Genomic DNA, 56384 nt, shown 5'->3' on the forward strand with positions numbered 1-56384 from the left:
CCACGTCACGTCTCGGCCGCTGCCCCGGAGCTGCTGGCGGCGGGAGCGACGCTGGTCGCCGGGCACTCCGCCCATGTGTTCCACGGGATCGCCGACCGGATCCTGTACGACATGGGCGACTTCGTCGACGACTACGCCGTGGACCCGGTCCTCCGCAACGACCTGGGGCTCCTCTTTCTGGTGACCCTGGACGGCCCGGATGCCGCGCACCTGGTTCCCGCCCGGGTGGAGGCGGTACCGCTGGCCCTGGACTACTGCCACACCCGGCTGGCGCGCGGCGAGGACCGGGAGTGGATCCGCGAGCGGCTCACCACCGCCTGCGCCGGGTTCGGCACCGCCGTCGCCGATCGCACCGGCCGGCTGACGGTCGACTGGAGGTGAGGGACGTGGACATCGCACTGGTGGAGAAGGGCCCGTACCGCTTCCGTATCGAGCAGCGGGAACCCATGCGGGTACCCGGGATGGTGTTCGCCTCGCGGGCGCTGCTGCCACAGGCGGCCGGGGACAAGGCGCTGGAGCAGGTGGCGAACGTGGCGACCTTGCCCGGCATCGTCCGCGCCTCCTTCGCCATGCCCGACGTCCACTGGGGCTACGGCTTCCCCATCGGCGGGGTGGCCGCCACCGACATCTCCCACGGCGGCGTGATCTCGCCCGGCGGCGTCGGGTTCGACATCTCCTGCGGCGTGCGACTGCTGGCCGCCGACATCGACCATGACGCGCTCGGCCACGACCGGCTGCGGCGGCTGATGGACATCCTCGACGGCACCATCCCGCGCGGCATGGGCCGCGGCGGCCTGTGGAAGCTCTCGGGCGCCGGGGAGATCGACGAGCTGCTGGTCGGCGGCGCCCGGTACGCGGTCGCGCACGGGCATGGTGTGCCGCGCGACCTCGCGCGCTGCGAGGACTACGGCGTCCTGGACGGCGCGGCCCCGGGGCAGGTGAGCAGGCGCGCCGTCGAACGCGGCCTCCACCAGGTGGGAAGCCTCGGGTCGGGCAACCACTTCCTGGAGGTCCAGGCCGTCGACCAGATCTTCGACGCGGCGACCGCGGCGGCCTTCGGGCTGCGGACGAGCCAGGTGTGCGTCATGATCCACTGCGGCTCGCGCGGACTGGGTCACCAGGTGTGCACCGACCACGTCCGCGTGATGGACCAGGAACTGCACCGGCACAGCATCCAGGTTCCGGACCGACAGCTGGCCTGCACGCCGGTCGAGTCCCCGCGGGGCCAGGCCTACCTGGGGGCGATGGCGGCAGCCGCCAACTACGGCCGGGCCAACCGCCAGCTGCTGTCCGAAGCCACCCGCCGCGCCTTCGCGACGGCTGCGGGAGTCGGTCTGGAGCTGGTCTACGACATCTCGCACAACACGGCCAAGCTCGAGACCCACGAAGTGGACGGTGTGGCACGTCGGCTGTGTGTCCACCGCAAAGGCGCGACGCGAGCGCTGCCGCCCGGCGACCCGAGCCTGCCAGAGGACCTCGTCCGGGCGGGCCAGCCGGTACTGGTCCCCGGGACGATGGGCACCGCCTCGTACGTGATGGTCGGCCTGCCCGGCAACGAAGTCTTCCACTCCGCCTGCCACGGTGCCGGCCGGGTCTGGAGCCGCCACCACGCGCTGCGCATGGTCCGCGGGGAGCAGCTTCGCGGCGAGCTGGAGGCCCGGGGCATCGCCGTACGCCCGTCCTCGTGGCGTGGTCTCGCCGAGGAGGCGCCTGAGGCGTACAAGGACGTCGACACGGTCATCGCGGTCACCGAGGGCGCCGGACTCGCCCGGCCGGTCGCCCGCCTGGTTCCGCTGGGCGTCGTCAAGGGGTGAGCCCGTACCGAGCGGGAGGGGCGGGCGCGGCTTCTCCGGAGGCCGGGACGGCTGCCCGGTGGGCTCCGGCGGTGAAGTCGTCCGGCGCTCGCGTCTCGGCGGAACGCGAGTAGCGTGGAATCCGGTGGAAAGCCGCCAGGAAGTCCGTCGTAGGCCGCCAGCGGTGACGACGGATGGATGTCCTGGGTGGCGGACAACATCGGGCGGAAGAGCCCGCCTTCTCGAGGGAATCGAGCAGCGGCACGAAAACGCAGCAACCGTGGGAGCTGCGGGAGGAGCGGGGATGGCGGCCGCGGATGTCGTCGTGCACGCCGGACCGGTCGGGCTCGGCGGGGAGCTGACGGTCCCCGCCGGGGCCACGGGCATCGTGGTGTTCGCCCACGGCAGCGGCAGCAGCCGGCACAGCCCGCGCAACCGCTCCGTCTCGACCTCACTGAACCAGGCCGGGCTGGCCACTCTCCTGTTCGACCTCCTCACGGCGGAGGAGGAACTGGACCGGGCCAACACCTTCGACACCGCCCTGCTGGCCGGCCGCCTGACCGGCGCCACCCGCTGGCTGCTCGACCGGCCCGAGACCCAGGGCTTCGCGGTCGGCTACTTCGGGGCCAGCACCGGTGCGGCCGCCGCGCTGTGGGCGGCGGCGGAGCCGGACTCCCCGGCCGTGGCGGTCGTCTCGCGCGGCGGCAGGCCCGATCTGGCCGGGCCCCGGCTACCGGCGGTGACCGCGCCCACGCTGCTCATCGTCGGAGGCGATGACGAGGTGGTGCTGGACCTCAACCGCCAGGCCCAGGCACTGCTGCGCTGCGAGAACCGGCTCGCCGTGGTCCCCGGCGCCACTCACCTGTTCGAGGAGCCCGGTGCTCTCGGGAAGGTGGCGGCACTGGCCGGAGAGTGGTTCGCCGGACACCTGGGTCGTCGAGCAGGACCGCAGGGCTGAGCGCCGGCTCGCCGAGCGGCCGACGAAGCCTCGACGATGCGGAACGAGGCCATCTATGCAACCCGCTTGTCTACGCGCATCATTGGGTTGCTTCGCTCGCACAACCATCCCCGGCCGCAACACGGGCATCCCCGCTTCACTTGCGCGCGTCGACGGCCGGTCCAGTGTTTGTCATGAACTTGTCACTTCCTAGGAGGGGCAACACGATGGCTTGCGGATCTACCAGCCTGTGGGCCGGTGAAACCAGCTGGTTCTGCTGCGGCAACGCCTGGGGGCCGTGCTCCAGCGCAGGCGGCGGCGCCTGCGGCAACTGCCAGTCCAGCGCACACCACGGCGCATGGCCCAACGCCTCACAGGCGTGCTGGAACATCACCCGGCCCGACCTCTGCGGCGAGAACATCCCCAGACGCGGCTGCGGCGCGGTGATGAACGTCAAGCACCAGTGCTCGGGCGCGACGGTGTGCATCACGATCACCGACTGCGGCCCGCGCACCAAGGACTGGTGCGGCGAGGCGACTTGCTGCAACGGCACCTGTCGCACCAACCGCGTCCTCGACCTGACGCCGGCCGCCTTCTCGGCGATCGGCAACCTGAGCTCGGGCAAGCTGCCCGTCTACATCTACGAGTGAGGAGGACCGACATGACCGTACGACACGACCGGGCCGACGGGATGCGCCGCCGGCGCTTCCTCACCAATGCCGCCCTCGGCGGCGCGACCATCATCGGCGCGACCGCGCTCGGCGGCCTCGACGCCGAGGCCGCCTTCGCCGCGGAACCCTCGCTCGACCCCGCGATAGCAAGGTCCACCTTCGTGGAGGGCCGCATCACGGGCATCACCGGCAGCATCCTGGAGGTGGCCGGATCCAATGGCGGCCACTCCCGGGTCCAGATGACCAACGTCACCAGCGTGTGGAAGGTGCGCGCCACCACAGCCGAAGTGATCGAGGCCGGCGACGGGCTCTACGCACGCGGCGTCAAGATGCCGGACGGCACCGTGGCCGCCGACGCGGTGTGGGTGAACATCGTGAATCTGGACACGCAGATCCGCGGCATCGCGAAGAACCGGCTGCACCTCGCCCACGGGCAGCACGAACTGGTCGGCCACGTCGCCCCGGACGCCAGCGCCTCCTACGCGGGCCGCGCGCTGACGTCCGACCTGTCCCGGCTGCGCATCGGGCAGAGCGCCCAGGTGCTCGGTGCCTGGCGGCCGTCCGACAACTCCGTGGACGTCGTCCGCATCTCCGTCGGGCACTGATACAGGCCCAAGGACACAGAGAGAGGTAGAGATGCTGTCACTGACAACGGGCCTCGCCCCGCTGGTCCTCGCGGGCCTGCTCGGGTGGACCGGAGCGGTCAAGGTGTTCAGCCGGGGCACCGCACAGCAGGCGCCGAAGACGGCACTGGCCCGCATGCTGCGCAGCAGTGAGCGGGCCACGACGGTGCTGCGTGCGACCGGCGCAGCTGAACTCCTGATCGCCGCAGGTCTGCTGACAATCCCGGCGAACCCCGTGCCGGGGGCCGCCGCCGCGGTCCTCGGGGCGGGCTTCCTCGGCTACCTCGGCTACGGCCGGGCCGTGGCACCGGAGTCCTCCTGCGGCTGCTCGGCAAGTGAGGACACCCCCATCACCTGGCGGGCGTTCGCGCGGGCGGCGGTCGTGCTCATCGGCGGGGCCACGGTGGCGGCGGCACAGGACACCTGGTGGCCGGCGGTCTCCGAACGGCCTGCCGGTGCCCTGGTCTTCCTGGCCGGGGCTGCGGTGGTTCTCGTCGCCCTCTCGGCCGACCTCGACCGGTGGTGGCTGCTGCCGCTGCGCCGGACGAGGCTGCGTGTCTTCGGGCACCCGCTCCTCGGCACCGCCACCGACCAGGTGCCCGTCGCGGCGAGCGTCGAACTCCTGGAGAACTCCCTCGCCTGGCAGGCCGCCGCACCAGTGGTCCGGTCCGCCTTGCTGGACCACTGGGAGGACGACGGCTGGCGCATTCTCCAGTACTCGGGTGTGTACGGGGACCGGGAGAACGCCCGCCCGGTCGCGGTGGTGTTCGCACTCGACGCCACGGCGGGCCGGGACACCGGTGACGACCCGATCGTCCGTGTCAGTTATGTCGACGCGGACAGCGGGGAGGCGGTGGCCGTGGACGAACTGCGCGCGGCGCCGTCGCGGAGGATCCTGCCGATGGCAGGCTGACGGCCGGGCCGGCTCGCCGGCCCGCGCACACCTCCGGAGAACATCGCGGCGGCAGCGCCGGACCGAAAGCCGGGTCCGGCGCTGCCTGCTCCGGGCTGCCCCGGGTTGCCGTCGTCGAGAGGCCGGTGCCTCACCAGCCGCCGGAGCTGATCTCGACGCGGGCGTTGAGGCCGCCCTTGCCGGTGCCCTTGTAGAAGTAGAGCTTTCCGGTGGCACCCGGTTCGGACTTGACGGCCATCAGGTCACCCGTACCGTCACCGGTGAAGTCGGCGCCGGCGTAGTCCGAGATGCCGTTCCAGCCACGGGAGCCGATCTCGGTGCGGGAGGGGCCGGAGTCGATGGTGCCGTTGCCGTGGCCCTTGTAGAGGTAGAGCTTCCCGGTCGACTTCTCCGTGGCGACGATGTCGTCCCTGCCGTCCCTGTTCATGTCACCGGGACTGACGATCTTGTCCATGCCGTTCCAGCCGTAGGAACCGATCTCCGTCCGGGAGGAGCCGCCGTCGATGGTGCCGTTACCGCGACCCCGGTAGAGGTAGAGCTTCCCGGTCGACTTCTCGACACCGCCGAGGTCATCCCTGCCGTCACCCGTGAAGTCACCGACGAAGATGTTGCTCATCCCGTTCCAGCCGCCGGAACCGATCTCCGTCCGGGAGGGGCCGCCGTCGATGGTGCCGTTGCCGTGGCCCTTGTAGAGATAGAGCTTCCCGGTCGACTTCTCCGTGGCGACGATGTCGTCCCTGCCGTCCGAGTTGAAGTCACCGACGGCCAGATTCGCCATGCCGTTCCAGCCGCCCTTGCCGATCAGCAGCGGCGGCGACGTCAGGTTTCCCGTGCCCGTACCGGGGTAGAGCCACAGGTTGCCCGTCGCCACCTGAACGGCCACCAGGTCCTTCTTGCCGTCCCCGTTGAAGTCACCGGCCGTCAGGTTTGTCATACCCGGGTCGCCCGTGGTCGCACCGGCGCCGACGTCGACGTAGTTCCGGTCGATGTTGATCGTCGTCCCGCTGTACGACTCGGTGACATTGCCCGAGTACTGGTGAACACGCTGATGGTTGGCCCAGTACCCGGCCGGGATGTTCACGTCGGCGGTGTTGGCCACACCGTTCCAGTTGCCGACCCAGACCACGTCCGGACGTACCAGCGTCGTGGACGAGTAGACGGAGGCGAGGTCCTTGATGCCACTGGCGGACGAGCTGTACACGCCCGACCGGTAGCGCAGTTCGTGCATCCGCGCGGACCAGCCTGAGAGGTAGTTGAGGACGTTGGTGCGGTACCCCGAGGAGTACGCCTCCATGTCGATGTAGAGCACGGTGCCGGGGACGAATCCGAGCGCCTGTGCCAGATCCACAGCCGCGTCGGCGGCCGCCCGGCCCTGGCTGGTGGCGCTCGAGGAGGAGATGCTCCCGGCTTGGAGGCCCGCGTAGATGGGGAGCAGATGCCAGCCACGGCCGCTCTGCTCGGCCACCCATGAAGCGGTGAGGTTCGGCTGGGAGCAGGCCCGGCTCGGTCCGCCGATGTAGATACCCACGCCTCTGTAGGGCGAGGAAGCCCAGTCCGCCATGGCGCCCGAGGAGGGTGCCGAGCAGGCATCGAAGGCTTTGCCGGTGTAGCCGGTGCTCGGGATCGCGGAAGGGGCGGCCGAGAACGTCGGCGCCCGGGGCGTCGGAACCGTCTGCGGCTCGGCCGTGCTGCCGGTGGTGGCGGAGCCCAGGATCTCCGCGATCGCTGCCGTCGACGAGCCGTAACTGACGGTTGCGTAGACGCCTGCGCCTTCGAAGGCCAGCCGTACTTCCCGGGAGTCCCCGGCCGGGAGGGCCCTGGGAGCGGAGGAGCCCGCCGGGACGTTCACGGTGGGCACATCCTCTCGGGGTGCAGCTCCGGTGAACGGCTCCAGCACAATCGCTTCGGTCTTCGCCGCGATCAGGTGGGTGGGGCAGGACTGGCGGGCTCCCGGATGCCCCAGGTACACGGTGTGCTGATCGAGTCGTACGCAGGCGTTCGGTTCCTTCTCCAGGTCCACCAGCCTCCACCCGGCCGGTACGTCGATGGAGAGTCCGCCGTACTCGACGTGGTTGCGCGACTCCGCCGCCGAAGCGGCGGAGGGCTGGAACATGGCGGTCAGTCCGATGGCGGCGATGAAGGCAGAAGCTGAACGGCGCAGATGTCGGATCTTCATTCTCTCTTCCCGGAGTTGGGCCGATGGGGCACGGCCGGTGCGGTCGGGGCGCGGGAGCACACAGAGGCGGGGCGGCGCCGCGGTGAACTCGGACCCGCCTGGTGGGGCGCCACCAGCCGCCGGTGCCGATTTCGATGCGGACGTCGAAGCCGCTGTGCCGTCGACCTTGTAGAGGTAGGGGTTTTCCGGTGGCGCCCGGCTGGGACTCGATCGGCTGCCAGGTCACCCGTACCGTCACCGGTGAGTCACCGTCGGCGCAGTCCGGGATCCCGTTCCAGCCACCGGAACCGATCTCCCCACGGGGCAAACCGCCATCGATGGTGCCGCCGCCATGACCCTTGTACAGGTAAAGCGTCCCTATCGACGTCCCGACACCGCCGAGGTGATCCCCACCGTCACCCGTGAAGTCGACGACGAAGGTGTGACGAAGGCCTGTCGAGGTGATGACGCGCGGACAAGGAAGAAGACCTAATCCGCCGTCAGCAGGACCTGGCAGCAACGAATCCGGCCGCCACCGAAGCGATCACCGCGCGTGCGGAACGGCGCCCCGCACCAGGGGCACGACAATGACGCGGCAGTTGCCCGGGCTCGGGGCCGGCATCCCCTCGGAGATCCTCGCCAGGAACTGGTCGCGCCCACTCGGCGATGAAGCGATGAGCCGCACCGTGACCTTCCTGACCCTTTGTCAGGACAGGGTCCGGCGGCGGCCGAGGACGAGCAGCCGAGGGGCTGGACGTGCGTCGCACATGAGTGACCGTGGGGCCGAGCCCGTCCTGGGGCTCGACAGCGCCGACGGGAGTCTCGCCGCGCACCGTCCGACGTCCCCGCCCACGGAACGGCTCGGCGCAGGCAGCCGCTCCGAGTCCGGCCGAAGGTCACGCAGCCCGGCCTGGTCCGACGCCCCCTCATTGCCCGGAAGAAAGAAACGCGTCCTGACTCGAGGCAGTCAGAGACGGCAGACGAGTCGGCCTGTACGCCGGGTTCTGTCACCCGGTCGCCTCGCGGCGGCCGGGGAGACGGCCATCCATCTAGGACCGGCATTGCTGCCGGTCTCGTGCGGTCTACCCGCGAACTCGGGCGGGCAGCCCTCGAGCGTTCGCGCAGGACCGTCTTGCGACGGCCCCTCTTGACCTTGCTCCGGGTGGGGTTTACCTAGCCGCCTGAGTCACCTCAGGCGCTGGTGGTCTCTTACACCACCGTTTCACCCTTACCGAGGACCGGAGTCCCTGGCGGTCTGTTTTCTGTGGCACTGTCCCGCGGGTCACCCCGGGTGGCCGTTAGCCACCACCCTGCCCTGTGGAGCCCGGACGTTCCTCGGGAGGATCCGAAGATCCCCACGCGGCCGTCCGGCCGGCTCGTCTGCCGTGCCGACCATGCTACCCGGCGGGGCGGGGCCGGTCGGACGAGGCCCGACCGGCGAGCGGCCCGCTCAGACGAACGCCGCGGTCTCCAGGTCGAAGGCGAAGGGGGCGGGGAGACTGAGCGGCTTGCCGAACGGAATCGTGCAGTGCTGACGGTAGTCGTCCCGCTCCGGGTAGCTGAACAGCGTCACCGAGGACTCTTCACGGTCTCGTGGTCCCCGTCCGGCGGCGGCGTCACGACAATCTCCCCCTCGATCAGCTCGGCCCGGAAGCCCTCCGGCGTATCCAGCGCCAGGAAGCCCTCCAGCAGGACGTCCGCCTGCGTGAGCGGTTCGTGCGGCATGGCACTCATGTCACGCCCCTTCCTCGGTCGCTCGCCAGACTGGGGGACATCAGTGGATCAGCCGTCCGTGAGATGGGAGTACTCCCTCGATCGTGGCACAGGACCGCACGAACTCGTCAGAGGCGGACTGTGCCGAAGGCGGCGATGCCGGCCGACCAGGCTGCCGACAGGTCGGCTCCCGGAGGGAAGCGGCCGTTGAGTTCCAGGACCACCATCCCGTGCGCAAAGGCCCAGGCCGCCCGGGCCCGCTCCTGGTCCCCGTCGACGGCCCGGAAGAGCGGTGCCGCGGCGCGTTGCTCCAGGCCCGGCGGGAGAGATGCCCGGTCCACTGGGTGCTCGGTGGTGAGGCGGTACAGATGGGGATGGGCCATGGCGTAGGCGCGGTACGCGCCGGCGAGGGCCGGGAACGACCCCGGGGCCGCGGACTCCGCGGCTTCCAGCGTCTCGGCCGTCTCCCGCAGCACCTCGCCGGCCAGGGCCGTCAGCACGGAGGACTTGTCCGGAAAGTGTTTGTAGAGGGACGGTGCCGTGATCCCGATGCTGTCGGCGAGCCGACGCATGGTGAGGGCTTCCGGGCCTTCCGTCTCCAGGAGGGTGCGGGCGGCGGCGATGATCTGCCGGGCCCGGTCCGTCACATGGCCCGTGGCACGGTCCTTCGTGGGGGCGGTGACACGTTCAGTCACGCTGGAGAGCCTTCCTTCGTACGGAGTCCGCCGGTCCCCCAGAGTCGCCTGAGGTCCGCGGGGCCCCTCGGAGCCCGTATCCGAAGGCGTGATCCTACGAGACGGGGAGGTCCGGCGGGGCAACCGGTCCGGGCGTGTTCGCCTTGCGGCCGCGTCAGGGTTTCCACGCTGCCCGAGTGCGGTCCCGGGGAGCGCCGAGGCCCTTGTTCCGGCCGTACCGGCGCTGAACGCCGTCGTCGCGCTCACGCGGGGGCGAACAGCACCTTCGCCGCACCCGGGTCCGCCTGGGTGAGCCGGACCCTGAGCCGTTCGCCCAGCGGGAGCTTCGTCGTGCCGCCGTCGATGCGGGCGACGACGGCCGGATGCTCGATGTGGACCGTGCCGATGGTGGGTTCCTGGTCCTGCACATCGACCACGTACGCGTCGAAGACCTCGCCCACCTGGTCACTGAGGAGTGCCGCCTCGACCAGATCGACGCACTCACGTTCCACCGTGTTGGCGCGTCGGGTTCCTTCGGCCATTTCCTTCGGGAGACCCGGGAGCGCCGCCATCACCCACTCGGGCGGTTCCCGGTCCGCGACCGCCGCCAGGCACAGTTCGGCCGCGTACCGGTCGACGAGGCGGCGCAGCGGCGCGGTGCAGTGCGTGTAGAGGTCGGCGACGGCGGCGTGGACGGCGGGGGTGGGAAGTTCGCCGTGGTCGAAGACCGTGTAGCCGGCGCCGCGCAGCAGGGTGGTGCACTCCTGGAGGAACGCGGCGTCGCTCGTCTTCTTCGGGTCGAGCGACCTGACCACCTGGGCGTACGGGACGTGGTGCGGCCAGTCGATGTTCAGGGCCTCGGCCGAGCGGCGCAGACGGGCGACGGCACCGTCCGGGGCGACCGGGAGCGTACGCAGGATGCCGGTGCCCGCCTCGGTCATCAGATGGGCCGCGGCCATGCCGGTCAGGAGGGAGATCTGGGCGTTCCAGCCGTCGGCGGGCAGCGGGACGCGGTACTCCAGGCCGTATGCGCCGTCGCGCTGGACGATCTCCTGCTCGGGCACGGCGAGCGAGATCCCGCCGCGGGCGACCTCCTGCTCCTCGCGGAGCCGGCCGATGTCCCTCAGCAGGGCGAGGGGTTCCTCGGCGGTGCCCGCGTCGATCTGTCGCTGGACGCCCGCGTAGTCCAGCTTGGCCCGGCTGCGGACCAGGGCCCGGCGTACATCGGTGGCGACCGCGCGGCCTTCCGTGTCGAGGTCGATCCGCCAGAGGAGGGCAGGACGGATCTGCCCCGGGAGCAGGCTGGCGGCGCCCTCGGAGAGTGCGGTGGGGTGCAGCGGCACCTTGCCGTCGGGGAAGTAGAGGGTCGTCACCCGGCGGTGGGCCTCGGCGTCGAGTGCGCCGCCGGGGCGGACGAAGGCGGCGACGTCGGCGATGGCGTAGTGCACGCGGAAGCCGTGCGGGCGGCGTTCGAGGTGCATCGCCTGGTCGAGGTCGGTGGACGTGGGCGGATCGATGGTGAAGAAGGGCAGGTCGGTCGCATCCTCGTGTCCGGTCAGGACGAGGGACTTCGCCACCTGTGCCGCCTCGGCGAGAACCTCCGGCGGGAAGGCTGCGGGCAGTGCGAGCGAGGTGCGCAGATTGCGCAGGGCCGCCCGCAGCGGGGTGTCGGCTGCGCCTGTCATGTGGAGATGGCGGCGGGGCATGGACCGAGCGTATGGCGGGGCGGGGCGACCGGCATCCCGGGTGCGGGCGGCCCTGCGGACCGGTACGGGTGGTCGTGCGACCGGGGGCGTCGGTCCTGCGGACCCGGCGCGGGCGGCCCTGCGGACCGGGTGCCGGAACCGGGCGGTCCGGGCGTCCCCGTACGCTGGCAAGCGGGGCCTTGGGCAGTTGTGGGGGCCGCTTCCCTGTTCGTACGAAGGAGAACCGCCTTGCTCGTGCTGTTGCCGCCCTCCGAAGGAAAGGCCGCCCCGGGGCGCGGAGCACCCCTGAAGCCGGAGTCGCTGTCGCTGCCGGGGCTGGCCGAGGCCCGGGCCGCGGTCCTCGAAGAGCTGGTCGAGCTGTGCGTGGCGGACGAGGAGAAGGCCCGGGAGACGCTCGGCCTGAGCGAGGGACTGCGCGGTGAGATCGCGAAGAACGTCGAGCTGCGGACGGCGGGGACACGGCCCGCCGGGGAGATCTACACCGGGGTTCTGTACGACGCGCTGGACCTGGCGTCCCTGGACACGGCGGCCCGGCGGCGGGCCGGGAAGTCCCTGCTGGTCTTCTCCGGGCTGTGGGGCGCGGTGCGGGTGGGCGACCGGATTCCGTCGTACCGCTGCTCGATGGGGGTGAAACTGCCGGGCCTCGGTGCGCTGGGCGGGTACTGGCGTGCGCCGATGGCCGAGGTCATGCCGGAGGCGGCCGGGGACGGACTGGTACTGGATCTGCGGTCGTCCGCGTACGCGGCGGCGTGGAAGCCGAAGGGCGCGGTGGCGGAGCGCACGGCGAGTGTGCGGGTGCTGCACTCCCAGATGGTGGACGGGGTGGAGAAGCGGTCGGTGGTCAGCCACTTCAACAAGGCGACGAAGGGGCGGATGGTGCGCGACCTGCTGCAGTCAGGGGTCCGGCCGAACGGGCCTGCGGAGCTGGTGGACGCGTTGCGGGGGCTGGGGTACGTGGTGGAGGCGGAGGCTCCGGGGCGGCCCGGACGCCCGTGGGCGCTCGATGTGGTCGTGACGGAGATCCACTGACCCAAGGTGATTGCAACATGCGCAACGCGCGTTGCGTACGGTGCGGTGGGCGCGGCAAGATGAGGCCATGACCTCCTCCTCCGTGCTGGACCTTGCCCCCGTTGTCCCCGTTGTCGTCCTGGAGGACGCCGCTGACGCGGTGCCGCTCGCCCGGGCCCTCGTCGCGGGCGGGCTCCCTGCCATCGAGGTGACGCTGCGGACGGCTGCGGCACTGGACGCGATCGCGGCGATCGCGGCGGAGGTACCGGGTGCGGTGGTGGGGGCGGGCACGGTGATCTCCGCGCGGAACGTCTCCGACACGGTGGCGGCCGGGGCGCGGTTCCTGGTCAGCCCGGGCTGGACGGATCCGCTGCTGGACGCGATGAAGGCGTCGCAGGTGCCGTTCCTGCCCGGGGTCTCGACGACGTCCGAGGTCGTGGCGCTGCTGGAGCGCGGGGTCAACGAGATGAAGTTCTTCCCGGCGGAGGCGGCGGGCGGTACGGCGTACCTCAAGGCACTGTCCGCACCGCTCCCCCAGGCCCGGTTCTGCCCGACGGGCGGCATCTCGCTCGCGTCCGCGCCGACCTACCTGGCACTGCCGAACGTCGGCTGCGTGGGCGGCAGTTGGATGGTGCCGGGAGATGCGGTGGCGGCGAAGGACTGGGCACGGGTGGAGCGGTTGGCGGGCGAGGCTGCGGCACTGCGCGGCTGATGTCCCCCGCCCCGCTCCCTACCGCAGGTGCGACGTGTCGTTCAGCAGTCTCAGTGACGCGTTGCCGTCCGCGTAGTACGCCACCGCCGACAGCGACGCCGCCGAGAGTTCCATGCGGAACAGGGACTCCGGTGGGGCGCCCAGGGCCAGCCGGGCCAGGGTCTTGATCGGGGTCACGTGGGTGACCAGGAGCACCGTGCGGCCCGCGTGGCGGGTGGTCAGACGGTCCCGGGTGGCCGAGACCCGACGGGCCACCTCGGCGAAGCTCTCTCCGCCGCCGGTGGGAGGCGTTCGCGTGGAGGCGAGCCAGGCGTCCAGGTCGGGGCCGTAGCGTTCACGGACCTCGGCGAACGTCAGGCCCTCCCAGGCCCCGAAGTCCGTCTCGCGCAGGCCGTCCTCGATCTGGACGGGCAGGCCGAGGCGGGCGCCCACCGCCGCCGCTGTTTCGCGGCAGCGGCGCAGCGGGGAGCTGATGATCTCCTGGATCGTGCCCCGGGCGGCGAGGGACTCCGCCACCCGTTCGGCCTGGTTGCGGCCGGCCGCCGAGAGTTCGGGGTCGCTGCCGCCGCTGCCCGAGAACCGCTTCTCGGGCGTGAGGGCCGTCTCACCGTGCCGGAGCAGGACGAATGTGGCCGGTGCCCCGAGGTCGGCGGCGCCCCAGCCGACCTGCGGGGTGGCCGCGGTCTCCCGGCGGGGGGACATCGCCGCCCGTGCCTTCGCGGCGCCCGCTGCCGCGTCCCCGGGCGGACCGGAGACGGGGGGCAGGTCGAGGGCGGCCGTCGATGCCGACGGCTCCCACTGCTTGCCCCTCTTGCCCGCGTCCATCGCCTCGTTGGCGAGCCGGTCCGCGTGCTTGTTCTTCTCGCGCGGGATCCACTCGTACGTGACCGCGGACGCCGGCAGGATCCGCGCCGCCTCCGCGGCGAGCGGCTTCATGTCGGGGTGCTTGATCTTCCAGCGCCCCGACATCTGTTCCACGACCAGCTTGGAGTCCATCCGGACGCGTACCTGCAGCGCGCCCTCCGCCGACGCGTCCGGCACCAGTGCCTTCGCGGCCTTCAGGCCCGCGATGAGGCCCCTGTACTCGGCCACGTTGTTCGTCGCGACACCGATGTACTCGGCGGCTTCGGCGAGCGTCTCCCCCGTCACCGGGTCGATCACGACCGCGCCGTAGCCGGCGGGCCCGGGGTTGCCCCGGGACCCACCGTCTGCCTCGATGACGAACTGGCGGGACTGCGTCATTACAGGCCCGACTCCGCCGTACGGACCAGGATGCGGTGGCAGTTCTCGCAGCGCAGCACCGTGTCCGGGGACGCCGCCTTCACGTCGTTGACCTCCGTGATGTTCAGCTCCAGCCGGCAGCCCTCGCAACGGCGCTGGTAGAGGCGCGCGGCGCCGACCCCGCCCGACTGGGCGCGGAGCCGGTCGTACAGCTTGAGCAGGTCCGCCGGCACGGAGCCGGCGACGACCTCGCGCTCCTTCGTGACGGTCGCGGTCTCGTCGTCGAGAGCCTGCGTCGCGGCGTCCCGGCGGCCCGTCGCGTCGTCGACCTTGGCCTGGACGGCCGAGACGCGTGCGGTGAGCTCGGTGACGCGCTCCTGCGCGGACTCACGGCGCTCCATGACTTCGAGGACGACGTCCTCGAGGTCGCCCTGGCGCTTGGCCAGCGAGGCGATCTCGCGCTGGAGGCTCTCCAGGTCCTTCGGGGAGGTGACCGCGCCGGAGTCCAGCCGCTGCTGGTCGCGGACGGCGCGCTGGCGCACCAGGTCCACGTCCTGCTCCGCCTTGGTCTGCTCGCGGGCGGTGTCGCTCTCCTCGGTCTGCGAGGCGACCAGCAGGTCACGCAGTTGTGCGAGGTCGGCCGTGAGCGACTCGATCTCGGCGTGCTCGGGGAGCGACTTGCGCTTGTGCGCAAGCTGCGACAGCCGTACGTCGAGGGCCTGGACGTCGAGAAGTCGGATCTGGTCGGCGGGCGCGGCGTTCAGTTGGGGGCTCCAGAAGAGTGGTGGGTGGTCCAGGGGTCGGTGACCTGCTTCGAGACATGGACCCGCAGGCCCCATCCGTGGCGGTCGGAAATCGCGTCGAGCTGCGCGGCGGCCTGCTCGCACCAGGGCCACTCGGTGGCCCAGTGCGCGGCGTCGATCAGGCCGATCGCGGACTGCTGAACGGCCTCGGAGGCCGGGTGGTGGCGCAGATCCGCGGTGAGGAAGGCGTCGACGCCCGCGGCGCGCACCGCGTCGAAGAGGCTGTCGCCGGAGCCGCCGCTCACCGCGACGGTACGGACGACGGCGTCCGGGTCGCCGGCCATGCGGATGCCCTGCGCGGTCGCGGGCAGCCGGGCGGCGGCGCGGGCGGCGAGGTCGCGGAGGGTCTCGGGGTGGTCCAGCTCGCAGATCCGGCCGAGGCCGCGATGGCCCTTGGGGTCGGTCGGGTCCGGCACGAGGGGTCCGGTGACACGCAGATCCAGGGCGCCGGCGAGGGCGTCGGAGACGCCGGGGTCGGCGGTGTCGGCATTGGTGTGCGCGACGTGCAGGGCGATGTCGTGCTTGATGAGGCTGTGCACGACCCGGCCCTTGAAGGTGGTGGCGGCGACCGTCGTCGTACCCCGCAGATAGAGCGGGTGATGGGTGACGATCAGCTGGGCGCCGAGCTTGATCGCCTCGTCGGCGACCTCCTGGACGGGGTCGACGGCGAAGAGCACGCGGTCGACCTCGGCGGCCGGGTTGTCGACGTCTCCGCAGACCGTGCCGACCGCGTCCCAACCTTCGGCCCGCTCGGGAGGCCAGAGGGCGTCGAGCGCGGCGATGACTTCAGACAGACGGGGCACGGAGGAAAGGCTACCTTCCGTCCGTGCCCCGCCGCCCATGACTGCGGTGACCTGTGCGGACTCCACGGCAACCGGCGACAGCCGGTCACGGATCCTCACACGCGGTTCGGCCCGGGCCGTTGTCCGGCCCGGGCCCCTGCTGATCCGGTCCGCTACTTGACGAGGTCCGCGCGCAGGTCGTCGAGGACCAGGTTCGCCGCCGTGACACCGAGGCCGAGGTACCAGGTCTCGTCCGGGACGTCCTTCGCCCGGCCCTCCTTGACCGCCTTGAGGTTCTTCCACAGCGGGTTGGACCGGGCCGTGTCGCGCTTGGTCGCCTTCGGGTCGCCGTAGACGCCGGTGAAGATCCAGTCGGCGTCCGCCTCGTCGATCTTCTCCGGGCTGATCTCGGCGGCGAGGTCGTTGATCTGCTGGTTCTTGGGGCGCGGCAGGCCTGCGTCCTCGAGGATCGTGCCGATGAACGACGCCTTCGCGTAGAGGCGGATGCGGTCCGGCAGGTAGCGGACCATCGAGATGGTCGGCTTGTCGGGGCCGATGTCCTCGCCGAGCTTCGCGGCCTTCTTCTCGTACGCGTCGAGCTCGCTCTCCGCCTTGGCGGTCTTGTCCAGTGCCGCAGCGTTGAGGAGGTAGTTCTCCTTCCAGGTGAAGCCCGGACGGATGGAGAACACGGTCGGCGCGATCTTGGAGAGCTGGTCGTACTTGTCGGCGGCGCGCAGCTGGCTGCCGAGGATCAGGTCCGGCTTCAGGCCCGCGATCGCCTCGAGGTTGAGGTTGTTGATCGTGCCGACGTTCTTCGGGTCGCCCGCGTCCTTCTTCAGGTACGAGGGAATGGCCGCGTCACCTTCGGAGGGGGCGTAGCCGACCGGCTTCACACCCAGCGAGACGACGTTGTCGAACTCGCCCACGTCCAGCACGACGACGCGCTTCGGCGCGGACTTGAGCTCGGTCGTGCCCATGGCGTGCGTGAGGGTCCGGGGGAACTGGCCCGCCTTGGCGTCCGTCCCGTACGCGGCCGTCTTCTTGGCCGCGTCGGCGAAGTCCTTGCCGCCGGTCGCGACGGCTGCCTTCTTGTCGCTGCCGGCCCCGGACTTGGCCGAGTCGTCCGATGCCCCGCCGCCGCAGGCGGAGAGGGAGAGGGCGGCGGCCACTGCCAGGCCGACGGCGGCGGTGCTGCGGCGTCGTATGGACATCACTACTCACTTGCTCCAGTTGAGGAATCAGGGCCCCACGGGAAACGCTTAGGGATGCCTAACCTTAGCTGTGGGCCTGACGGGGAGCACAACCACCCCCTCCCCCTCAGGTGAATCCGGGCATCACCACCCTTATGTGTGAAGTGGCGCGTCTCGTGTTGTTCGGCAGGAAGTGCGAAAACTAGCTTCGGTTGCCGGAGGTGACGAGTCCATGACTGTCTGTGCCATCGAGAGTGAGACCGCCGGGGCCGCCGCGACGGTGAGCCCCGTGTCGGGAGAAGCGGGAAAAGCGGGAAAAGCGGAAGGATCCGGGGGCCGGGAGGAGCCGGAGGAACCCGAGAGGCCGGAGGCAGCCCGGGGGCCGGAGGCAGCCCGGGAGTCGTACGAACAGGCGAAGTCCCACCGGGCCGTTGGTCCGCTCGTGCCCGATGAATCCGGCGAACCGAGTGGTGGCGTCAGCGCCGCCGCACGTGCGGCCGCGTTCACCATTGCCGCCGACGGTTCGTACGCCGCACGGCTCACGCTCCACGGAGCGGCGGACGCCGCGGCCTGGTTCCCCGAGCGCTGGACGCTCGACGGGCATGAACCGTACGCCGTGCCGCTTCCGCTCGACCAGCCGGAGGAGCCCGGCTCCGATGTGCTGCCGCTCGCCGACGGCCGCGTACTGATCCGGCGCCAGGTGGCGGGCCGTCACACCTTCTCGCTGCTCTATCCGACCGGACCCGGCACCGGCGAACTGCCGCTCGGCGCCCTGGAGTGCGCGGACGGCGCGCGCCTGACCCTGCTGCCGCCCTCGCCGGACGGTGCGAGTGCGTACGCCCTTTCGGTCGGGGAACATTCCACCGCCGTCTGGCTGGTGGCGGGCGGGGCGTTCGGACCGGTTCATGTCGCGGATGTGCCGGGGCGGTGCTCCGGCGGGGTCTGGCTGGACCGGGCCGGACGGCTGCTGGCTCTGGACCGGGAGCCCGTGGGCGGCGGTCCGGTGAAGGCGGTCGCCGTGGACCTGGGGCGGGGCGGCGAGGTGACGCCGCTGCTGCAGATCGCGCCGGACAGCAACGACCGGCTGCTGCTCGCCGATGCGGACAGCGGGCTGCTGCTGATCCGCTCCGACGCGCCAGGCCACGACCGGCTGGGGTGGGGGGTGCTCGGCAGCTGTCTGCCGGTGCGCTTCCCCGAGTGCCTGCGTCCGGCGGATGTGGCCGTGACGCCGTTCGCCGTGCAGCCGGGGCAGATGCTGATGCCGGAGAGCTGTGCGGTGGCGCTGCGGATCGACGGTGCGGCCGGCAGCTGGGTGGGGGTGTGGCGGCCGACGGGGCGCCGGCTGCATCAACTCGCCGCCCCCGCAGGGTGGCTGGCCGGGACCGGACTGTGGACCAGGGACGGTGTGCTCAAGCTTCCGTACGCGAACGGGGACGTGCCGTGCGGGGTGGCCCTGGTGGAGGCACCGGTGGACGAGGAGCGCGGCGTCGGGCCGGCATGGGCGACAGCCGCAGAAAGCGGTATGCAACCGTCCGCGGCTGCCGCGCCTCCTGCAGTGTGCAAGCCGGTTCCACTGGGGCAGGCGCCTCTCGTGGGGCGTACGGCTCCTGGTTAAGATTCCGGGCCTGGGGGCTGCACAGCCAATCGGCGCGGTTGCCGACGGTGACCGCTTCGGGTGGTGGTGGCGCGATGGTCCCGGTGACACACACGTAAGCGATCACAACGGGGTGACTTCCCACATGTCTGAAGCCCGAACCGACACGACCCAGACGCGCCCGCCGGGGGCGGACGCCGAACGGGCCGAAGCCGGCGGCTCCGGAAAGCACCGAGGGGGTGTGTCGATGGACAGCACGGACGCGCAGCCGCACGGTCGCCACCGGCGCCCTTCCGAGGGGGGCCGCAGGGCGGCCTGACCGCATCGAGACCGACGAGGGAAGGAGGGCCTCCGCAGCACCGACATGTGCTGCGGAGGCCCTTCCTTGTGCGTTGCCCCGGGAGCGTCAGTCCCGCTTGAGTCCCAGCACCTCCGCCGCCGCGAACGTCTGGTTCGCCGGGCGGTCCTCGTAGTACGGGGAGATCAGCTCGTCCAGCTCGTCGAACGAGAAGGTCTCCTTGGACGAGTCGAACTTCGCCGCCACCCTGGGGCGTTCCACGATCGCGACCATCCCGCCGTGCACCACGAGCAGCTGTCCGTTGACCTTGGCGGCCGCCGGCGACGCCAGATAGCCGACCAGGGGGGAGACATGCTCGGGGGCCAGCGCGTCGAGACGGCCGTCCGCCGGTTTCTCGAAGCCCGCGAAGACGTCCTCCGTCATCCGGGTGCGGGCCCGTGGGCAGATCGCGTTGGCCGTGACGCCGTATTTGGCGAGGGCCAGGGCGGTGGAGGTGGTGAGGCCGACGATGCCGCCCTTGGCCGCCGCGTAGTTCGGCTGGCCCGCCGAGCCCGCGAGGAACGCCTCGGACGAGGTGTTGACGATCCGGCCGTAGACCGGGGAGCCGGACTCCTTGGATCGGGCGCGCCAGTGGGACGCTGCGAAGTGGGTGGTGTTGAAGTGGCCCTTGAGGTGGACCCGGATGACGGAGTCCCACTCGTCCTCGGTCATCGAGAAGACCATCCGGTCGCGCAGGATCCCCGCGTTGTTGACCAGGATGTCGAGCTTGCCGTACGCACTGACGGCCAGATCGACCAGGGCGCGGGCCTGCTCGTGGTCGGAGACGTCGCCGAGGTGGGCGACCGCACGGCCGCCGGCCGCGCGGATCTCCTCGGCGACCTCCTCGGCGGGTGCCGCGGACGCCTCGCCGGAGCCGTCGCGGCCCGGCTGCCCGTAGTCGTTGACGACGACGGACGCGCCGAGCCGGGCCAGTTCCAGCGCCTCGGCGCGCCCGAGCCCGCGGCCCGCGCCGGTGACGACCGCGGACAGCCCGTCCAGGGGAAGGGGTTGTGACATCGGAACCTCGGAGTCCTCTCGGTGCACGGTGGCTGACAGCCGGTCAGAGCTCGATGCAGGTACGGAGCGCCTCGCCGGTCCGCATCTGGTCGAGGGCGTCATTGATCTCGGCGAGCTGCACCCGGTGGGTGATCATCGATTCGAGGTCGATCCGGCCCGCCCGCCAGAGCGCGATGGCCCGTTCGTACGACCGGAGCACGTCCCCTCCGCCGTACATGGAGGGCAGGATCCGCTTCTCGTCGAAGAACAGCTCGAACATGTTGACCTGGAAGTTGTCGTCCATCGCACCCGCGCCGACGATGCAGAGCGTGCCGCCGCGCCGGGTGTTCTCGTACGCCGTGCGGGCGGTGACCGACTTGCCGACCACCTCGAAGACGTAGTCGAAGCCCTCACCGGCGGTGATCCGCTGTCTGGCGTCGGCGAGTCCGTCCGGTGCGACCGCCTCGGTCGCGCCGAACCGCAGAGCCGCCTCGCGCCGGGACGCGACCGGGTCGACGGCGACGATCTGGGCGGCGCCCTGCACCCTGGCGCCCTGGATGGTGGAGATGCCGACGCCGCCGCAGCCGATCACGGCCACCGACGAACCGGCCTCCACCTGCGCGGTGTTGATCGCGGCTCCGAGTCCGGTGGTGACGCCGCAGCCGATCAGCGCGGCGATCTCGAAGGGCACGTCGTCGGGGATCGGCACCGCGCAGCCCGCGTCGACGACGACCTCCTCGGTGAAGGTGCCGGTCCCGGCGAAGCCGAACACATCGCCGCCGGGGCGTTTGAAGTTGGGCGTACCCGCGTTCATGAAGCCGGCCAGACAGAGCTGCGTCTGGCCACGCCTGCAGGCGGGACACGTCCCGCAGGCGGGCAGCCAGCAGACCACCACCCGGTCCCCCGCGCTCAGCCCGGTCACACCGTCGCCGATGTCGATGACCTCGCCGGCACCTTCGTGGCCGGGGATGAAGGGCGCGGGCTGCGGCAGCACACCGCTCATCGCCGAGACGTCGGAGTGGCACAGCCCGGTGGCCCGGACGCGGAGCTTGACCTTGCCCGGGCCGAAGCCCACCGCCTCGACGTCGTCGAGGACTTCCAGTTTGTCCTGACCTATCTCGTGCAGTACGGCTGCGCGCATGGTGCGGCTCCCCTCACGTCGTGGCGTGTGTCGGTCCTTGGGTGATTCAGGAGTGTTCGACGAGCGTGTCGGCCAGGACCGGTGCCTCGTCCCGCTCGACGGCGGTCACGGCGACCCGGACGTGGCCGTCCCCGGTCCACATCCGGATGCGGAGGGTCTCGCCGGGGAAGACCACCCCGGCGAATCGGGTGCGGTACGAGCGGATGCGGGCCACTTCACCGCCGAGCAGTGTGTCGGCCACGGCCTTGAGCGTCATGCCGTAGGTGCACAGCCCGTGCAGGATGGGCCGGTCGAAGCCGGCCTTCCGGGCGAACTCGGGGTCGGCGTGCAACGGGTTCCGGTCCCCGGAGAGCCGGTAGAGCAGCGCCTGGTCCTCGCGGACCGGCCGTTCGACCGTGTGGTCCGGGACGACGGCCATGTCGGCGTGCCGCCCGGACGGTCCGCGCTCGCCGCCGAAACCTCCCTCGCCGCGGACGAAGATCTCGGCGTCGTTGGTCCACAGGAGGCCCTCGTCGTCGGCGGCCTCGGAGCGCAGGACGAGGACGGCCGCCTTGCCCTTGTCGTACACCGCCGCGACCTTCGACGTCTGGACGGCCCTGCCCTCGGCCGGGATCGGCCGGTGCACCCTCACCGTCTGGCCACCGTGGAGCACGGCGGCCAGGTCGACGTCGATCCCGGGCGAGGACAGCCCGCCGACCACGCCCGTGCCCGCACCCGCGACGGTGGCGAAGCTGGGCAGGACATGGAGCCGGGACTCGAGGGTGTAGCGCAGTTCGGCGGGGTCGGTGGCGGGGGCGCCCGCACCGAGTCCCAGGTGGTAGAGCTGGACGTCTTTGTGGTCCCAGGAGATCTCGGCGGTCCGGGGTTCGGCGGCGACCGCCTCTGCGGCATCAATGGGCATGGGAAAGCTGCTCCTTGATGGTGGGAAGACCTCGGCACGACCGTCCGCACCGTCGGCCGCACCGAGGTCGTGCGGGGCCGGCCGCAGCGCCCGTTCTAGAACGCGTTCTAGCCGGTTGGCCCTATGTATAACGCAGCTCCCAGGAGTTGTGAAGACTGCTGACATCCCGTCAGAAGCCGTTCCGGGCACCGCGTGACGACGCACCGGCGATGACATTTGTCATCCTGGAGTCCGTACATGCGCCTCTGTCGGGACAGCCGCCCGACTCCGTAGCGTCGGGGTCATGGAAAAGACAACGGGGAGCGGGCCCGCGGTGATCTTCACCGGGGCAGTCAAGACCTTCGGCCGGGCGGAGCAGACCGTACGCGCCGTCGACGGGATCGACCTGACCGTCGAACGCGGCGAGACCGTCGCCCTGCTCGGCCGCAACGGGGCGGGCAAGTCCACCACCATCAGCCTCCTGCTCGGACTCGACGAACCGGACTCCGGCGATGTGCGGCTGCTCGGCCGCACCCCCGAGCAGGCGGTACGGGCCGGCCGGGTCGGCGCCATGCTCCAGGACGGGCGGCCCATCCCCCGGGTGACGGTCCGCGAACTGATCACCTTCGTCGCCTCCACGTACCCGAGTCCGATGCCGGTCCCCGAGTCGCTGGACCTGGCGGGTGTCACCGCGTACGCGGACCGGCGGGTGGACAAGCTCTCCGGCGGGCAGATCCAGCGCGTCCGGTTCGCGGTCGCACTGGCCGGCAACCCGGAACTGATCGTCCTGGACGAACCGACCGCCGCCCTGGACGTCGAGGCCCGGCGCGCGTTCTGGGACTCAATGCGGGCCTACGCGCGGCGCGGCAACACGGTTCTCTTCTCCACGCACTATCTGGAAGAGGCCGACGAGAACGCGGACCGGATCGTCGTCATCGACCACGGCCGGATCGTCGCCGACGGCAGCGGGGACCGGATCAAGGAGTCGGTCGGCGGCAGCCACGTCTCCTTCGACCTGGCGGGCGGACCGACCGAGGGTCTGGAACTGCTGCCCGGTGTCAACGCCGTCGAGGTCCGCGGGGACCGTGCCCTGCTGCGTACGGACGACTCGGACGCCACGGTGATCGAGCTGGCCCGCCTCGGCCGGATCCGCGATCTCCAGGTCTCCCGGCCCACGCTCGAAGACGCGTTCCTCGCATTGACCACCCCCGCCGCACTCTCGGAGAAGGAGACCGTCTGATGTTTCCCTACATCGTGCTCGAGATCCGCCGCACCCTGCGCGACGGATTCTTCATGATCTTCGGGATCGGGATGCCGGTGCTGATGTATCTGCTCTTCACCAACCTCGGCGGGGGCGGCGACGACGCGGCCGAGTGGAAGGTCATGTCCATGGTCGGCATGGCGGCGTACGGGGCACTGGGCGCCGCCATGTCCATCGGTACGGGCGTCGCGTCCGACAAGTCCCTCGGCTGGCTCCAGCAGCTTAGGATCACCCCGCTCGACCCGTCCCGGGTGGTCGCGGGCCGCGCGATCAGCGGTTCGGTGACCGTGCTGCCCACCGTCCTGGCGGTGCTGCTCGCCGGGGCGCTGGTCAACGGCGTACGGCTGGAAGCCGGACAGTGGATCGCCCTGACGCTGCTGCTGTGGATCGGTGCCCTGCCGTTCACCCTGCTCGGCATCGGCAACGGCTACCGGCTCACCCCGCAGGCCACCGGAGTGGTCAACGTGGGCGCTCTGATGGGCTTCGCGATCATCGGCGGGCTGTGGTTCCCGCTCTCCGAGTTTCCCTCGTGGGTGCGCGCCATCGGTTCGTACACCCCCGCCCACCGGTTCGCCGACCTGGGCTGGGCGGCCACCGGCGGCCACGCGCCGTCCGCGGGGACCATCACCGTGCTCGCCGGATGGCTGCTGCTGTTCGGTGTGTACGCGGTCGTCTCGTACCGTCGGTCCGCGAGGACGGCGTGACAGGAGCGAGCATGTCCCGGAACGGATCAGGATCGTGGCGGGAACGGCGCAGGCGGCGCCGCGAGGAGGGGCGGCCCGGGCCGCCCGGCCCGTACGCCCTGCTGCCCTGGCTGCTGATGGGCCTCGGCGCCTTCTCCAACCTCTTCCAGGGGGAGACCCCGAACCCCTGGATCGGTGGTCTCGGTCTGCTCACTTTCAACTCCCTGTACATCTCCGTGGTGTTCCGCGGGTTCGTCAAGGAGAAGCGCGAAAGCCCGGTGTCGTACTGGCTGCTCGCCGCGATGGCCGTGGTCACGTTCGGCCTGGCGATCGGCTACGGCGGCAGCTGGCTGCTGTTCTTCCCGCTGCTCTCGCTCGCCTGCGGCACGATCCTGCGCCGCCGGCAGCTGGCGTTCGGTCTGCTCGGCCTCGCGATCCTCGCCAGTCTCATCGCCGTCTGGCGCGGGGACAACGTCTCGGAACCGTGGGCCATCGGATACGGCACCTTCATCTCCGGTGCGGTGACCGCCGCGATCCTCACCCTGTCGGAGACCGTGATGGAACTGCGCGCCACCCGGCAGGAACTGGCCCGGACCGCCGTGGAGAAGGAGCGGCTCCGGTTCTCCCGCGATCTGCACGACCTGCTGGGGCACACGCTCTCCGTGATCGTCGTCAAGTCGGAGGCCGCGCGCCGGCTGGCCCCGCGCGACATGGACGCGGCGCTGCTCCAGGTCGCCGACATCGAGTCCGTCGGCCGCCAGGCCCTCACGGAGATCCGGGAGGCCGTCACCGGCTACCGCGAGGGGAGTCTGGCCACCGAACTCGACCGGGCGAGGTCCGCACTGACCGCCGCCGGGATCGAACCGGTGGTGCGCCGATCGGGACCGCCGCTCGTCCCGCAGGCGGAGGCGCTGCTGGGCTGGGTGGTACGGGAGGCGGTGACCAACGTCGTACGCCACAGCGGTGCGACCACCTGCTCGTTCATGGTCCATGGCACGGCCGATCGGGTCCGGCTGACCGTCACCGACGACGGCCTCGGGCAGGCCACCGAGCCGCCCGCCCCGGGCATCGGCGGGACCGGCCTGAAGGGCCTCACCGAACGTCTCGCGGCGGCCGGCGGCTCGCTCACGGCGGGACCCCGTCCGGACGGCGGCTTCCTGGTCACCGCGGAACTGCCGGTGGACGCGACGGACGTCCCGGACGGAGTGGATACCGCCGACGGCTCGGTCCCACCCCATACGCTGGGCCGGTGAACGAGATGCCCCAGGACCACCGGCCGACCAGGTCCGTACGTGTGCTGCTCGCCGAGGACCAGGGCATGATGCGCGGCGCACTCGCCCTGCTGCTGGGCCTGGAGCCGGACATCGAGGTGGTGGCCCAGGTGGCCGCCGGGGACGAGATCGTGGACGCCGCGCTGATGTCCCGTCCCGATGTGGCACTCCTCGACATCGAACTCCCGGGCCGCAGCGGACTGGACGCCGCCGCCGATCTGCGCGAGGAGGTGCCGGACTGCCGGGTGCTGATCCTCACCACCTTCGGCCGGCCGGGCTATCTGCGCCGCGCGATGGAGGCCGGGGCAGCAGGCTTTCTGGTCAAGGACGGCCCGGTCGAGGAGCTCGCGGCGGCGATCCGCCGGGTGCTGACCGGCGAGACCGTCGTCGACCCCGCCCTCGCCGCCGCGGCCCTGAGCGCGGGGCCCAGCCCGCTCACCGCGCGGGAACGGGACGCGCTGAACGCCTCGGTGGACGGGGCGACGGTCGCAGACATCGCGGCCAAGCTGCATCTGTCGGAGTCGACGGTGCGCAACTATCTGTCGTCCGCGATCGGGAAGACGGGGACCCGTAATCGCATGGAGGCGGTGCGGGCGGCACGGCAGCAGGGGTGGCTGTAGGCGGCCTGCGGCCGCCGTGCCCTCAGTCGCCGGACGTCCTGGACATGTCCGGCGCGCTCGACGTGCCGGACGGGCTCGGCGTCCGGGACGGGCTCGATGTGCCCGACGGGCTCGGGGTACCGGAGCGCGGCGAGCGGTGACGCGGTAGCCACAGCGTCATCAGCAGCAGCCCGCCGAGCAGCACCGAGCCCGCCGTACGGAAGGCCAGCGCGAACCCGGCGGTGAGGTCCTCCGCCCCGGTTCCGCCCCCGGTGCGCGCCGCCGCGACGGTGGAGAGCACGGCCAGACCCAGTGCACCGCCCATCGTGCGCGAGGTGTTGACCAGCCCGGAGACCAGCCCGGCGTCCCCGGGCGCCGCGCCCGAGGTGGCGAGGGAGGCGAGCGGGGTGGACGCGAATCCCGCACCGGCCATCATCAGGATGCCGGGCCCGCAGATCGACGTGAGGTACGAGCCGTCGGCGCCCATCGTCGACTGCCAGCCGAAGCCCGTGGCGGTGACCGCCAGACCGATCAGGACAAGATTCTTCGCACCGACCCGTGCCATCATCCGCGGCGCGAACGTCGAGCCGAGAACGACCGCCAACGAGGTGGGCAGCAGGGCGAATCCGGCCTGCATCGGCGTATAGCCCAGCACCGACTGTGCGTACACGGTCATGAAGTACCACATCGAGAAGGTCGCGGACCCCATCACGATCATCGCCACGTTCGCCGCCGCCACCGCCCGCGTGCCCAGCACCCGCAGCGGCATCAGCGGCGCCGCCGTCCGGGCCTCCACCAGGACGAAGAGCGTGAGCAGCGCGAGGCCGCCGAGCAGCGGCACCAGGGTCGCCGGTGCGGCCCAGCCCTCCTGCTCGGTCTGCACGATGCCGTAGGCGACGGCGGCCAGGCCCGCCGTGACGAGCACCGCGCCCAGCAGGTCGACGCGGTGCCGCTCACGCGCCCGGCTCTCGGCGAGCCAGACGGCGCCGCCGATCAGGACGAGCACGCCGAACGGCACGTTGATCAGCAGGACCCAGCGCCAGTCGAGGACGTCGGTGAGCACCCCGCCGACCATCCCGCCGGCCGCGCCGCCGCCCGCGCCGACGGCCATCCAGGTGCCGATCGCCCTGGTTCTGGCGTGGCCTTCGGGGACGGCGGCGGTGAGAATGGTGAGGGTCGCCGGGGACAGCACGGCCGCGCCGAGCCCCTGCGCCGCGCGGGCCGCCAGCAGCTGCCAGCCCTCCTGCGCGAATCCACCGGCCAGCGAGGCCGCGGTGAACAGGCCGAGTCCGACCAGGAACATCCGCTTGCGGCCGTACAGGTCGGCGGCCCGCCCGCCGAGCAGCATGAAGCCGGCGAACGCGATCGCGTAGGCGTTGAGCACCCACTGCAGCTGCGCGGCGCTCAGCCCCAGGTCGGACCGCATGGACGGCAGCGCCACATTGACGACCGACACATCGAGGACGACGAGGAACTGGCCGACGCAGGCGGCGAGCACCACCGCCCAGGTGCGGGGTGTTCGCCGGTTCTGCACATGCGCGGGGGTCGTGACGTCTGCCATGGGCGTCATACTCGCAGGCGCTCTGCGCCCCGTACATCGGTATATGGTCGGGCCCCGCCTCCGACCAAGGACTGACCCGTGACACCTGGCGGGCGCACGACGGCGGCCACGGCACCTCGCCGCGTTGCCGGAACGCCGGCATACAGCTGGTACGAGGACGCCTCACCGACCTGCGATGCGTCGCATCCGACGCCGCGCGCCGATCCACCGGGGCCCACGCGACAGCTCTCAGCGACGGAGCATCGTGACCACCGCCGCGCCGCCGAGCCCGATGTTGTGGGCGAGTCCGACCCGGGCATCGGGCACCTGCCGGGGGCCCGCCTCGCCGCGCAGCTGCCAGGTGAGTTCGGCGGCCTGGGCGATGCCGGTGGCGCCGAGCGGGTGGCCCTTGGAGATCAGTCCGCCGGACGGGTTGACGACCCAGCGGCCGCCGTAGGTGGTGGCCCCGGACTCGACGAGCTTGCCGGACTCGCCCTCGCCGCACAGCCCGAGCGCCTCGTACGTCAGGAGCTCGTTGATGGAGAAGCAGTCGTGCAGCTCGATGACGTCGAGGTCCGCCGGCGAGAGCCCCGAGGTGTCGTACACCTGCTGGGCGGCGGCCCGGGACATGGGCCGGCCGACGGCGTCGATGCAGGTACCGGAGGCGAACGACTCACCGGTGTCGGTCGTCATGGCCTGGGCGACGATCTCGACGGCCCGACCGCCCAGCCCGTGGCTCTCCACGAACCGTTCCGATACGACGACGGCGGCGGCCGCCCCGTCGGAGGTGGGCGAGCACTGGAGCTTGGTCAGCGGGCGGTGCACGGTCCGGGCGGCGAGGATGTCGTCGACCGTGTACGGGTCCTGGAACTGCGCGTACGGATTGTTCACCGAGTGCCGGTGGTTCTTGGCGCCGACCGCCGCGAGCTGCGCCTCGGTCGTCCCGTACCGGTCCATGTGTTCGCGGGCCGCGTTGCCGAATATCTGGGCGGTGGGCGGGGACATCTCGAAGCCGTGGGCGGCGGCCATGATCCCGTAGTGCCGGGCGACGGGCGACGTCCGGAAGTCGGCCGCGCCGCCGTCGGATCCGCCGCCGCCCAGTGCCCCGCGCGCCATCTTCTCGAATCCGAGCGTCAGCACGCAGTCGCTGATGCCGCCCTCGACGAACTGACGGGCCAGCATCAGCGCGGTGGAGCCGGTCGCACAGTTGTTGTTGACGTTGTAGACGGGTACGCCGGTCAGTCCGAGTTCGTACGCGGCGCGCTGGCCGGCCGTGGAGGCCTGGAAGCAGTAGCCGACGGGGACCTGCTGCACCTGCTCGTAACGGATCCCGGCGTCGGCCAGCGCCGCGTCCCCGGCCTCCTTCACCATGTCCCAGTACTGCCAGTCGCGCGTCTCGGGCTTCTCGAACTTCGTCATCCCGACACCGACGATGTAGGCCTTCATGGACTTCCTCCCGGGCCGCTGCCATGCTCCGACTCATCTGACGATGCGTCAGATAATGGCAGCGGGGTCCGGCCGGCGGAAGGCTGCGTGACCGGTGAGCGCCTGACCGAGCCCGAAAGTGTGCATCTCCGTGGTGCCCTCACAGGTGAGGGCGTGAAGCTCCTCGACCGGTACCCGGCGGGTGTCACGGGTCCCGGGGCAGGCCGAGGATGCGCTCGGCGACGACATTGAGCTGGACCTGGGTGGTGCCACCCGCGACGGTCAGGCAGCGGGACATCAGAAAGCCGTGCAGGGCCCGCGCCGCCGGGCCCTCGTCGGTCGCACCGGCCGGTCCCAGAAGTTCCAGGGCGAGCTCGGCGACCTTCTGCTGGTGTGTGGTCTGGACGAGTTTGCGGATGGATGCCCCGGCGCCCGGCTCCAGGCCGGAGACCTGTTGCATGGTGGTCCGCAGCCCGATGCAGGCGAGCGCGTGCGCCTCGGCGGCCAGCGCGCCGATCCGCGCCCGGTACGTGCCGTCGAGTTCGCCGGAGCGGGCGATCAGCGCTTCCAGGCCGGTGTCGAAGGTCATCTGGTCGGCCATGTGGACACGTTCGTTGCCGAGGGTGTTTCGGGCGACCCGCCAGCCGTCGCGGATGTCGCCGACGACCGCGTCCGGGGGCAGCAGGACGTCGTCGAAGTACACCTCGTTGAAGAGGGAGTCGCCGGTGATCTCCTTCAGCGGGCGGATGTGGATACCTGCGGTGTTCTTCATGTCGACGAGGAAGTAGCCGATCCCCTGGTGCTTGGGGGCGTCCGGGTCGGTCCTGGCGAGCAGGATGCCGTGGTCGGCCCATTGGGCGGCGCTCGTCCACACCTTCTGGCCGTTGATCCGCCAGCCGTCGGCGGTCCGCTCCGCCCTCGTCCGGAGCGAGGCGAGGTCGGAGCCGGCGCCGGGCTCGGAGAACAGCTGGCACCACAGGAGTTCACCGCGCAGGGTGGGCAGGAGATAGCGGTCCTGCTGCTCCGGCGTCCCGTACGCGAGGAGCGACGGCACCACCCAGGTGGCGATTCCGAGCCCGCTCACCTTCACGCCCTGTTCCGCCAACTCCTGTTGCACGGCCAGCTGTTGCACCGGCCCGGCGTCCAGTCCGTACGGGGCGGGCAGGTGCGGCGCGGCGTAGCCGGCCGGGGCGAGGGCGCGGCGGGCCGCCTCCGGATCGAGGCCCCGGGCGGCGGCGATGGTCTCGCGCGCCTCGGCACGGTGGCGAGCGGCTGCGGCGGGCAGTTCCAGGGAGAGCTCGCGGCGGGCCCCGCCTTCGGCGAGCCGGGCCGCCCGCAGCCGGTGCGCGTCCCCGGCCCCGAGCAGCTGGCGCGCCACCACGGCCCGGCGCAGGTGGAGGTGGGCGTCGTGCTCCCAGGTGAAGCCGATACCGCCGAGGATCTGGATGCAGTCCTTGGCGCAGCTGTGGGCGGCGTCCAGAGCGGTGCCCGCGGCGAGGGCGGCGACCAGTGCGCGTGCCTCCGGGGCCTCGTCCGCCGCGCGGGCGGCGTCCCACACCAGCGCGCGGGCCTGCTCGACACGTACCAGCATGTCGGCGCAGAGGTGTTTGATGCCCTGGAACTGTCCGATGGGGCGGCCGAACTGTTCACGGACCTTGGCGTACGCGACGGCGGTGTCCAGCGCCCAGGCTGCGGTGCCGCATGCCTCGGCGGCGAACAGGACTGCGGCGAGGTCGCGGACGGTCCCGGAGTCGATGCGTACGGCACGGGCCGCGGGGACGAGTACGCCGTCGGCGCGGACCTCCGCGGTGGGCCGGGTCGGGTCGGCGCCGCGGTGCGGGCGTACGGTCAGCCCTTCGGCAGCGGAGTCGACGGCGAACCAGCGGGTGCCGCCGGCCGATGCGGCGGGGAGCAGGAGCAGGTCGGCATCGGCGCCGGAGAGCACGGGCGGGGCGACGCCGTCGAGGAGATGGCCGCCCTCGCTCTCCACAGCGGTGAGGGTGCCGGGGCCGAGGGCGACGGCGCCGATGCGGGTGCCGTCCGCGAGGGCGCGTGCAAGATCACTCGTGCCTGCCCCGCCGAGCAGCGCCGAAGCGAGTGCGGTGGCCAGGTAGGGGCCGGGGAGCGCGGCCCGGCCCGTCTCCTCCAGGACCACGGCGAGGTCGACGAGTGCGCCGCCCCCGCCCCCGTACCCCTCGGGCAGATGGAGGGCGAGCAGACCCTGTTCCGCCAACCCGTCCCAGTAGCCGGGGCGCACGCCGGGCGCAGAAGGGGTGCTCGCGTCGAGGAGTTTGCGGATCTCCTCCGGCGGCACGGCGCGCGCCAGCCACCCCCGTACGGACTGCGCCAGCTCCCTCTGCTCTTGGCTGATTGCGATGCCCATATGCGGATCCTCGCCGGTCGCGGCCACTGGAACGGCGCAAGAGTAGAACACGTTCCAATTCGATGGAAGGTCGGACGACCGTGCGCTTCCCACCGAGGAACGCGTCGTGTCCCATTCGCCCTGCGTTCACAGGAATACGGCGGACATCCGGAAGTGTTCAACCTGCACCCACTTGGCGGTCACTGCTGCCCGCCGCCGGACCGCACTCCACCTCCACCCCCTTCTTCCGCTGCCCGGAGGCCGCACGCATGCCACAAGCGACGCACGATCAGCACGCCGGGGAGCAGCCGCTCCCCGATCCGCGGACCCACCGTGCGGGTGGCGGTGTGGTCCCCGTTCTCGCCTTCGCGGGTATCACCGTCGCGGTCATGCAGACCCTGCTCGTCCCCGTCATCAAGGACCTGCCCGCCCTTCTCCACACCGATCCGTCCAACGCCACCTGGGTACTGACCGCGACCCTGCTCGCGGGTGCCGTCGCCACACCGATCATGGGCCGGCTCGGCGACCTCTACGGCAAGCGGAAGATGCTGCTCACCAGCCTCGCCGTCATGGTGATCGGCTCGCTGATCTGTGCCTTCACCGATCAACTCGTGGTCATGATCGCGGGACGGGCGCTCCAGGGCTTCGCCATGGGCGCCATCCCGCTGGGCATCGGCATCATGCGCGACGAGCTGCCGCGCGAGAAGCTCGGCTCGGCGATGGCGCTGATGAGCTCCTCGATCGGGGTGGGCGGCGGGCTCGCGCTGCCCGCCGCCGCGCTGGTCGCCCAGCACGCCGACTGGCACACACTGTTCTTCGGCGCAGCCGGCCTCGGGGTGCTGTCGATGGTGCTGACCGTCCTCGCCGTGCCGGAGACCTCGCTGCGGGCGCCCGGCAGGTTCGATCTGCCCGGTGCGCTAGGGCTCTCGCTCGGCCTGGTCTGCCTGCTGCTGCCGATCACCAAGGGCAGCGACTGGGGCTGGACCTCGGCCACCACGCTCGGACTGATCGCCGCGTCCCTGCTGATCCTGGTGGTGTGGGGGCTCTTCGAGCTGCGCAGCCCGGCGCCGCTGGTCGATCTGAGGACCTCGGCCCGGCGCGAGGTACTGCTCACCAACCTCACCTCGGTGATGGTCGGCGTCGCGTTCTACGCCGTCTCGCTCGTCCTGCCGCAGCTGCTCCAGCTGCCGGTCTCGACCGGGTACGGCCTCGGGCAGTCGATGGTCGTGGCGGGCCTGTGCGTGGCGCCGCTGGGTCTGACCATGATGCTCGTCGCCCCGCTTTACGCCCGGCTGTCGGCCCGCCGCGGCCCCAAGGTGTCACTGATGCTCGGCATGCTGATCATCGCGATCGGATACGGGGCAGGACTCGGTCTGATGAGTGCCGCCTGGCAGACCGTGGTGATCGCGGTGGCGCTCGGGGCCGGTATCGGGCTCGCGTACTCCTCGCTGCCCGCGCTGATCATCGGGGCCGTCGACCCGTCGGAGACCGGCGCGGCCAACGGTCTGAACACTCTGATGCGGTCGATCGGTACGTCGGTGTCGAGCGCCGTGATCGGCATGGTGCTGGCCAACACCTCGGTGCGCATGGGTCCGGGGCAGGTGCCTTCGATGGAGGGGTTCCGGACCTCGTTCATGATCGCCACGGGCGCCGTGCTGATCGGTCTGGTACTGGCCGCGTTCCTGCCGTCGCAGCGCGACGCGCTGCGGCCGGTGCTGCTGGCCAGCAGCACGGACGGGGCGACGCCCGCCCAGGAGGCCTCCAGCCCCGTCGTCCGGTCGGAGGGCTTCCGGGGCAGGGTGCTGGACGCGGACGGCACACCGGTGCCCCGCGCCAACGTCACTCTGATCGACCGGATGGGGCGGCAGGCGGGACTCACCGTGACGGACGAAGCCGGCCGGTACACCCTGGCCGCCCCGTCCACCGGCAGCTTCGTCCTGGCCGGTTCCGCCTCCGGATACGCGCCGCGCGCCTGCCCGGCGGCATATCCGGCGACCGGCCTGCCGGCCGAGGTCGACCTCGTACTGACGGTCAGCGCACCGGAGCGTCGAACCGCGGTGCCGTCGTGAGTGGTTGAGAGGCGCGGAGCCAACCAGAGCAACACGGCAGGGAGCGGTGGGCCCGACCTTCCGGTCCCTGTTCGCGGTGCGTGCGCAGCTCGACCAGCCGCTCGGCTCGATTCTGCGCCCGTTCAACCGCGTGCGCACTCGCCGCAACGAAGTCGGATACCGCTCCGCCGAAGCGCCGGCTGTGACGGCGGAGGAGGTCGCGGCGGATCTGCCGAAAGTCCAGGCGCTGATCGATCTCGCCGGGAAGGCCATCCCCGACATGCCTCGCTCCTGACCCCCGCCGACACCGCCGACCAGGCCGTACGGCACCATGGGGCGCCGTTCGATCCCCGTACCGCCAGGAGGAACCCCGTGGCCGCCGAGCCCAAGCCCGAGATTCTCGCCGCCTTTCAGGCCGCCAAGGGGTTCATGCCGGTGGGCGAGGGGCTCGCCCTCCACGCGGCCGCGACCGACGCCGCCGCGCTCGGTCTGCCGCTGCTGGAGGTCGGGACGTACTGCGGGCGGTCCACGATCCTGCTCGCCGACGCCGCCCGGGCGGCCGGTGTGACGGCGCTCACCGTCGACCATCACCGTGGCAGCGAGGAGCAGCAGCCCGGCTGGGAGTACCACGACCCGACCGTCGTGGACCCGGAGGTCGGCCGGATGGACACACTGCCGACGTTCCGCCGCACCCTGCACGCGGCCGGGCTCGAAGACCATGTCGTGGCGCTCGTCGGCCGCTCCCCGCAGGTCGCGGCCGTCTGGGGCGGGAAGGTCGGCTTCGTCTTCATCGACGGCGGGCACACCGACGAGCATGCGAACGGCGACTACGAGGGCTGGGCGCCGCATCTCGCCGAGGGCGGGCTGCTCGTGATCCACGACGTGTTCCCCGATCCCGCGCACGGCGGCCAGGCCCCGTACCGGGTGTATCTGCGGGCGCTGGAGTCCGGGGCGTTCACCGAGGTGTCGGTCACGGACTCGCTGCGCGTCCTGCGCCGTACGGGAACGGGGATCTGAGCCGCCCGGATAGCATCGCGGCGTGCCGTACGACGACAGCGTTTCCCCCACCCCGCACCGCCGGCCCCTGCTCGTCGCCGCCGCGCTCGCAGCCGTGTGCCTGAGTGCCGCGGGCTGCGGAGCGGGCGGCGACAGCGGCGGGGCGCAGGCCCGGCCCCGGCAGGACAGCAGCGCCACCTCCGCCGTGCCGCCGTCGGTCCCGCCGTCCCGGAGCGCTCCGACGCCGGAGAAGACGTCCGCGTCACCCTCGAAGACCACGGGCGGCCGGGCGTCGGGACCGCTGTCCGGGAAGACCGTCGTCATCGATCCCGGGCACAACCCGAACAACCATCTGCACACCCGCGAGATCAGCCGCCAGGTGGACATCGGTACCACGCACAAGGAGTGCGACACCACCGGTACGTCCACCAACTCCGGTTACGCGGAGGCCCAGTTCACGCTGGATGTTTCGCACCGGATGCGCGCGCTGCTCCAGGCGCAGGGCGCGAAGGTGATCCTGACGTACGACAACGACCGCCCGTACGGCCCGTGCGTCGACGAGCGGGCCCGGATCGGCAACAACGCCAAGGCCGACGCGGTCGTCTCGGTGCACGCGGACGGTTCCGCGGCCGGCAACCGGGGGTTCCATGTGATCCTTCCCGCACTCGTGCGCGGCGGAGCCGCCGACACCTCGAAGATCGTGGATCCCTCCCGTGATCTCGGCACCCGTATCGCGGGGCTCTTCGTCCGCGCCACCGGAAGTGCGCCTTCCAATTACGTCGGCGGCAATACGGGGTTGGACACCCGCAGTGATCTGGGCGGGCTGAATTTGTCGACCGTGCCCAAGGTGTTCATCGAGTGCGGCAATATGCGTGATCCGAAGGACGCCGCTCTGCTCACCAGTGCGGGTTGGCGCCAGAAGGCCGCACAAGGCATTGCCGATGGCATCACTTCCTACTTCAAGGGGTAAAGCAGAGAAGTTGTGCGGTAGTTGTGCGGTAGTTGTGCGGGGGTATTACGGGGGGTGGCCGCCCAACGTCCGGGCCGGGACACAACCCGTCCGGGCAGACGATAGATTCATCCGTACGGTGGGGAGCCGCCTCCGAGCTTCGCGCCGTGCCCGCCGTACCGGCGGCAGCGACGACCGCCCCGACGAGACGACCGACTAAGGACCTTCACGTGAATATCCGCTCCCTCACTCGAGGCGATGGCGTGGTGATCGGCGCAGCGGTGGTGCTGTTCATCGCCTCTTTCCTCGACCTCGCCGGCATCGACTGCCCTGCGGGCCTCAACTGCTCCGGCTTCGACGCCCCGAATGCGTGGGACGCCCTCGGGGTCCTCATGAGCGTCTTCCTGGCCGGTATCATCGGTGCGGTGCTGGTGGTCGTGGGCCGCGCCATGCCGAGCCGCAAGGTCGTCGGCCTCGACCTCGGTCAATTCGGCGCCGCCTTCTGCGTCTTCGCGCTGTGGACGGCATTCTGGACGATCATCGACGCCAGCGACGCGGGTACCGGCCTGATCCTCGGCCTGCTCGCGGCCATCGTGCTCGCCGGCGGCGCGGTCGCGACGCCGCTCGTCCCGGCGCTCAAGGCTCCTCTGATGGGCGCCCCGCGTCCGCAGGCCGTGCAGTCGCCGTACGGTGGCCAGCCGCAGCCGGGCCAGGGTTACGGGTACCCCGGCGCCCAGCAGCAGCCGTACGGCGCCCAGCCGGGTCAGCCGCAGCCGTACGGTGCGCAGCCGCAGCCCGGTCAGCCCGATCCCGCCATGGCGCACGCGCCGCAGGCGCAGCAGCAGGCCCCGCAGGGCGGCTCGGCGCCGGCGGGTGACTTCACGCCGTTCTGGTTCGCGGTGCCGGTGGCCCGTCCGCTGTACGGCGAGGACGGTTCGCCGAGCCCGATCGCCGAACTGGCGCCGGGCACCTGGTACCTCGCGGTGGAGCAGCGCGGTCCGGGCCTCATCGCCCAGACCCAGGACGGCCGTCGCGGTGTGCTTCAGGACACCACGGGCATCCAGCGCGGCTGACCACAGCTCCTTCTCCGGCGGCCCCTCGCCCCTTCCGGGCGGGGGGCCGCTGTCATACCCTCCGTCCGTGCGGATCGAACTGACGCGTGGTCATATATGTTCGGAGGGACCGTCATGCGGCTCGGACTCGCTCTCGGCTACTGGGGCCGCGGCCCGGACCCCGCCCATCTGGAGCTTGCCCGCGAGGCGGAGCGGCTGGGCTACGACTCGGTGTGGACGGCGGAGTCCTGGGGCTCCGACGCCTTCACCCCACTGACCTGGATCGCCGCCCACACCTCCCGTATCCGGCTCGGCACCGGCATCGCGCAGATGGCGGCGCGCACCCCGACCGCGACCGCCATGCACGCGCTGACCCTCGACCATCTCTCCGGCGGCCGGATGATGCTCGGGCTCGGGCTCTCCGGGCCGCAGGTGGTGGAGGGCTGGTACGGGCGCCCGTTCCCGAAGAGTCCGCTGACCGCCACCCGCGAGTACGTCGAGATCATCCGGCAAGTGCTCAGGCGTGAGGCCCCGGTCGAGCTGGCCGGACGCTTCCACTCGCATCCGTACACCGGTCCGGACGCGACCGGCCTCGGCAAGCCGCTGAAGCCGATCACCCACCCGCTGCGAGCCGGGCTGCCCGTGCTGCTGGGCGCGGAGGGGCCGAAGAACATCGCGCAGACGACGCGGATCGCGGACGGCTGGCTGCCTCTGTACTGGTCGCCGCTGCGCACCGATGTGTACGTGGCTTCGCTGGCCGGCCTCCCCGACGGCTTCATGATCGCGCCGATGGCCCGCGCGCACGTCTGTGACGATGTCGCGGAGGGGCTGTTACCGGTGAAGGCGATGCTCGGTTTCTACATCGGAGGGATGGGTCATGCCGCCCGTAACTTCCATGCCGACCTGATGGCCCGGATGGGCTTCGAGGAGGAGGCACGGCGGATCCAGCGGCTGTTCCTGGAGGGCCGCAAGGAGGAGGCGGTGCTGGCCGTGCCGGACGCGTTCGCCGACGAGATCTCGCTCGTCGGACCACGTGAACGGATCGCGGAGCGGCTGGAGTTGTGGCGCAAGGGCCCGGTGACCGACCTGCTGGTCACGGCACCGGATCCCCACACGCTGCGGGTACTGGCAGATCTCAACAACGCCTGAGGGCTGTCCCGTGATCCCTGGTCGATCAGCGCGCGGCGTCGGATGCGGTGCACCGCAAGGCGGAGGCGCGTCATCGCACCGGGCGTATTCGGGCGTTCCGACAACGCAGCGAGGTGCCGCAGCTGTCGTCGTGCGCCCGCCAGGGACTACGGGGCAGCCGTTGGGCGCCCGCCTCATGCGAACCTCGCCCGCTCCAGCCAGAAGTCCAGCAGCTCCCGCTCACCCAGCACCTCGACACGCCCGCTGTCCACGCCCTGCCGCCGGTTGAACACCAGCATCAGATCGGTCAGCGGACCGCGCACCGCGACCGTCGCCTTCTCGTGTGCCCGCCGCCAGGTGAATCCGTCGTCGCCGAACTCGATCAGCCACTCCGCCCCGGGCATGTCCGTGGCATGCAGATGAAGCGACCTTCCGGCTCCCCGGAGCTCCACGGCCTCCCTGTCCCCCTCGGACTGCGCGAAGGCGACGATCTCCAGCCATTCGTCGATCGTGTCGGCCGCCAGCTCGGGCGCCACCTCGTAGTCGGCGTTCACCGTGACGGCCGCATCCGCGCGGTGGACGACCGTCTCGTGGGCCATGCGCCGCGCCCAGAATCCGGTGCTCCGGTCCCATGCCCAGGCCCAGACCGGCAGCCCGGCGCCGGCCTCGCGCAGGGCGGCGACGGTCTTCGCGGCCCCGTCGGCCAGCCACGCGTCGAGCGTCGCGGGGTCGTCACGGTCCGGCGTGAACTGCGGCACCTGCTCGTCCGGGACCGCCTCGGTCGCCCGGGTACGGATGATCTCGTCGACCCAGCGGTGGGCTCCGCCGACGTGGACGGCGAGGTCGCGCAACGTCCACTCGGGGCAGGTCGGAACCTTCGCACCGAGGTCCGCGCCGCTGATCACGGTTCTCAGCCCGTCGGTCTGACGGAGGATCTCTTCGCAGTAGTGGTCGTGTGCCAGAAGCGTCATGACGGCAGCCTATTGCTCGTGTGCCGCCACCCCCATGCGGTTATCCACCGAGCTGGGAGGCGGTCGGCACCTTGTCCTTCACCTCGGCGCCCGCGCTCTTGCCGGCGTCCTTGATGTTGGTGATGACGTCCTCGAAGGCGCCGACATCCCCCGCGCCCGCCTGGCCGTTGCGGAGCTTGGTGCCCATCCCCTTGAGCGACTCGATCCCCGCCGTCAGCGGTGCGACCGCCTTCGACAGCAGCGGGTCGCCCTTGGCGTTCACCGATGCCGCCTTGAGCCGGTTGTAGGCGAAGCCGCCCGCGAGCCCGGCCTTGACCAGAGCGAACGTCCGGCCGTCCGCACCCTTCTTGAACTTGCCCGCACGGTACGGCTTGATGATCCACTGATACGTCGCGCCCGCAGCTAGCCCGGCGTTGGCGACGAACCGCGTCTTGGCCAGCTTCTGCTTCTGCGCCGACGCCGTACCGCTCGGTGTCGCGGAGGCGCTCGCGCCGGTACCGGAGTCGTTGCCGCACGCCGTGACGCTCACCAGTACGGTGCAGGACAACAGCAGCGCCACGAACAGACGGCGGAGCGGTACGGAACTGGGCACAGCGGGCCTCCCTGACGGGGCACATCAATGAGTTCGGCGGTGGGCGCCGCGGTGCGGCACGCCCTGCCAGGCTCACCCGGGTCCGCGCGCCGCGCCACTCAAGGGGTGCCGACCGGGTTTCGGTCCGCGGAAAACGGCAACCTGGTATCCATGTCTCCTGGAACAGGCACGAGAAGCAGCACCGCCGCACGTGTCATAGCCGTGGTGGCCGACGTCATGGCCTTCATCATCGGCTTGTGGATCCTGATGTACCTGCTGGACGCGAACCGGGGCAACGACCTCGTGGCCTTCGTCAAGAACGCCGCCCGCTGGCTGGCCGGCTGGTCGTACGACCTGTTCACGTTCGACGAGGCCTGGGCGCGGGTCGTCTCCGGATACGGCCTCGCAGCCATCGTCTATCTCTTCATCGGACACGCGGTGGCGGGCCGTATCCGCCGTCCGTAACCCCCCGCCCGGCCGTCGGGCCCGCCCCTAGGGGGCGCAGCAGTCCGGCTCCAGGCCCGTCGGCAGCCGTTCGCCGCCGAATACCGCGACGGTCGCCTCATCGCCCCCCAGGGCGGCCACGGCGAGCAGCAGCGATCCGGCGGTCCAGGTGGTGAGTTCCTCCGGCCAGAACGCCCGGTTGCCTTCGAAGACGTACCCCGTCCAGTACATGCCGCCCTCGGCACGCAGATGCTGGATGGACTGGAGGATCTCCAGGGCCCGGTCGGACTCCCCCATCACCCAGAGAGCCAGGGCGAGTTCGCAGCTTTCGCCACCCGTCACCCAAGGGTTGGGCAGCACGCAGCGCACCCCTAGGCCGGGGACGACGAAGCGGTCCCAGGCTTCCTCCATCCGCTCCTTGGCGGCCGCTCCGGTGAGCGCGCCGCCGAGGACCGGGTAGTACCAGTCCATCGAGTAGCGGCTCTTGTCGAGGAAGCGTTCGGGGTGGCTGCGGATCGCGTGCGCGAGCGCGCCGGTCGCCAACTCCCAGTCCGGCTGCGGCTCTTCGCGCTGCTCGGCGATGGCGAGTGCGCAGCGCAGTGCCTGGTGGATGGAGGAGCTGCCGGTCAGCAGCGCGTCGTCGACCGGAGTACCGTCGGGTTCGCGCTTCCAGCCGATCTGGCCGCCGGGCTGCTGGAGCCGCAGGACGAATTCGACGGCCGCGTACACGGTCGGCCACATCCGGTCGATGAACCCGTCGTCGCCGGTGGCGAGATAGTGGTGCCAGACGCCGACGGCCACGTACGCGCAGAAGTTGGACTCCAGGCCCCGGTCGGTCGGCCGGTCCGGGTCGCCGTCGTGGTAGGCGGCGTACCAGGAGCCGTCCTTGTTCTGGTGCCGGGCCAGCCAGTCGTACGCGCGCTCCGCGGCGGCGTGCTCGCCCGCGGCGTCGAGGGCCATGGCGGCTTCGGTGTGGTCCCACGGGTCGAGGTGGTGGCCTCGGAACCAGGGCAGAGCACCGTCCTCGCGCTGCACGGCGAGCAGCGCGGCGACGGTCTCCGTCGCCTGCTCCGCGGTGAGCACTCCGGGCAGCACGAGGTGTTCGGTCTGCTCGGGAGTGGTCACGCCTCGGCCTTCGAAAGGTCGTTCGCGGCAGCTGCAGCGGCAGCGGCCTTGGGCAGGTGCGGCTTGGTGGCGTACGCGACGAAGCTCTTGCCGACGACCGGGTTGAGCAGTTGCTCGGCGACCCGGGTGACGGCGGGCTTCTTCATGATGTCCCAGACCAGCAGCTTGTGGTACGCACGGACCGGCAGCGCCTTGTCGTTGTCGACGCCGAATGCGCACTTGAGCCACCAGTACGGGGAGTGCAGCGCGTGCGCGTGGTGGGTGCCGTACGGCTTGAGGCCGGCGCCGCGCATCTTGCCGAGGAGTTCCTCGGCCCGGTAGATGCGGATGTGGCCGCCCTCGACCTCGTGGTACGCGTCGGAAAGGGCCCAGCAGACCTTCTCGGGGCCGTACCGCGGCACGGTGACGGCGATCCGGCCGCCCGGCTTGAGGACCCGGACCATCTCGGCGAGCACGCCCTTGTCGTCGGGGATGTGCTCCATCACCTCGGAGATGATGACGACGTCGAAGGACTCGTCGGGGAACGGCAGGTTGAGCGCGTCGCCCTCCATCGCGGTCGCGGTGGCGCCCGCGGGGGCCTCTCCGGCCTCCTTCATCGCCGCGAACCACTTCGCGACCTCGCGGATCTCCTCGCCGTTCCGGTCGAGTGCCACGACCTGGGCGCCGCGCCGGTAGCACTCGAAGGCGTGGCGCCCGGCGCCGCAGCCCAGGTCGAGCACTCGGTCGCCTACGGCGAGCGGGAAGCGGGTGAAGTCCACGGTCAGCACAAGTGCCTGCTTTCGCGGTCGAGGGGTTCAGGGGGCAGGGACAGCGGGGGCGGACTGCGGGGTCACCGTCGGCCGCCGGGTTGCGCGGTGGCGGCGCGGGCGGCGATCGCCTGCCGGTAGAGCTCCGCGGTGCCGATGGCCGCCTGCTTCCAGGTGAACCGGGCCAGCACCCGGGCTCGGCCCTCGGCGCCGAGCCGGGCCCGCAGCTCCGGGTCTCCGAGCAGCCGGGCGAGCGCGGCGGCCAGGGCCCCGGCGTCCGCGGGCTGCACGGCCAGACAGGTCTCGCCGTCCGGACCCGCGACCTCGGGGATCGCACCGCCGGTGGTCGCGACGAGCGGGGTGCCGGTGGCCATGGCCTCGGCAGCCGGCAGCGAGAACCCTTCGTACAGCGAGGGGACGCAGGCGACCTCGGCGCTGCGCACCAGGTCGACGAGTTCGGCGTCGCTGATGCCCTTGACGAAGCGGACGGCGTCCTGGAGGCCGTACCGCTCGATGGCCTGCGCGACGGGCCCGTCCTCGGCCCGCTTGCCGACGACCACGAGGTGCGCCTGCGGGTTCTCGGTGCGGAGTTTGGCGAGCGCCTCGACGAGGTGGACGAGGCCCTTCAGTGGGACGTCGGCACTGGAGGTGGTGACGATCCGGCCGGGCACCTCGGCGACCGACGGGTCGGGCGACCACAGGTCGGTGTCCGCGCCGATGTGCACGACATGGATCCGGTCCTGCCGCACCCCGAGATGGTCGACGATCTCCTGCTTGGAGGAGCCGGAGACGGTGAGCACCGACGGCAGCCTGCGCGCCACCCGCTTCTGCATGCGGGTGAAGGCGTACCAGCGGCGTACGGAGGCGCGGCGGCGCCGGCTGTCGGCGGCGTCCAGATCCAGCTGCCGGTCGACGGTGATGGGGTGGTGGATGGTGGTGACGAGCGGGGCACCGAGGTCCGCCAACAGCCCGTACCCGAGGGTCTGGTTGTCGTGGATGACGTCGAACTGGCCGCGACGGGAGGCGAGATGGCGGCGGGCACGCAGGCTGAAGGTGAGCGGCTCCGGGAAGCCGCCGGTCCACATGGTGGCGACCTCGGCTGCGTCGATCCAGTCCCGGTACTCGCCGCGCCGCGGGGTGCGGAACGGGTCGGGCTGACGGTAGAGGTCCAGGCTCGGCAGCTCGGTGAGCGGGACGCCCTCGTCGAGTACGGGATAGGGCTGGGCACCGATCACTTCGACGCTGTGGCCGAGGCGGGCCAGCTCGCGGCCGAGGTGGCGTACGTACACACCCTGGCCGCCGCAGAAGGGGTTGCCCTTGTAGGTGAGGAGTGCGATGCGCAACGGTCGCCCGTCGGCGGTGGCGGCCGACGTGTCACTGCCCGTGCGGGGGCCTGTCTCTATGGCCTCAGCGGTCACACTCGGCCCCCTTCTCACTGCGTGTTCGCCGGAGCGTAACCGCTCACGCTAATCTAGAACAAGTTTCAGACTGGAACGTTCAATGAGCTACGAATCTACCGGCAGGTAGCGTCGGCGCAACGGCCGGATCAGGTGATTCGCGCCACGACCGGCACCCTGGCATGCTGTGCGCCGCCGGGAGCCCACGCGCCTCCTCCGGTTGCGGACAGAAGCCATGGATGGGGACACATGACAGCGGAAGCCAAGCCGGCATCGCCGCCCCTGACGGAACGGCAGGAGGCCCGCCGCCGCCGCATCCTGCACGCCAGCGCCCAGCTCGCCAGCAGGGGCGGGTTCGAGGCGGTGCAGATGCGGGAGGTGGCGGAGGCCGCCGGGGTCGCCCTGGGCACGCTGTACCGGTACTTCCCGTCCAAGATCCATCTGCTGGTCGCCACCATGCAGGACCAGCTCCAGCACATGCACGGAACGCTGCGCAAACGGCCTCCGGCCGGGGACGACGCGGCACAGCGGGTCGCCGACACGCTGATGCGGGCGTTCCGCGCGCTGCAGCGCGAACCGCATCTGGCGGACGCGATGGTGCGCGCGCTGACCTTCGCGGACCGCAGCGTGAGCCCCGAGGTGGACACCGTCTCGCGGCTCACGACGGCGATCATCCTGGACTCGATGGGGCTGGAGCACCCGACGCCCGAGCAGCTGTCCGCGGTCCGGGTCATCGAGCACACCTGGCACTCGGCGCTGATCACCTGGCTGTCGGGACGGGCGTCGATCGCCCAGGTGAAGATAGACATCGAGACGGTGTGCCGGCTGATCGACGTGACGTCACCCCCGGAAGCGTCCTAGCGCGTCGCGCGGTGGGCCTGCAGGCCCACCGCAGGCCCGGTCCCGGCACCCGTGCGGTCCGTGCCGACGCGCCACGGCCCAGAGTCATGTCCCAGCAGAAGAAGGGGTGTTGACGAGGGCCGGCCTGCGGGACGCACCCCCTCACCCCCGGCCCCGGGCCATGTGCGGCCCGCACATGCGCACCGCCTCAGGTGGGGCGTCCTGCACCATGTCGACGGCGCCACGGTGTTCATACGGTTCGGCGACATCACAGGAACCCCGCCGAGGAGCCGGTCACCATGCGTCGCAGAGCCACAGGCACCGTCCACCACCGCAGATCCCTCTCCGCCGTCGTCACCCTGGCCGCCGCAGGACTCCTGCTGGCCGGCTGCACCGCCGCCGGGAAGGCGGGTGAGGCGGACTCCGCGTCCGGCAAGAGCGCGAAGGGCCAGACCGTCAAGGTGGGGCTGGTCTACTCCCGGACCGGGCTGCTCGCGGACTACGGGAAGCAGTACCGCGACGGGTTCATGGCAGGCCTGGACTACGCGACGCACGGCACCGGCAAGGTCGCCGGGCAGCGCATCGAGGTCACCGAGCAGGACGACGCGGGCGATCCGGGCAAGGCGGTCTCCGCCGCGAAGAACCTGATCGGCAAGGGCTACAAGGTGCTCGCCGGGACCACGGACTCCGGGGTCGCCCTGCAGATGGCGCCGCTCGCCGCGCAGAACAAGGTCCTGTACGTCAGCGGGCCCGCCGCGACCGATGCCGTGACCGGGATCAACGACTACACGTTCCGCTCCGGCCGGCAGTCCTACCAGGACATCCTCACCGCCGGGACGATGCTCGGCGAGGCCGAGGGCAAGAAGGTCACCGTGCTGGCCCAGGACTCCACCTTCGGCCAGGCCAACGTCGCCGCGGTGAAGGCCGTCCTCGGTGGCAAGGGCGCAACGGTCGGCTCCGTGCTGGCCCCGCCGAGCGCCACGGACCTGACCCCGTTCGCCCGGCAGGTGAAGGCCGCCGGTCCGGATCTGGTCTTCGTGGCCTGGGCGGGTTCCACCGCCCCCGCGCTGTGGACCGCGCTGGACCAGCAGGGTGTGCTGGGCGCGTCCAAGGTCGTCACCGGCCTGGCCGGCACGGCCTCGTACCCGATCTTCGGCGCCGCCGGTTCCAAGGTCTCGTTCCTGGCGCACTACTTCCCCGGTGCGGGCGGCGGCAACGCCGTGGAGAAGTCGATGCTGGACTCCGTGACCAAGGCCGGGGGCACCCCTGACCTGTTCACTCCCGACGGCTTCACCGCCGCACAGATGATCGTGCACGCGGTGGAGGAGGGCAGCGCCACCGATCCCGCCGCCATGGCGAAGGCCCTGGAGGGCTGGACCTTCGACGGAGTGAAGGGCAAGGAGCAGGTGCGGGCCGAGGACCACGCCCTGATTCAGCCGATGTTCGTGGCCAAACTGACCGGCAAGGGCGCCACCGCCGAGCCGAAGCTGGTGACCACCGAGCCGATGGACAAGGTGGCGCCGCCCGCGAAGCCCTCGGCGGGCTGACCGATGGCCGCACCGGGCATCACGACGGAACACGGGAGCGGGGCGCGGAGCACCGCCCCCGTGCTCCGGCTGACCGGCCTCGGCTGGGGCGTCGGCGGGGCGACCATCGTCGAGGACATCACGCTGGACGTCCGCGAGGGCGAGTTCCTCGCCTTCATCGGCCCCAACGGGGCGGGCAAGACCTCACTGTTCAACCTGATCAGCGGGCTGACCAAGGCCACCTCGGGCACCATCGCGCTGGACGGCACGGACATGACCGGCCGGCCCGCGCACGCCCGGGCCCGGCGCGGGATCGGCCGGACGTTCCAGACCTCCAGCCTCTGGCCGGGGATGAGCGTGGCCGACCACGTCCGGCTGGCCGCACAGGCCGCCCGGGGCGGTTCGTACCGCGTATGGCGGCGCGCTTCCCCGTACACCGACGACGTACACGGCGTACTGGAGCGCACCGGGCTCGGCCACCGCGCCGGGGCCCTGGCGTCCGAGCTGTCGCACGGCGAGAAGCGGAAACTGGAGCTGGCGGTGCTGCTGGTGGGAGAGCCGCGGCTGATGCTGCTCGACGAGCCGATGGCCGGGGTGAGCGCGGAGGAGGTCCCCGCGCTCACCGAACTGATCCGCACCCTGCACCGGGACGAGGGCCGCACCGTCCTCATGGTCGAACACCACATGGACGTCCTGCTGGGGCTGGCCGACCGGCTCGCCGTGATGCACCACGGCCGGCTGCTGGCGCTGGACACCCCCGAGGCCGTGACCGCCGACCCGACCGTGCAGCAGGCATACCTCGGGGAGGGGCTGTGACGACCGGAACGCTTCTCACCGTACGGGACCTGCGGGTCCTCATCGGCGGCCGGCACATCCTGCACGGGGTGGACCTGGACGTCGCCCGGCACGGGGTGACCGCGCTCCTCGGCCGGAACGGCGCCGGGAAGACCACGACCGTCCGCGGCATCCTCGGTCTCGTGCCGCGCACCGGCAGCGTCCGGCTCGACGGCGAGGAGACCGTGGCGCTGCCCACCCACACGCTGGTCCGGCAGGGCATCGGCTACGCCCCCGAGGACCGCGGCGTCTTCGCCGGGCTGACCGTGGCGGAGAACCTGCGACTGGCCGAGCGGCGCGGGGCAGGCGAGCCGGCGTACCCGCTCGTCCATGAACTCTTCCCCGAACTGAAGCTCCGGGAAAGGCAGTTGGCCGGGACGCTCTCCGGCGGTCAGCAGCAGATGGTGGCCATCGGCCGCACCCTGCTCAACGGCAACCGGCTGATCATCGCCGACGAACCCACCAAGGGACTGGCGCCCAAGGTGGTCACCGAGGTCGCCGAGGTGCTCGAACGGGCCGCCGAGGCGGTACCGGTGCTGCTCGTGGAACAGAACCTCGCCGTCGTACGGCGCCTGGCCGCCCACTGCACCGTGCTCGCCGACGGCCGAACCGCCCACCAGGGCCCGGCCGGTGAGCTGCTGGGCGACGCGGAGGCGGCGCGCCGGCTGCTGGGCGTGGGGCGCGGCCCGGCCACCGAAGCACCTTCCGTGGAGGCGGATTCCTGATGTCCACCGTCGTTCTGCTCGCCATGACCGGACTCGGTCTGGGAGCGCTCTACTTCCTGATCGCCTCCGGGCTATCGCTGATCTTCGGCCTGATGGACGTGCTCAACTTCGCCCACGGCGCGCTGCTCTCCATCGGCGCGTACGGCACCTGGTGGGCGGCGTCCGGGAACCTGCCGGGCGCGGGCCCCGGCGGTGCGGGCTTCGTCCTCGCGGTCCTCTTCGGTACGGCGGTGGGCACCGTCGCCGCCGTGGTGCTGGAGCTCGCCGTCGTCCGCCCGCTGTACACCCGGCCGCGCGAGCAGGTGCTCGCCACGGTCGGGGTGGGGCTCGCCGTCCCGGCGCTGCTGTCGGGCATCTGGGGCTCGGACGCCCTGCGCTTCCCCGGGCCCGAGGCACTGTCCGGCACGTTCTCCCTGCTGGGCGCGGAAGTTCCGGTCAACCGCCTGGTGCTGATCGCGGCCGCGGTCGTGGTGCTGGTCGCGCTGCGGCTCTTCCTGGGGCGGACCCGGCACGGACTGGTCGTACGGGCGGGGGTCGAGGACCGGGCGATGGTGACCGCGCTCGGCATCGACGTACGGAAGGCGTTCACCCTCGTCTTCGCGATCGGCGGCTCGGCCGCCGCGCTCGGCGGGGCGCTCGGCGGGCTGTACTTCGGCTCGGTCGACCCCCGGCAGGGCACCTCGCTGCTGATCTTCGCGTTCGTCGTGGTGGTCACCGGCGGCATGGGTTCGGTGACCGGCGCCGCCGCGGCGTCCGTCGTGATCGGCCTGGTCCAGCAGTTCGCCAACTACTACACCGCAGCGGGCCTCGGCGACCTGGCCGTCGTCGTCCTGCTCGCCGCGCTGCTGCTCGTACGGCCGCGCGGACTGACGGGGAGGATCGCGTGAGCACCGTGACCGGGACACCCGACCGCACGAGCGCCACGCCGGCGGCGCCGTCCGACGCACCGGCCGGCGCCGGCACGGCCCGGCTGCTGCGCTGGTGGCCGGCCGCCGTGCTGGTGGTGCTGATCGTCGCGCCGTACAGCGCGCTGCCGCTGCCGGGCCTGCTCGACGGCCCCGTCGGAAGTGCGGGAAGCCTGCAACTCCTCGCCACCTGCCTGCTGTTCGGTGCCCTGGCCACCGGCTACGACCTGCTGCTCGGCCGCACCGGGCTGCTCTCCTTCGGTCATGCGCTGTACTTCGCCGCAGGCAGCTACGCCACGAACACGATCATGCTGGAGGCCGGTCTGCCGTTCGCCGTCTCGGCCCTGGTCGGCGTCTGCTTCGGGATCGCGCTCGCCCTGGTGCTGGGTTCGGTGAGCCTGCGGGTCACCGGTATCGGCTTCTCCATGGTGACGCTGGCCTTCGCCCAGGCGGGCTCGATCCTGGTCTCCCGCAACCCCGGTGGCTTCACCGGCGGCGAGGAGGGCCGGGCCGCGCCCGCCGAGCTGCTGCCGTCCGGGCTCGTGGGCATCGAGCACACGGCCAACCTGTACTGGGTCGCGCTCGGCTATCTGGTGCTCACCCTGGCCGTCGTCCACTGGGCGGTCCGGTCGCCGACCGGGCGGGTCTGGGAAGGCATCAAGGAGAACGAACGCCGGGTGGAGGTGCTGGGGCTGCGGCCGTACGGGTTCAAGCTGACGGCCTTCGTCCTGGCCGGTGCGCTGGCGGCGCTCGGCGGACTCGTCCATCTGCTGCTCACCGGCGGCTCCACACCCCAGACGACGACCTCGGACTTCACATTGTCGCTGCTGGTGATGGTGGTGCTGGGCGGTTCGGGTACCCGCTGGGGGCCGATGGTCGGCGGCATCCTGTACACGTGGGCCGATCACCGGCTCGGCGATCTCGCCGGCTCGGGGGCGGTCGCCGACCTGCCCGCGGTGCTGCGGGTACCGCTCTCCCAGCCGCTGTTCCTGCTCGGTGTGCTGTTCGTGGCCGTGGTACATCTGCTGCCGGGCGGGCTGGCACGGCTGCCGTCCCGGCTGGGCTCCGCCCTCCGTGCACCCAGAGGCGCAACCAGAGCGGGCGCAGTCGCCCGGAAGGAGAACCGGCACTCATGACCCCGTACGAAGAGATACGTGTCCCGGTCACCGGGGGCGAGCTGGCGGCGCTGCGCTGGCCGGCCGGGGAGCCCGGTGCGCCGGTGGTCGTGGCCCTGCACGGCATCACGGCCAACTCGCTCTCCTGGGGCACGGTGGCCGGGATGCTGGCCGGACGGGTCACGCTGATCGCCCCGGATCTGCGCGGCCGGGCGGCGAGCGCCGGGCTGCCCGGCCCGTACGGGATCGCGGCACATGCCGATGACGTCGCCGCGCTGACCGGGGCGCTCGGCCTGGACCGGGTGGTGCTGGCCGGACACTCGATGGGCGCGTTCGTGGCGGCCCTGGCCGCCGTACGGCATCCGGAGCGCTTCGGTCCGCTGCTGCTCGTCGACGGCGGGGTCGGCTTCCCGGCCCCCACCCATCTTTCTCCGGACGAACTCATGGCGGCGGTGATCGGCCCGGCCATGGACCGGCTGTCGATGACGTTCGCCGACCGCGCCGCCTACCGGGCGTTCTGGCAGGCGCACCCCGCGTTCGCCGGGGGCGCCTGGTCGCCGGAGGTCGATGCGTACATCCAGCGCGACCTGACGGGCGAGGAGCCGACGATGCACTCCACCTGCCGGATCGAGGCGGTTCGCACGGACGGGATCGGCCTCTTCGAGGAGGAAGTGCTTTCGGCCGTGAGGAAGTTGCCGGTACCGGCGACTCTGCTGTGGGCGGCGCGCGGTCTGATGGACGAGGAGCAGGGGCTGTACGACGAACAGCGACTGGCGGTGGCCGGCCTCGGGGACACGCGAGTGGAGCCGGTGGCGGCACCGGACGTCAATCACTACACGGTGCTCACGGGTGGCGCGGGCGCGCAGGAGATCGCCACCCGACTGGTGGCACTGGCGAACACACCCGTGCCGGGCAACGCCTGAGCACACCCTCAGGCGGCCCGCCGGGCACGACCCACCCCACCCGGGCAGAACCCGGCCCGGGTGGCGATCGAGGACGTCTTCCGAGCCCGACCGGCGCTTGAGAACAGGACGGCAGCAACCGGCCGCCCCGGTTCACGACCGCTCCTGGCCCCCGGCCAACAGGTTCAGCCGCAGCGCCAGCTGTAGCTCCAGCGCCCGGTCCGGTTCGTTCCAGTCCCGCCCCAGCAGCACCTGGATCCGCTCCAGGCGCTGCACCACCGTGTTGACGTGGACGTGAAGTTCGTCCTTGGCGCGAATGAGGCTGCCACCGGCGCCGAAGTACGCGCTCAGCGTGCGCACGAGATGGGTGCCACGCTGGGCGTCGTACCGCAGCAGCGGCCCCAGCGTCGCGTCGACGAAACCGTCGACATCCTGCGCGTTGCCCAGCACCACGCCGAGGAAGCCGAGTTCGTCGACGCAGGCGCCCTCACCCGTACGCCCCAGCACCCGCATCGCACGCAGGCAGCGGGCGGCCTCCCGGTGGGAGGCGGCCAGCTCGCGCGGGCCGCGGGCAGGCCCGGTGGCGGCGACGGTGACGGGGGCCTGCACGAGCTGGCCGAGCTGGGCCGCCGCTGCCCGCGCCGCTTCACCGGCGTCCGCGTCCTCGTCGTCGCATGCGACCAACAGCACCACCGTGCCCGCGTGTTCGGCGCTCACCCCGTGGATGTCCCCGCCGAACAGGTAGCGCAGAGCAGCGGCACACAGCTTCTCCCGGGCGCCCGCTTCGGTCACCAGCAGCAGATGCGGGCGGTCCAGGTCGATACCGAGGCGCCGGCCGCGCTCGGCGAGACCGGCCGGGTCGCGTTCCGCGTCGGTCAGCAGGTCGGTGATCAGCTCGCCGCGTATCCGGTTCTCGGTCTCGGCGACCGTGCGCCGCAGCAGGAGAAGGAGGCCGGTGACCACGGCAGCGCGTTCGAAGAGCCGCCGGTCGGAGTCGTCGAGCCGTCGGCGCTGATGCAGAACCAGTTGGGCCAGGAGTTCCTGCCCGGCGAGTACGGCGCAGATCCACCGGCCGTCGCGGTGCACGGCGCGCGCCCCGGTGCGGGACTCCTCGGCGGTCTCGGCCAGCCATCCGGCGTCCATGCTGTCGGCGGCGAGGCCCGCACCGTCGGGCCGGACGGCCGCCAGCGGGCGCCCGCCCGGGTCGTGAATGGTGAGCGGGGAGTCCAGCAGCCCCGCGACGGCCGTCGCGACGTCCTTGACGTCACCGCCGCGCAGCACCAGGTCGGTCAGCCGGTCGTGCGCCTCCTCGGCCCGCTGCATGGCGGCCGAGTGCTCCCGTACCGCGGCGTTGGCCTCGGCCAGTTCGGCGTTGGCGCCGGCGAGTTCGTCGAGGGCCGAGCGGGTGTCCGCGAGGGCGCGGGCGGTGTCGATCGCGATCGCGGCGTGTGCGGCGAGCGAGCAGAGCAGGGCGACCTCGTCGGGGCTGAAGACGCGCGGCGCGCGATCGGCGGCGAAGAGGACTCCGATGACTTTGCCCGTACCGCCGCGGCTGGAGCCGAGGAGCAGGGGCACGCCCAGAATGGCGACGAGCCCCTCGTCCAGGACCCCGGCGTTGATGTTGCGGGTGTGACGGAAGCGGTTGTCGGTGCGGTAGTCGGGGGTCGCGTACGGGCTCGCGGTCTGCGCGACCAGACCGCCGAGCCCCTCGCCGAGCTCCAGCCGCAGCCGCTGGAAGAGGACCGACACCGAACCGTCGGTGACCCGCATGTAGGTGTCCCCCGCCTCCTCGTCGGGGAGGGTGAGATACGCCGTGTCCGTGCCGAGCAGCATCCTGGCCCGCCGGACGATCGCCTTCAGCACCTCGTCCAGATCGCGGGAGGCCGCCAGGTCGCCCGCGGTGTCGAAGAGCGCGGTGAGCTGGAGCTCGCGGCGCCGGTGCTGGCGCAGGGCTCCCCTGATCCGCAGTGCGGTGGCGGTGGCCCGCTCCACCTCGGCGAGGTCGCCCGCGGGCACACCGGCGGCCCGCGCCTCGGAGGAGACGGCGCCCAGCGCCTCGGCGGGAGCGTCCTCGGTCAGCAGGTCGAGGAGGCGACGCAGGTGGGGCGCGGCGGAGGGGGGCGGTGCAGACATGGGCGGCCATCGTTCGTCGGGGATTCGATGTGTACCTGGAGAGTGTCAGTGAGCGGTCCAGCCGCCGTCCATCGCGAGCGAGGTGCCGGTGATGTGACCGGTGTGCGGTCCGCACAGCCACAGCACCGCCTCGGCGACCTCCCGGGGTTCGATGAGGCGCTTGATGGCGCTGCGTTCCAGCATCACCTTGCCCACCACTTCCTCCTCCGAGATGCCGTGCGTACGGGCCTGGTCGGCGATCTGGTTCTCGACGAGCGGGGTGCGCACGTAGCCGGGATTGACGCAGTTGCTGGTCACCCCGTGCGGTGCTGCTTCGAGAGCGACCACCTTGCTGAGTCCTTCCAGTGCGTGCTTCGCCGATACGTACGCCGATTTGTAGGGGCTGGCGCGCAGCCCGTGGACGGACGAGATGTTGACGACACGCCCCCAGCCGCGTTCGTACATGCCGGGCAGGGTGCGGCGCAAGATGCGGAACGGTGCTTCCACCATGACCCGGTGGATCAGCGCGAACCGGTCCGGCGGGAACTCGTGCACGGGAGCGACGTGCTGGAGCCCCGCGTTGTTGACCACCAGGTCCGCGTCGTCCGGCAGTGTGTCCACCGCCTCGGGTACGGACAGGTCGACCACCCAGGCCGTTCCGCCGATCCGCTCCGCCAGGCTCTTGGCCGCGTCGGCGGCCTTGTCCACCACGTACACATGGGCACCCGCGGCGGCGAGGGCCTCGGCGCAGGCCTGCCCGATGCCGCTCGCCGCTCCGGTCACCAGCGCGGTTCGCCCGGCCAGGACCGGATCAGCGGGCGACGGCGACGGAGCGGCGGCGCGGGGCGGGGGAACGGTGAGCGGCGCGGGCCCGTGGACCGGGCTCTGGGGAGTCTCCATGGTCGTCACCGTAAGGAGGTCGAAGCCCACGTCACACGGGGTCGGTGCACACACCGCCGCACGTCGCCATGGTGGCGGCGTACATGGTGCGGGTGGTCAGTGGGCGGCGTCCAGCGTCGCCCGCTGCTCCGTCGTCAGCTCCAGGTCCACCGCCGCCAGACTCTCCTCCAGCTGTGCCACCGAAGAGGCGCCGACCAGCGGGACGACCGGGACCTCGCCGCCGAGGAGCCAGGCCAGGACCACCTGGTTGACGGTCGCCCCGGTCTCCTCGGCCACCGTCCGCAGTGCCGCCTGCCGCGCCCGGTTGCCCGGGTGGTCCGCTCTCCCCGCCCTGACTGCCGTCGATCCAGAACGCGTAGTTGTTCGACGTGTCGATGAAGGTGCCGCCGGCCTCGGCGTACCGGTCGAGGACGGCGAACGAGGTCGCTTCGTCGGTGAGCGCGCCCATCAGCATGGCGCCGAGGCTGAGCACGCTCACCTCGCGGCGGGTCTTCGGGTCCGTACCGGTCGTGCGGTAGCGCATTCCTGTCTCCCTCCCAACAGCCCTTTGCCAATAAGGGCGTTGCCGACGGGGAGTCTGCATCTTCGAGCGCACTCGATGGCAACGGCCGCTCCTCGCCGGTGCTCGCCGCGCAAGGGCGGCGCCGCACACAGCGGGGCCCGAGGGATGTCAGCCCGCCCCATGGGCGGGGACGGCCCGGACTCGTAGGTTCCGGCAACAGTCCGCACGCCCGCACGTTCCGAACAGGGAGGCCCCCAGTGCGCCCATCGATCCTGCGACGCCTGCTACGGCGCGTCGCGTCCACGGCTGTCCTCGGCGTCGTCGCGGCGACGCTGAGCACCGTGGGCGCCACGCAGCCCGCCGCTGCCGCCGGCGGCCTGCAGCAGGTCACCGGCTTCGGCACGAACCCCGGCAACCTGCAGATGTACGAGTACGCGCCCGCCGATCTGCCCGCCGGCGCACCTCTGGTGATCGCCCTGCACGGCTGTACGCAGACGGCCAACGACTACTACACCAACTCGGGCTGGCCGAAGTACGCCGACCTCTGGAAGTTCGCCGTGGTCTTCCCGCAGACCACGTCCGCCAACAACTCGCTCTCCTGCTTCGGCTGGTTCGATCCGGCCGAGGACACCCGGGGCAAGGGCGAGGCGGCCTCCATCGTGCAGATGGTGGAGCACGCGAAGCAGCAGTACGGCTCCGACGGGCGGCGGGTGTACGTCACCGGCCTGTCGGCGGGCGGCGGGATGACCGCAGACCTGCTTGCCGCGTACCCGGACGTGTTCGCCGGCGGTTCCGTGGCGTCCGGCCTGCCCGCTCAGTGCGCCACCAGCCAGGCCGCCGCCTCCGGCTGCCAGACGGGCCCGCAGAAGCTGACCCCCGCCCAGTGGGGCGCCAAGGTCCGCGCCGGCTTCCCCGGCTACACCGGCCCGTGGCCGCGGGTCGCCATCTGGCAGGGCACGTCCGACTACACGGTGTACCCCGCCAACGCCACCGCGCTGCGTGACCAGTGGACCGATGTGTGGGGCATCGGCCAGACCCCGTCGAGCACCGACACCCTCCCCGGCAACACCACCCGGAGCGTCTACAACGACTCCTCCGGGAAACCCGCGGTGGAGACGTACTCCATCTCCGGCATGGGCCACGGCCTGGCCGTCTCCCCCGGCTCGGGGACCGACAGGTGCGGGTCCACGGCCGCGTACTTCCTGAACTCGATCTGCTCGTCGTACTACACCGGCGTCTTCTGGGGGCTGGACCAGGGCGTACCCGGCGGCGGCGAGAACCCGCTCCCCGCCCCCTCCGGTCTGACGGTGACCGGTGTCACGGGCACCAGCGCCTCGCTGTCCTGGAGCGCGGTGACGGGAGCCTCCTCGTACGCCGTCTACCGCAACGGCACCGAGGTCGGCCGGCCCACGTCGACGGCGTTCACGGACACGGGCCTGTCCGCCGGGACCTCGTACCGCTACACGGTGGCGGCCGTCGACGGATCGGGCGCGGCCGGTACCGTCTCGGCCGCGGTGACGGCGACCACGACCGGCGGGACGGGCGGCGGCGCCTGCTACACGGCGACCAACTACGCCCAGGTGGCTGCGGGCAGGGCGCACACCACCGGCGGCTATGTGTACGCCAACGGGTCCGAGCAGAACATGGGGCTGTACAACGTGTTCGTCACGCACACCCTGCGGGAGTCACCGGCGGGCTACTTCGTGATCGCCGACACCGGCTGCACCGCGTAGCACCCGTCCGTCGACGGTGCGGCCCGACGGTCCCGCGTCGGGCCGCACCTTGCGCTCACGTTCCCGCCGCGGGGCAGAGGCCCTAAGGGCTGTCCCGCAATCCCTGGCGGGCGCACGACGACAGCTACGGCACCTCGCCGCATTGTCGGAACGCCCGAATACGACCGGCACGATGACGCCCCCCCGCCTTGCGATGCACCGCATCCGACGCCGCGCACCGATCCACCAGGGATCACTGGACAGCCCTCAGTCCTCCGGCGGGAACACCACCTCGCCCGAGTCGCGCAGCGTCAGCGTGATCGCCTCGACGGGACACCCCTCCGCCGCGGCGAGCACCTGCTCGTTGGCGTCGGTCTCCGGGGCGTCCGGGTGCGACTGCCGGGCGGAGTCCAGCCGGAAGCCGTCCGGAGCGTGGTTCACGCACATCCCGGAGCCGATGCAGACGCTCCGGTCGACCTCCACGTGCCAGCGGTCCCCCATCACGCCTCCTGCGGTCCGGGCTCCGCGGGCTGGTACCCGGCGGGCAGATGGATCATCTTGTGTTCGAAGTACTCGCCGTACCCCTCGGGGCCGAACTCCCGTCCCAGACCGGAGTTCTTGTAGCCGCCGAACGGGCCGAGCATGTCGAGACTGAACGTGTTGACGCTGTACGTGCCGGTCCTGACCCGGCGGGCGATGTCGATGCCGCGCTCGGTGTCGGCGGTCCAGACACTGCCGCTGAGCCCGTACTCCGAGTCATTGGCGATCTTCACCGCCTCCGCCTCGTCGCCGTACGGCAGCAGGCAGATGACCGGCCCGAAGATCTCCTCGCGGGCGATGCGCATGGAGTTGTCGACGGACCCGAAGAGGGTCGGCTCGACGTACCAGCCACGCTCCTGGGAGGCCGGACGGCCCCCGCCCGTAAGGATCTTGGCGCCTTCCTCCTGGCCGATCCGGATGTAGTCGAGGGAGCGCTGCTGCTGACGCCGCGCGACCAGCGGGCCGAGTTCGGTGGCGGGGTCGAGCGGGTCGCCGACCTTCAGCGCGCCCGCCGCGGCGGCGAACGCCTCGGCGATGTCGTCGTAGCGGGAGTGCGGGACGAGGATGCGGGTCTGGGCGACACACGCCTGGCCGTTGATCATCCAGGCGAACGGGACGATGCCCGCGACGGCCGCGTCGAGATCCGCGTCCGGGAGGATGACGGCGGCGGACTTGCCGCCCAGCTCCAGGGTGACCCGGGTGAGGTTGCGCGAAGCGACCTCCATGACCCGGCGGCCGGCCGCGACGGATCCGGTGAACGACACCTTGTCGACGCCCGGATGCCCGACGAGGTACTCACTGACCTCGCGGTCCGCCGGGAGGATGGACAGCACGCCCTCGGGGAGCCCGGCCTCGGCGGCGATCTCGGCCAGGATGTAGGCGTCCAGGGGCGATTCGGGCGAGACCTTCAGGACGGCCGTGCAGCCGGCCAGCAGCGCGGGCGCGAGTTTGGCGGCGGCGGTGAACTGCGGGACGTTCCACGGCACGACGGCCGCGACGACCCCGACCGGCTCCCGGCGCACCAGCAGCGGCCCGAGGACGCCGTCGCGCCGTTCCTCGTACGGGAAGGTACGGGCGACGGTGATCGCCGCGTCCCACACCATCATCGCGGCGAGCGCCTGCACCATCACACTGGAGCTGTACGGGGTTCCGTTCTCGGAACTGATGACGCGGGCGACCTCCTCGTACCGCACGGCGAACGCGTCCTTGATCCGGGTGATCACCTCGATCCGCTCGTCGAGGGACGCCCGCGGCCAGGGCCCTTCGTCGAAGGCCCGGCGGGCGGCGTCGACAGCGCGGTCCACGTCCGCCTCACAGGCGTGCGGCACCCGGCCGATGACCTGCTCCGTGTGGG

49 protein-coding genes, 1 other RNA gene and 3 pseudogenes (2 of these 53 cut by a window edge) are annotated in these 56384 nt (G+C 71.6%); 28 read left to right on the forward strand and 25 right to left on the reverse strand.

What is annotated here, in order from left to right:
- The 6 genes and pseudogenes from ACFYP5_RS07840 to ACFYP5_RS07865 form a co-directional block, all read left to right on the forward strand.
- On the forward strand, positions 1-381 hold the final stretch of the coding sequence (locus tag ACFYP5_RS07840) for a CapA family protein (RefSeq protein WP_389032002.1). It extends 603 nt beyond the left edge of the window; 381 of the gene's 984 nt are visible here — the last part of the coding sequence; its start codon lies beyond the left edge, outside the window; its stop codon occupies positions 379-381.
- Positions 382-386: 5 nt separating this feature from the next.
- Entirely contained in the window at positions 387-1814 is a 1428-nt protein-coding gene (locus ACFYP5_RS07845) for an RtcB family protein (protein WP_389032004.1), read from the forward strand.
- A gap of 295 nt (positions 1815-2109) precedes the next feature.
- A pseudogene (locus ACFYP5_RS07850) lies at positions 2110-2751 on the forward strand (dienelactone hydrolase family protein); the annotation flags it as partial.
- A gap of 206 nt (positions 2752-2957) precedes the next feature.
- Positions 2958-3380: an RlpA-like double-psi beta-barrel domain-containing protein gene (locus ACFYP5_RS07855; protein WP_030926101.1), complete on the forward strand. Its 423-nt coding sequence runs from the start codon at positions 2958-2960 to the stop codon at positions 3378-3380.
- A gap of 11 nt (positions 3381-3391) precedes the next feature.
- On the forward strand, positions 3392-4006 hold the full coding sequence (locus ACFYP5_RS07860) for a cell wall protein (protein WP_389032006.1): 615 nt from the start codon (positions 3392-3394) through the stop codon (positions 4004-4006).
- A gap of 31 nt (positions 4007-4037) precedes the next feature.
- Positions 4038-4937 carry a MauE/DoxX family redox-associated membrane protein gene (locus tag ACFYP5_RS07865; protein ID WP_389032009.1) on the forward strand — a complete coding sequence of 300 codons (900 nt, stop codon included), beginning with the start codon at positions 4038-4040 and terminating at the stop codon, positions 4935-4937.
- A gap of 130 nt (positions 4938-5067) precedes the next feature.
- Here ACFYP5_RS07865 and ACFYP5_RS07870 read toward each other — a convergent pair whose 3' ends face one another.
- The 5 genes and pseudogenes from ACFYP5_RS07870 to ACFYP5_RS07890 form a co-directional block, all read right to left on the reverse strand.
- Positions 5068-7113: a glycoside hydrolase domain-containing protein gene (locus ACFYP5_RS07870; RefSeq protein ID WP_389032012.1), complete on the reverse strand. Its 2046-nt coding sequence runs from the start codon at positions 7111-7113 to the stop codon at positions 5068-5070.
- 956 nt (positions 7114-8069) lie between these two features.
- Positions 8070-8471: RNase P RNA component class A (rnpB, locus tag ACFYP5_RS07875), an RNA gene on the reverse strand.
- Between the two features lie 71 nt (positions 8472-8542).
- A pseudogene (locus ACFYP5_RS07880) lies at positions 8543-8817 on the reverse strand (hypothetical protein).
- A gap of 116 nt (positions 8818-8933) precedes the next feature.
- Positions 8934-9452 (reverse strand): TetR/AcrR family transcriptional regulator, encoded by a 519-nt coding sequence (locus tag ACFYP5_RS07885; RefSeq protein WP_389032966.1) that lies wholly within the window; start codon positions 9450-9452, stop codon positions 8934-8936.
- 290 nt (positions 9453-9742) lie between these two features.
- Entirely contained in the window at positions 9743-11164 is a 1422-nt protein-coding gene (locus ACFYP5_RS07890; RefSeq protein WP_389032969.1) for an RNB domain-containing ribonuclease, read from the reverse strand.
- A gap of 249 nt (positions 11165-11413) precedes the next feature.
- On the opposite strand from ACFYP5_RS07890, the gene yaaA reads away from it, so the two are divergent.
- Positions 11414-12214: a peroxide stress protein YaaA gene (gene yaaA / locus ACFYP5_RS07895; RefSeq protein ID WP_389032014.1), complete on the forward strand. Its 801-nt coding sequence runs from the start codon at positions 11414-11416 to the stop codon at positions 12212-12214.
- Positions 12215-12281: 67 nt separating this feature from the next.
- A complete protein-coding gene (gene eda / locus ACFYP5_RS07900; RefSeq protein WP_389032016.1) occupies positions 12282-12905 on the forward strand; it encodes a bifunctional 4-hydroxy-2-oxoglutarate aldolase/2-dehydro-3-deoxy-phosphogluconate aldolase in 624 nt (207 codons plus the stop codon).
- Positions 12906-12923: 18 nt separating this feature from the next.
- Here eda and ACFYP5_RS07905 read toward each other — a convergent pair whose 3' ends face one another.
- The 4 genes from ACFYP5_RS07905 to ACFYP5_RS07920 all read right to left on the reverse strand — a co-directional run bounded on the left by ACFYP5_RS07905 (position 12924) and on the right by ACFYP5_RS07920 (position 16922).
- Complete coding sequence (locus tag ACFYP5_RS07905) at positions 12924-14147, reverse strand: bifunctional RNase H/acid phosphatase (RefSeq protein WP_389032018.1); 1224 nt, start codon at positions 14145-14147, stop codon at positions 12924-12926.
- A complete protein-coding gene (locus tag ACFYP5_RS07910) occupies positions 14147-14890 on the reverse strand; it encodes a zinc ribbon domain-containing protein (protein ID WP_389032972.1) in 744 nt (247 codons plus the stop codon). The genes ACFYP5_RS07905 and ACFYP5_RS07910 overlap by 1 nt, the downstream gene beginning before the upstream one ends.
- Positions 14887-15732, reverse strand: coding sequence for a Nif3-like dinuclear metal center hexameric protein (locus ACFYP5_RS07915; protein WP_389032020.1), 846 nt, complete (start codon positions 15730-15732; stop codon positions 14887-14889). The genes ACFYP5_RS07910 and ACFYP5_RS07915 overlap by 4 nt, the downstream gene beginning before the upstream one ends.
- Before the next feature lie 152 nt (positions 15733-15884).
- Positions 15885-16922, reverse strand: a complete 1038-nt coding sequence (locus ACFYP5_RS07920) for an ABC transporter substrate-binding protein (protein WP_389032023.1) — start codon at positions 16920-16922, stop codon at positions 15885-15887.
- Between the two features lie 211 nt (positions 16923-17133).
- Between ACFYP5_RS07920 and ACFYP5_RS07925 the strand changes: the two genes are divergently transcribed.
- Entirely contained in the window at positions 17134-18516 is a 1383-nt protein-coding gene (locus ACFYP5_RS07925; RefSeq protein WP_389032025.1) for a hypothetical protein, read from the forward strand.
- A 385-nt stretch (positions 18517-18901) separates the two neighbouring features.
- Here the strand turns inward: ACFYP5_RS07925 and ACFYP5_RS07930 are convergent, their stop codons facing one another.
- Genes ACFYP5_RS07930 through ACFYP5_RS07940 form a run of 3 tightly spaced genes read right to left on the reverse strand, consistent with a single transcriptional unit; the run spans position 18902 to position 21870 of the window.
- Entirely contained in the window at positions 18902-19849 is a 948-nt protein-coding gene (locus ACFYP5_RS07930) for a 3-oxoacyl-ACP reductase (protein ID WP_389032028.1), read from the reverse strand.
- Between the two features lie 43 nt (positions 19850-19892).
- Complete coding sequence (locus tag ACFYP5_RS07935) at positions 19893-20969, reverse strand: Zn-dependent alcohol dehydrogenase (protein ID WP_389032030.1); 1077 nt, start codon at positions 20967-20969, stop codon at positions 19893-19895.
- Between the two features lie 46 nt (positions 20970-21015).
- Positions 21016-21870: a MaoC/PaaZ C-terminal domain-containing protein gene (locus tag ACFYP5_RS07940; RefSeq protein ID WP_389032033.1), complete on the reverse strand. Its 855-nt coding sequence runs from the start codon at positions 21868-21870 to the stop codon at positions 21016-21018.
- A 283-nt stretch (positions 21871-22153) separates the two neighbouring features.
- Between ACFYP5_RS07940 and ACFYP5_RS07945 the strand changes: the two genes are divergently transcribed.
- From ACFYP5_RS07945 to ACFYP5_RS07960, 4 genes are read left to right on the forward strand one after another with little or no spacing between them, the layout of a single operon-like run.
- Complete coding sequence (locus ACFYP5_RS07945; protein ID WP_389032036.1) at positions 22154-23089, forward strand: ATP-binding cassette domain-containing protein; 936 nt, start codon at positions 22154-22156, stop codon at positions 23087-23089.
- Positions 23089-23814 (forward strand): ABC transporter permease, encoded by a 726-nt coding sequence (locus tag ACFYP5_RS07950; protein WP_389032038.1) that lies wholly within the window; start codon positions 23089-23091, stop codon positions 23812-23814. Before ACFYP5_RS07945 ends, ACFYP5_RS07950 begins: the two co-directional genes overlap by 1 nt.
- 11 nt (positions 23815-23825) lie before the next feature.
- On the forward strand, positions 23826-25046 hold the full coding sequence (locus tag ACFYP5_RS07955; protein ID WP_389032041.1) for a sensor histidine kinase: 1221 nt from the start codon (positions 23826-23828) through the stop codon (positions 25044-25046).
- 5 nt (positions 25047-25051) lie between these two features.
- Positions 25052-25684, forward strand: a complete 633-nt coding sequence (locus ACFYP5_RS07960; protein ID WP_389032975.1) for a response regulator — start codon at positions 25052-25054, stop codon at positions 25682-25684.
- Between the two features lie 22 nt (positions 25685-25706).
- Here ACFYP5_RS07960 and ACFYP5_RS07965 read toward each other — a convergent pair whose 3' ends face one another.
- The 3 genes from ACFYP5_RS07965 to ACFYP5_RS07975 form a co-directional block, all read right to left on the reverse strand.
- Positions 25707-27233: an MFS transporter gene (locus ACFYP5_RS07965; RefSeq protein ID WP_389032044.1), complete on the reverse strand. Its 1527-nt coding sequence runs from the start codon at positions 27231-27233 to the stop codon at positions 25707-25709.
- Between the two features lie 219 nt (positions 27234-27452).
- Entirely contained in the window at positions 27453-28649 is a 1197-nt protein-coding gene (locus tag ACFYP5_RS07970; RefSeq protein ID WP_389032047.1) for a lipid-transfer protein, read from the reverse strand.
- A gap of 184 nt (positions 28650-28833) precedes the next feature.
- On the reverse strand, positions 28834-31011 hold the full coding sequence (locus tag ACFYP5_RS07975; RefSeq protein WP_389032049.1) for an acyl-CoA dehydrogenase: 2178 nt from the start codon (positions 31009-31011) through the stop codon (positions 28834-28836).
- 248 nt (positions 31012-31259) lie between these two features.
- Here ACFYP5_RS07975 and ACFYP5_RS07980 point away from each other — a divergent pair, with 248 nt between their 5' ends.
- From ACFYP5_RS07980 to ACFYP5_RS08005, 6 genes are all read left to right on the forward strand, one after another.
- Complete coding sequence (locus ACFYP5_RS07980) at positions 31260-33059, forward strand: MFS transporter (RefSeq protein ID WP_389032052.1); 1800 nt, start codon at positions 31260-31262, stop codon at positions 33057-33059.
- Between the two features lie 46 nt (positions 33060-33105).
- On the forward strand, positions 33106-33333 hold the full coding sequence (locus ACFYP5_RS07985; RefSeq protein WP_389032054.1) for a hypothetical protein: 228 nt from the start codon (positions 33106-33108) through the stop codon (positions 33331-33333).
- Between the two features lie 134 nt (positions 33334-33467).
- On the forward strand, positions 33468-34055 hold the full coding sequence (locus ACFYP5_RS07990; RefSeq protein WP_389032978.1) for a class I SAM-dependent methyltransferase: 588 nt from the start codon (positions 33468-33470) through the stop codon (positions 34053-34055).
- Positions 34056-34077: 22 nt separating this feature from the next.
- Positions 34078-35004, forward strand: a complete 927-nt coding sequence (locus tag ACFYP5_RS07995; RefSeq protein ID WP_389032057.1) for an N-acetylmuramoyl-L-alanine amidase — start codon at positions 34078-34080, stop codon at positions 35002-35004.
- Between the two features lie 209 nt (positions 35005-35213).
- Complete coding sequence (locus ACFYP5_RS08000; RefSeq protein ID WP_389032059.1) at positions 35214-36056, forward strand: hypothetical protein; 843 nt, start codon at positions 35214-35216, stop codon at positions 36054-36056.
- A gap of 114 nt (positions 36057-36170) precedes the next feature.
- Positions 36171-37184, forward strand: a complete 1014-nt coding sequence (locus ACFYP5_RS08005) for an LLM class F420-dependent oxidoreductase (RefSeq protein WP_389032062.1) — start codon at positions 36171-36173, stop codon at positions 37182-37184.
- A 173-nt stretch (positions 37185-37357) separates the two neighbouring features.
- Here ACFYP5_RS08005 and ACFYP5_RS08010 read toward each other — a convergent pair whose 3' ends face one another.
- Positions 37358-38134, reverse strand: coding sequence for a maleylpyruvate isomerase family mycothiol-dependent enzyme (locus tag ACFYP5_RS08010; RefSeq protein WP_389032065.1), 777 nt, complete (start codon positions 38132-38134; stop codon positions 37358-37360).
- A 40-nt stretch (positions 38135-38174) separates the two neighbouring features.
- Positions 38175-38726: a hypothetical protein gene (locus ACFYP5_RS08015; protein ID WP_389032067.1), complete on the reverse strand. Its 552-nt coding sequence runs from the start codon at positions 38724-38726 to the stop codon at positions 38175-38177.
- A 150-nt stretch (positions 38727-38876) separates the two neighbouring features.
- On the opposite strand from ACFYP5_RS08015, the gene ACFYP5_RS08020 reads away from it, so the two are divergent.
- Positions 38877-39170: a hypothetical protein gene (locus tag ACFYP5_RS08020; protein ID WP_313937069.1), complete on the forward strand. Its 294-nt coding sequence runs from the start codon at positions 38877-38879 to the stop codon at positions 39168-39170.
- 27 nt (positions 39171-39197) lie between these two features.
- Here ACFYP5_RS08020 and ACFYP5_RS08025 read toward each other — a convergent pair whose 3' ends face one another.
- The 3 genes from ACFYP5_RS08025 to ACFYP5_RS08035 form a co-directional block, all read right to left on the reverse strand.
- On the reverse strand, positions 39198-40274 hold the full coding sequence (locus ACFYP5_RS08025; RefSeq protein WP_371796320.1) for a prenyltransferase: 1077 nt from the start codon (positions 40272-40274) through the stop codon (positions 39198-39200).
- A complete protein-coding gene (locus ACFYP5_RS08030; protein WP_389032069.1) occupies positions 40271-41041 on the reverse strand; it encodes a class I SAM-dependent methyltransferase in 771 nt (256 codons plus the stop codon). Before ACFYP5_RS08030 ends, ACFYP5_RS08025 begins: the two co-directional genes overlap by 4 nt.
- 62 nt (positions 41042-41103) lie before the next feature.
- Entirely contained in the window at positions 41104-42438 is a 1335-nt protein-coding gene (locus ACFYP5_RS08035) for a glycosyltransferase family 4 protein (protein ID WP_389032072.1), read from the reverse strand.
- 228 nt (positions 42439-42666) lie between these two features.
- On the opposite strand from ACFYP5_RS08035, the gene ACFYP5_RS08040 reads away from it, so the two are divergent.
- From ACFYP5_RS08040 to ACFYP5_RS08070, 7 genes are all read left to right on the forward strand, one after another.
- Entirely contained in the window at positions 42667-43278 is a 612-nt protein-coding gene (locus ACFYP5_RS08040) for a TetR family transcriptional regulator (RefSeq protein WP_389032074.1), read from the forward strand.
- 278 nt (positions 43279-43556) lie between these two features.
- A complete protein-coding gene (locus tag ACFYP5_RS08045; RefSeq protein WP_389032077.1) occupies positions 43557-44804 on the forward strand; it encodes a substrate-binding domain-containing protein in 1248 nt (415 codons plus the stop codon).
- Between the two features lie 3 nt (positions 44805-44807).
- On the forward strand, positions 44808-45599 hold the full coding sequence (locus ACFYP5_RS08050) for an ABC transporter ATP-binding protein (protein WP_389032080.1): 792 nt from the start codon (positions 44808-44810) through the stop codon (positions 45597-45599).
- Positions 45596-46342 carry an ABC transporter ATP-binding protein gene (locus ACFYP5_RS08055; RefSeq protein WP_389032082.1) on the forward strand — a complete coding sequence of 249 codons (747 nt, stop codon included), beginning with the start codon at positions 45596-45598 and terminating at the stop codon, positions 46340-46342. The genes ACFYP5_RS08050 and ACFYP5_RS08055 overlap by 4 nt, the downstream gene beginning before the upstream one ends.
- Complete coding sequence (locus tag ACFYP5_RS08060; protein WP_389032085.1) at positions 46342-47229, forward strand: branched-chain amino acid ABC transporter permease; 888 nt, start codon at positions 46342-46344, stop codon at positions 47227-47229. Before ACFYP5_RS08055 ends, ACFYP5_RS08060 begins: the two co-directional genes overlap by 1 nt.
- Positions 47226-48383: a branched-chain amino acid ABC transporter permease gene (locus ACFYP5_RS08065; protein ID WP_389032087.1), complete on the forward strand. Its 1158-nt coding sequence runs from the start codon at positions 47226-47228 to the stop codon at positions 48381-48383. The genes ACFYP5_RS08060 and ACFYP5_RS08065 overlap by 4 nt, the downstream gene beginning before the upstream one ends.
- Positions 48380-49285, forward strand: coding sequence for an alpha/beta fold hydrolase (locus tag ACFYP5_RS08070; RefSeq protein ID WP_389032090.1), 906 nt, complete (start codon positions 48380-48382; stop codon positions 49283-49285). Before ACFYP5_RS08065 ends, ACFYP5_RS08070 begins: the two co-directional genes overlap by 4 nt.
- 132 nt (positions 49286-49417) lie before the next feature.
- Here ACFYP5_RS08070 and ACFYP5_RS08075 read toward each other — a convergent pair whose 3' ends face one another.
- The 3 genes and pseudogenes from ACFYP5_RS08075 to ACFYP5_RS08085 all read right to left on the reverse strand — a co-directional run bounded on the left by ACFYP5_RS08075 (position 49418) and on the right by ACFYP5_RS08085 (position 52799).
- Positions 49418-51397 (reverse strand): helix-turn-helix domain-containing protein, encoded by a 1980-nt coding sequence (locus ACFYP5_RS08075; protein ID WP_389032093.1) that lies wholly within the window; start codon positions 51395-51397, stop codon positions 49418-49420.
- Between the two features lie 45 nt (positions 51398-51442).
- Positions 51443-52276 carry a 3-hydroxybutyrate dehydrogenase gene (locus ACFYP5_RS08080; protein ID WP_389032096.1) on the reverse strand — a complete coding sequence of 278 codons (834 nt, stop codon included), beginning with the start codon at positions 52274-52276 and terminating at the stop codon, positions 51443-51445.
- A gap of 96 nt (positions 52277-52372) precedes the next feature.
- Positions 52373-52799: pseudogene (locus tag ACFYP5_RS08085) on the reverse strand (aldo/keto reductase).
- Positions 52800-53035: 236 nt separating this feature from the next.
- Here ACFYP5_RS08085 and ACFYP5_RS08090 point away from each other — a divergent pair.
- Positions 53036-54511 carry a PHB depolymerase family esterase gene (locus ACFYP5_RS08090; protein ID WP_389032098.1) on the forward strand — a complete coding sequence of 492 codons (1476 nt, stop codon included), beginning with the start codon at positions 53036-53038 and terminating at the stop codon, positions 54509-54511.
- Positions 54512-54757: 246 nt separating this feature from the next.
- On the opposite strand, the gene ACFYP5_RS08095 is transcribed toward ACFYP5_RS08090, so the two are convergent.
- Complete coding sequence (locus ACFYP5_RS08095; protein ID WP_389032101.1) at positions 54758-54991, reverse strand: ferredoxin; 234 nt, start codon at positions 54989-54991, stop codon at positions 54758-54760.
- A protein-coding gene (locus tag ACFYP5_RS08100) for an aldehyde dehydrogenase (protein ID WP_389032104.1) crosses the window boundary here: on the reverse strand, positions 54991-56384 show its 3' portion. The gene runs 88 nt beyond the window's last position; the window shows 1394 of its 1482 coding nt (coding positions 89-1482); the start codon falls outside the window, past its right edge; it ends in the stop codon at positions 54991-54993. The genes ACFYP5_RS08095 and ACFYP5_RS08100 overlap by 1 nt, the downstream gene beginning before the upstream one ends.

It is taken from the genome of Streptomyces sp. NPDC005262 (assembly GCF_042872425.1).
Lineage (GTDB): Bacteria > Actinomycetota > Actinomycetes > Streptomycetales > Streptomycetaceae > Streptomyces.

What these genes read in the sequence shown, in the direction of transcription:
- ACFYP5_RS07975 (WP_389032049.1), bottom strand. Translation starts at nt 31,011, where the DNA reads ATGGGCATCGCAATCAGCCAAGAGCAGAGGGAGCTGGCGCAGTCCGTA.
- ACFYP5_RS07980 (WP_389032052.1), top strand. Translation starts at nt 31,260, where the DNA reads ATGCCACAAGCGACGCACGATCAGCACGCCGGGGAGCAGCCGCTCCCC.
- ACFYP5_RS07905 (WP_389032018.1), bottom strand. Translation starts at nt 14,147, where the DNA reads ATGACGCAGTCCCGCCAGTTCGTCATCGAGGCAGACGGTGGGTCCCGG.
- ACFYP5_RS07870 (WP_389032012.1), bottom strand. Translation starts at nt 7,113, where the DNA reads ATGAAGATCCGACATCTGCGCCGTTCAGCTTCTGCCTTCATCGCCGCC.
- ACFYP5_RS08005 (WP_389032062.1), top strand. Translation starts at nt 36,171, where the DNA reads ATGCGGCTCGGACTCGCTCTCGGCTACTGGGGCCGCGGCCCGGACCCC.
- ACFYP5_RS07955 (WP_389032041.1), top strand. Translation starts at nt 23,826, where the DNA reads ATGTCCCGGAACGGATCAGGATCGTGGCGGGAACGGCGCAGGCGGCGC.
- ACFYP5_RS07990 (WP_389032978.1), top strand. Translation starts at nt 33,468, where the DNA reads ATGCCGGTGGGCGAGGGGCTCGCCCTCCACGCGGCCGCGACCGACGCC.
- ACFYP5_RS08060 (WP_389032085.1), top strand. Translation starts at nt 46,342, where the DNA reads ATGTCCACCGTCGTTCTGCTCGCCATGACCGGACTCGGTCTGGGAGCG.
- ACFYP5_RS07890 (WP_389032969.1), bottom strand. Translation starts at nt 11,164, where the DNA reads ATGACAGGCGCAGCCGACACCCCGCTGCGGGCGGCCCTGCGCAATCTG.
- ACFYP5_RS08010 (WP_389032065.1), bottom strand. Translation starts at nt 38,134, where the DNA reads ATGACGCTTCTGGCACACGACCACTACTGCGAAGAGATCCTCCGTCAG.
- eda (WP_389032016.1), top strand. Translation starts at nt 12,282, where the DNA reads ATGACCTCCTCCTCCGTGCTGGACCTTGCCCCCGTTGTCCCCGTTGTC.
- ACFYP5_RS08020 (WP_313937069.1), top strand. Translation starts at nt 38,877, where the DNA reads ATGTCTCCTGGAACAGGCACGAGAAGCAGCACCGCCGCACGTGTCATA.
- ACFYP5_RS08095 (WP_389032101.1), bottom strand. Translation starts at nt 54,991, where the DNA reads ATGGGGGACCGCTGGCACGTGGAGGTCGACCGGAGCGTCTGCATCGGC.
- ACFYP5_RS07865 (WP_389032009.1), top strand. Translation starts at nt 4,038, where the DNA reads ATGCTGTCACTGACAACGGGCCTCGCCCCGCTGGTCCTCGCGGGCCTG.
- ACFYP5_RS07855 (WP_030926101.1), top strand. Translation starts at nt 2,958, where the DNA reads ATGGCTTGCGGATCTACCAGCCTGTGGGCCGGTGAAACCAGCTGGTTC.
- ACFYP5_RS08070 (WP_389032090.1), top strand. Translation starts at nt 48,380, where the DNA reads ATGACCCCGTACGAAGAGATACGTGTCCCGGTCACCGGGGGCGAGCTG.
- ACFYP5_RS07970 (WP_389032047.1), bottom strand. Translation starts at nt 28,649, where the DNA reads ATGAAGGCCTACATCGTCGGTGTCGGGATGACGAAGTTCGAGAAGCCC.
- ACFYP5_RS07940 (WP_389032033.1), bottom strand. Translation starts at nt 21,870, where the DNA reads ATGCCCATTGATGCCGCAGAGGCGGTCGCCGCCGAACCCCGGACCGCC.
- ACFYP5_RS07930 (WP_389032028.1), bottom strand. Translation starts at nt 19,849, where the DNA reads ATGTCACAACCCCTTCCCCTGGACGGGCTGTCCGCGGTCGTCACCGGC.
- ACFYP5_RS07965 (WP_389032044.1), bottom strand. Translation starts at nt 27,233, where the DNA reads ATGACGCCCATGGCAGACGTCACGACCCCCGCGCATGTGCAGAACCGG.
- ACFYP5_RS07920 (WP_389032023.1), bottom strand. Translation starts at nt 16,922, where the DNA reads ATGTCCATACGACGCCGCAGCACCGCCGCCGTCGGCCTGGCAGTGGCC.
- ACFYP5_RS08050 (WP_389032080.1), top strand. Translation starts at nt 44,808, where the DNA reads ATGGCCGCACCGGGCATCACGACGGAACACGGGAGCGGGGCGCGGAGC.
- ACFYP5_RS07950 (WP_389032038.1), top strand. Translation starts at nt 23,089, where the DNA reads ATGTTTCCCTACATCGTGCTCGAGATCCGCCGCACCCTGCGCGACGGA.
- ACFYP5_RS08040 (WP_389032074.1), top strand. Translation starts at nt 42,667, where the DNA reads ATGACAGCGGAAGCCAAGCCGGCATCGCCGCCCCTGACGGAACGGCAG.
- ACFYP5_RS07925 (WP_389032025.1), top strand. Translation starts at nt 17,134, where the DNA reads ATGACTGTCTGTGCCATCGAGAGTGAGACCGCCGGGGCCGCCGCGACG.
- ACFYP5_RS08080 (WP_389032096.1), bottom strand. Translation starts at nt 52,276, where the DNA reads ATGGAGACTCCCCAGAGCCCGGTCCACGGGCCCGCGCCGCTCACCGTT.
- ACFYP5_RS08045 (WP_389032077.1), top strand. Translation starts at nt 43,557, where the DNA reads ATGCGTCGCAGAGCCACAGGCACCGTCCACCACCGCAGATCCCTCTCC.
- ACFYP5_RS07860 (WP_389032006.1), top strand. Translation starts at nt 3,392, where the DNA reads ATGACCGTACGACACGACCGGGCCGACGGGATGCGCCGCCGGCGCTTC.
- ACFYP5_RS08075 (WP_389032093.1), bottom strand. Translation starts at nt 51,397, where the DNA reads ATGTCTGCACCGCCCCCCTCCGCCGCGCCCCACCTGCGTCGCCTCCTC.
- ACFYP5_RS07960 (WP_389032975.1), top strand. Translation starts at nt 25,052, where the DNA reads ATGCCCCAGGACCACCGGCCGACCAGGTCCGTACGTGTGCTGCTCGCC.
- ACFYP5_RS07935 (WP_389032030.1), bottom strand. Translation starts at nt 20,969, where the DNA reads ATGCGCGCAGCCGTACTGCACGAGATAGGTCAGGACAAACTGGAAGTC.
- ACFYP5_RS07945 (WP_389032036.1), top strand. Translation starts at nt 22,154, where the DNA reads ATGGAAAAGACAACGGGGAGCGGGCCCGCGGTGATCTTCACCGGGGCA.